This is a genomic window from Actinophytocola sp. (assembly GCF_049647105.1).
Lineage (GTDB): Bacteria > Actinomycetota > Actinomycetes > Mycobacteriales > Pseudonocardiaceae > Actinophytocola.
In genome coordinates, this window is record NZ_JBARWZ010000101.1 from 1 (window position 1) to 56,688 (window position 56,688).

Here is a 56,688-nt window from a genome sequence, read left to right on the forward strand (position 1 = left end):
CCCGCGAGTCCACCGTTCAGAACCCGCGAGTCCACCGTTCAGAACCCGCGAGTCCACCGTTCAGAACCCGCGAGTCCACGGTTCAGGACCGGCGAGTTGGTGATTCAGTGCAACCGGCGGTCAGCGATCCAGCAGTCCGGCGGCCATGGCCTGTAGCGCGGCGGTCAGGCGGGTGGTCTCGCCGCGTTCCAGCAGGCGGAGGATCGGGTCGCTGTGCAGGCCCGCCAGCAGGAGGTCCGCCAGCAGTTCCGCATCCAGGTCCGGGTTCACCGCTGCCAGCAGCTCGGTGACGTGGCCGTGCCAGCTCCGGTAGACCGGATGTTCGCGGGCCGGACCGTCGTGGGGTTTGGGCATCGACGCCACCTCCGCGCCCAGCGCCGCCATCAGGCCCTTGTTGCGGCCGACGACCTCGACCACCGCGGCGAGGAAGGCCATCAGGCGCTCGTGCGGCGGGGCACCGGGCCCCAGCGGCGGCTCCCCCGATCGGACCGACTCCCCCAGCTCGAACGCTCGGTCCTGCATCAGCGCCAGCATCAGCCCCATCCGGTTGCCGAAGCGGTGGAACACCGTCCCCTTGCCGACCCCGGCCGCCGCCGCGACCTGCTCGATCGTCACCTCGTCGGGACGGAACCTGCCGAGCAGCTCCTCCGTGGCGAGCAGGATCGCGCGGCGGTTGCGGGCCGCGTCCTGGCGCATACATCACCTCACATACTGGACCGGCAGTCCAGTTATGGTTAACTTGACCGAGAGTCCAATTAGTTCGTCGAGGCAGGAGAATACCGTGCGCAGAGTCCGATACCACGAGTACGGCGGCCCTGAAGTGCTGAAAGTCGAAGAAGCGGACGTCCCGGTCCCCGGCGAGGGGCAGGTGCTCATCCGCGCGACGGCGATCGGCGCCAACTTCGTCGACACCAAGTTCCGGCGCGGCCCATCGGCCGGGACCCTGTTCGACCTCCCGCTGCCGGGCTCGCCGACCGGCGACGTCGTCGGAACGGTCGAAGCCACCGGCCCCGGGGTGGACCCCGGCCTGGTGGGCACGCGGGTCGCGGCGCTCGCGGAGAAGGACGCCTTCGCCGACTTCGTGCTCGCCGACGCCGCCTGGCTCGCCCCGGTGCCCGAGAACCTCGACGATGGCGCGGCCAGCCTGCTGCCCAGCCCCGCACCCGTCGCGCTGCGTGTCCTGCGTACCGGGCGGCTCGCGGCCGGGGAGACCGTGCTCGTGCATGCCGCCGCAGGCACGATCGGCCACCTCGCCACGCAGCTCGCGAAGCTCGAAGGCGCCGGCACGGTCATCGCCACCGCCGGGTCCGCCGCGAAGCTCGACTTCGCCCGCGCGCACGGCGCGGACGTGGCCGTCGACTACACCCGCGACGACTGGCCAGAGCGGGTCCGGGCCGCGGCACCGAACGGTGTCGACGTGGTCCTCGACTCGGTCGGCGGGGCGGTGCTGCACCAGAGCGTCGACCTGCTCGTACCATTCGGCCGGGTCGTCGCCTACGGCGTGGCGTCGGGCGAGTTCGGCGAGATCCCGGTGGTGAGCCTGGTCGGTCTGCGTACGGTCACCGCGTTCTCGCTGCTGGCGTGGCGCGCGGCCGCACCGGAGCGTGCCACCGCCGAGGTCGCCGAGCTGACCGGGCAGCTCGCGTACGGGCGACTGCGCGGTTCCGTCCACACGCGACTGCCACTCGACGAAGCCGTTGCCGCGCACCGGATCCTCGACAGCCGGGCACAGCTCGGCAGGGTCCTGCTCATCCCATAGTCGCGACCGAGGTCACCGCAGCGCGAGGAACACCACGCCGCCCACGATCGGGCCGAGCACCGCACCGGCCACGACCTGCGCGACGGTGTGGTCCTCGACGACCACCCGGGACCAGCACACCAGCGCGAGCGCGGGCACGAGCAGCAGGTACCACGGCCCGTACAGCAGCACGATCGTCGCGAGCGCGCCACCCGCGACCGTCGCGTGCACGGACACCTTCCACCACCCGGTGATCACGAGACACGCGAGCAGCGTGGCGACCATCGACCAGGCCAGCGCCAGCACGTCCCTCGGTGCGCTGCCGACGAGCATGACCGCGAGCCCGACGAGGGTCGACACGAGGATCAGCAGGAGCGGCACCAGCCTGCGCTCGCGTTCCCGCACCCAGTGCCCGTCCCAGCGGCCACCCCGGGCGCCGCGCACCACGATCGCCATGGGGATCGCGCAGTAGAACACGGTCACGAGCAGACCCCAGCCGATGGTCGCGACGAGGTCGTGCTTGGTGGCGTACCAGGCGACGGCGAACGACAGCAGCGGCACGATCACGGCGGGCGAGAGCACCTCGGTGACCGCTCGCGCGAGGCGGAGCGGCAGACTGGGAGCGGCGGTGACGTCCACGGAACACATGGTGACAGGAAGGGATCGCGCATGAAGGTTGGGGAGCTCGTACCGGACTTCGAACTGCCGGACGAGACCGGCAAGCCCCGCACGCTGCGGGAGTTCCTCGAGACCGGCCCGGTGGTCCTGTTCTTCTACCCGGCCGCCATGACCAAGGGCTGTACCGCGGAGAGCTGCCACTTCCGCGACCTGGCCACCGAGTTCGCGGCGGTCGGCGCGCACCGGGTCGGGATCAGCCCGGACGCTCCCGCCAAGCAGGCCGAGTTCAGCGAGAAGCACGGGTTCGACTACCCGCTCCTGTCCGACACCGACGGCGCGGTGGCAACACTGTTCGGGGTTCGGCGGAGCTTCGGCCCGCTGCTGACCCGCAGGCACACGTTCGTGATCGACACCGACCGCAAGGTCCTGGAGGTCGTCAAGAGCGAGCTGCGGATGGCCGCCCACGCCGACCGCGCACTCGAGGTGCTACGCACCCGCACCACCTGAGACGCCGGAGTCCCCCGGGGGACTCCGGCCCTCTCCAACTAGTTGACGATCACGTCCGGCGGGACCGGTGTGTCCTCACGCAGTGCGTTGAACAGCTGCTCCGACTTCCCGTCGTCCCAGTCGTGGGCGCTCGGGTTGGTCACCGGCACCGTCGTGGTCACCGTGCTGCCGTCGGAGATGCCGCTCATCGCGAACCCGAGGCTCGCGAGGTGCCACAGGTGATCCTCCTCGTCGACGATCAGCGCATCGGTCGCCTCACCGATCATCGGGAACAGCGAGAACGGGTTCAGCAGCGTCCCGGGGCTCGCCATCTCCGCGGCCAGCGCACCGATGAACTTGCGCTGGTTCACCACGCGGTCGAGGTCCGACCGGGGGGTGGAGGCCGAGTACCGCATGCGCACGAATGCCAGCGCCTGCACACCGTCGAGCTCCTGGCGGCCCGCCGGGATGACCGCGCCGGTCTTGGTGTCCCGCATCTCCTCGGGGATGTCCATCTCGACGCCACCGACCGCGTCGACGATGCCCGCGAAGCCGCCGAAGCTGATCTCCGCGTAGTGGTCGATCCGCAGTCCGGTCGCACCCTCGACGGTCTTCACCAGCAGCGGTGCGTCACCGATCGAGAACGCGGCGTTGATCTTGTTGACGCCGTGGCCGGGGACCTCCACGTTCGAGTCCCGTGGCAGCGACAGCAGCGTCGGCGGTGTGTCGTTGTCCGGGATGTGCGCGACCATGATCGTGTCGGTGCGCTTGCCCGCCGCGTCGCCGGTGGTGAGCTTGGCCTTCTCCTCCTCGGTCAGGCCCTCACGACTGTCCGACCCGACGATCAGCCAGTTGGTGCCCGCCGCGGCGGCCGGGCGGCCAGGGTAGTCCTCGATGGCGGCGACGCGGTTCAGCGACGTGTCCATCCAGAAGAACCCGACACCGAGCAGCAGGAGCAGCACCAGGAACGTGATCCCGATCCGGCGTCCCCAGCGGGGCCTGCGGCGTGGTCTGCGTGGCGGTGGCGGCGGGTAGCCCTCACCACCCGATGGCGGCGGCCTGCGGTAGTCGTCCTGCCTCGGCGGCGGACCGTAGTTCGGCGGTTGCTCCTGCCCGGGCAGCGGCAGCATCCGGGTCTGGTGGTACGCGGGCTTGCGGCTGCCGCCCTGCGGCGGGCCGTAGCCGCGACCTTGACCAGGCGGCGGACCGGATCGCCGACGAGGCGGTGGTTGATAACTCATGACGTCCCCTCGCGGTCGCCCTGCGTTCCCTGGTTCGCTCCGCAAGCTCCGCTCATGACGCCCCCTCACAGGCTCCGGGGCGCCGCTCGCGGTCGCCCTGCGTTCCCTGGTTCGCTCCGCAAGCTCCGCTCACAACCCCACCCTTCCGTTTGAACACAAGACGTGGGGACCCACATGCAGGTTGCGCAACACGGGGCATACCGTACGAGACGATGATCAAACCGCCACGCGGAGTCCTGCCGGCATGGGTTTGGCCAGTGCCTCGGCGATGTCGTGGTCGACGTCTGTGATACCCAGCACGCCGAGTGTGAACCGCCTGACCAGCCGCGTCCACTCGCCATAGCGGCGCAGCAGCGCGTGCCCCTCACCGAGGACGTCGAACCTGGCCACCGCGTCGGTCACGTCCTTGGCCCGCCTGGCGTAGCTGAATGACAGCGCGGGGTCGGTCATGCGGTCACGGTCACCGTGCGCGATGAGCACCGTCCGGCCCGCCAGCTGCGCCACCGGCTCACCGTCGGGGGTCCACGGCGCGAGCGCGCACACGCCGACGACGGCGGGGTCGTCGGCGACCCGCAGCGCGACCCGGCCGCCCATGGAGTGCCCGACGAGTGCGACGGGCACGTCCGGGTGCGTCTCGCGGAGCCGGCCGAGGGCCCACCGCGCGTCGGCGACCGGGTCGAGGGCGGGCGCGTTCCAGCCGCGGTAACGGTTGCACAGCTGCCACACCGCGACCCCCGGCGCCCGGCGCAGGTCCCGCGCGAACGGGATCATCCGCAGGTACGCGGGGTGCCACGGCGCCGATGGCGCCGTGCTGTTCTCCTGACCGCCGTGGAGCACGAGCACCGCGCCCTCGGTGTCGCCACCACGCGCGCCGAGCCTGCGCAGCCGGGGTTCCGTCACGGGCCACTCCCCTTGTTCACGAACGCCTCGATCCCGTCCAGTACGCGGTCGAGCCCGAACTCGAACTCGTCCTCCCAGGTCAGCTCGTCGTCGCGCCACACGGCGGCAAGCGCGGGGAACCGCCGCGTGTCCAGGTGCTCGTCGAGCAGCGGCGCGAAGTGGCGCCAGAACTGCTCGTCGGACACGCCGGAGCGCTGCTCGTACCGCGTGGCGTCGGCGAGCTGACGCGCCCTGCCCTGCACGTAGCCGACCACGAGCCCGACGACGGCCATCATCTGCCCTCTGGACAGGCCGATGCCGGAGATCATGCGCAGCAGCCCGTCGAGCGCCGCGGTCTGGTTCGGGCCCATCATCCCGCGGGAGATCGACGCCTCCAGCAGCCACGGGTGGCGCCGGTAGCCCGCGAGGCTGCGGCGGGCGAAGGCGGCGAGGCCGGCCCGCCAGCCTGCCGGGTCCGGTTCCGGCGGCCCGTCCTCGCCCATCACGGTGTCGAGCATCAGCTCGAACAGCTCGGTCTTGCCTGGCAGGTAGCGGTAGAGCGACATGGTGCCCACGTCGAGCGCGTCGGCGACGCGGCGCATCGACAGCGCGCCGAGACCGTCGGTGTCGGCGATCTCGATGGCCGCCGCCACGATCCTCGGCACCGTCATGCCTGGTTTTCGGCCCCGCGACGGCGCCGGCTTGGTCCCCCACAGCAGCGCCATGGTCTCGGCTGACGCGGCGCCCCCGCCGAAGCTCGCGGCCTGGTTCGCCTCGGCGGTCTCGTCGGTGGTCATCGTGCCGCCATCGTAGATGCTACCGTTTATGCGTACAGTGTACCCATTTTTTGAGGAGTGTCATGAGGGTGTTGGTGACCGGGGCGACCGGTCATGTGGGGCGGCACGTGGTCGCGCAGCTCGCCGAGGCGGGGCACGACGTGCTGGCGATGACGAGGAACCCGGCGACGGCGGCGTTCCCGGCGAGCGTCGAGGTGGTGCGCGGCGACCTGCTCGCGCCCGCGTCGGTGCCGGTCGAGGGCGTCGAGCGGATGTACCTGTTCCCGGAGCCGAGGACCGCGACCGAGGTGGTGGCGCGGGCGAAGTCGGCCGGTGTCACGCGGATCGTGACGCTGTCCTCCGGCGCGGTGACCGGCGGCTTCGACACCGACTTCCAGCTGCCGGTCGAGCAGGCCGTCGAGGCGTCCGGCCTCGAGTACACCCACGTCCGGCCAGGAGACTTCGCGTCGAACACGGAACGGTTGTGGGCGCGGATGATCCGCGCCGACCGGGTGGTGCGGTACGCGCAGCCGGACGCGCCGAGCCTCGCGATCCACGACGGCGACATCGCGGCGGTGGCGGTGGCCGCGCTCACCGAGGACGGGCACACCGGGCGCTGGTACGACCTGACCGGCCCCGAGCTGCTGACCAGGCGCGAGCAGGTGGCCGCCATCGGCGACGCGCTCGGCGAACCGGTGCGGTTCGAGGAGGTCAGCCCGGTGCGGGCCAGGGAGATCCTGGAGCGGCAGGGCGGCTGGGGCGCCGAGAACGCGGGGTTCCTGCTGGGGTTCGACGACTACTCGGCGACCGGCCCGTCGTTCGACGACGTGGACTGGTCGGCGACGCTGGTGCCGTCGCCGACCGTCGAGGAGGTGCTCGGGCGGCCCGCGCGGACCTACGCGCAGTGGGCTCTGGACAACGTCGCCGCCTTCCGCTGAGGCATACGCTGCTGGTGTGACGGTTGCCGGGTTACTGCTCGCCGCGGGTGCGGGCACGCGGTACGGGATGCCGAAAGCACTGGTGCGTCACCAGGGACGCCTGTTCGTCGAGCATGCCGCCGACGTCCTGCACGCGGGCGGGTGCGCGCCGGTGGTGGTCGTGCTCGGTGCGCTGGCCGAGGACGTGCGCGGCACAGCGGAGTTGTCCGGATCGTCTCTTGTGGACAACCCGGACTGGGCGTCCGGCATGGGTTCCTCGCTGCGGGCGGGACTTGCCGCGCTCGCGGCGACGGACTGCGAGTCGGTTCTGGTGCTGCCGGTGGACACGCCGGGCATCACGGCCGGTGCGGTGCGCCGGTTCGTGGCGCTGTCCTCACCGGCGGCGCTGGCGCGGGCCACCTATGACGACGTGCCGGGACATCCGGTGCTGATCGGCCGCGACCGGTGGGCCGCGGTGTCGGAACTGGCGACCGGCGACGAGGGCGCGCGGCCATACCTGGCACGGCACAGGGTGGCCGCGGTGCCGTGCCAGGACGTGGCGCACGGCGCGGACGTCGACCGGCCGGAGGACCTGCCGGGCTGAGCGGGTCGCCGCTGTTTCCGGACGGCACGCTCGCACCCCAGACCGCCTTGCAGGTCAGGCCGCCGCGGACTGGTCCGCGAACTGGGTGCGGTAGAGCTCCGCATACCGGCCACCCGCCGCCAGCAGCGTGTCGTGGTCGCCGCGTTCGACGATCCGGCCCGCCTCCACCACCAGGATCTGGTCCGCCGCCCGCACCGTCGACAGCCGGTGCGCGATCACGATCGCCGTGCGGTCGGCAAGCGCGTAGGTCAGCGCCTCCTGAACGGCCACCTCCGACTCGGAGTCCAGGTGCGCGGTCGCCTCGTCGAGGATCACCACCTTCGGCTCGGCCAGCAACAGTCGCGCGATCGTGAGCCGCTGCCGTTCACCGCCCGACAACCGGTAGCCACGCTCCCCCACCAGCGTCTCGAGCCCGTCCGGCAGACCGCGCACCAGATCGGCCAGCCGGGCCCGCCGCAGCGCCGCCCACACCTCGTCCTCGGTGGCGGATGGCCTGGGGTACAACAGGTTCGCGCGGATCGTGTCGTGGAACAGGTGCCCGTCCTGGGTGACAACGCCGACCGTGTCGCGCAACGCGTCGAACGACAGGTCGCGGACGTCCACATCGGACAGCCGGACGACACCGGCGTCCACGTCGTACAGGCGTGGCACCAGCGACGCGATGGTCGACTTGCCCGCACCCGACGACCCGACCAGCGCGACCGTCTCCCCGGCCTCTGCGCGGAAGCCGATGCCGTGCAGGACCTCCTCGCCACCGCGCTTGTCCAGCACCGCCACCTCCTCCAGCGACGCGAGCGACACCTGGTCCGGCGCAGGGTAGGCGAAGCGCACGTCGTCGAACTCGACCGACACGCCGCCCGCAGGCACGGTCCGGGGCGACGGCTTCTCCTCGATCATCGGCTTCAGGTCGAGCACCTCGAAGACCCGCTCGAAGGACACCAGCGCGGTCATCACGTCCACCCGGACGTTCGCGAGCGCCGTCAGCGGCGTGTACAACCTGGTCAGCAGCAACGCGAGCGCCACAACCGTGCCGGGCGAGAGCGCGCCCGTGATCGCCAGGTATCCGCCCAGCCCGTACACCAGCGCCTGCGCGAGCGCCGACACGAGCGTCAGGCTCGTCATGAACCAGCGGGTCAGCATCGCCGACCGCACCCCGATGTCGCGCACCCGCGCCGCGCGCCCGGAGAACTCCTGCAGCTCCGCCCCCGGGTGCCCGAACAGCTTCACGAGCGTCGCGCCCGGCGCGGAGAAACGCTCGGTCATCTGTGTGGTCATGGACGCGTTCAGCCCGGCGGACTCGCGCTGCAGGTCGGCCATCCGCCGCCCCATCCGCCGCGCTGGCAGCACGAAGATGGGCAGCAGCACCAGCGCCAGCGCGGTCACCTGCCACGACAGCGTCATCATCACGGCGACCGACAGCACCAGCTGGATCACGTTCGTCACGAGCCCAGCGAGCGTCGACGTGAACGCCCGCTGCGCGCCCATCACGTCGTTGTTGAGCCGCGACACCAGTGCACCCGTGCGGGTCCTGGTGAAGAACGCGACCGGCATCCGCTGCACGTGCCCGAACACCGCGCGCCGCAGGTCGTAGATCAGCCCCTCACCGATGCGGGAGGACTGCCACCGCTCGGCCAGCCCCAGCCCGGCGTCCAGGATCGCCACCCCCGCGATCGCGACCGCGAGCCACACGACCGTCGACACGGCGCCGCCGCCGACGATCGCGTTCACGACCTGGCCTGCCAGGAGCGGCGTGCTCACCGCGAGTACCGCCGAGATCATCGTCAGTGCCAGGAACACCGCCAGCTTGCCCCGGTGCGGCCCGGCGAAGCTGTAGACCCGCCGGATCGTGCCCTTCCGCAGCCCCTTCGGCGCGTCGTTCGCGTGCATGGCACCACGCATCAGCGTCCAGCTGTTCTCCACGTGCACCCCTCTCTGCCCCTAGTGTCCCGAACCGGAAATCTGGCACATGATTCGGCGGCCCAGCCTCCCTCTGGAGGCGTTGCCGATCCACCCAAGTACAACCCGGTACGAGGGAGGATCGGTGCCTTGCCGGCAGAAACCTGGATCCACCGACTCACGCACCGCATTCCCGGTTCGGGACACTAGATGGCAACGCCGGTGGTGGTCGGCGCCTTCCCGGTTACCCGGAGAGCGAACACGTCGGCATGCCTCGGTAGCCTGCCCGCGTGGAGCGGACCTTTCGTCGAGCGTTGCGCCTTGACCTGCTCTTCTACGGCATCAGCCTGGTCTTCGCCGCCGGCAACGCGGTGTTCTCCGAGTTCTACGGCTACCGCGTCTGGGGCAACTTCGCGACGGCCGGCTATCTGGTGGCCGTCGCGCTCACCGCGGCCCAGCTAGTGTCCCGCACCGACCTGTCGGCGACCTCGAGGTGGCTGTGGTCGCGCTGGACGCCCGTGGTGGTCGTCGCCCTGTTCGCCGGGGTCGTGCCGCTGCTCGTGCTGATCTTCCGCCGCGACCCGGGCTTCGTGTGGGGCCAATGGCCGTGGTCGTTCCCTTCGCAGCCCGAGGTGTGGGTCGTCGAACGGTCCGCGCGGCTGCTTATGGACAACGGCACGCCCTACCCGGACCTCGGCCTGCTCGGCAGGCCGCCGCACCCCGACGACTACACGCCCTACGGCCCGGCCATGACCGTCTTCGGCCTGCCGCGCGCGTTGTTCGGCGACGGTCCGTTCACCGACGCGCGGGTGGCGTTCGCGGTCGTCACCGTGCTGGCGATCGTGCTGACGCTCAAGGTCATGGGGTGGCCGAGGGTGCCGGTCCCGGCCGCGCAGCTCGCCGCGGTCAGCCCGCTGACCCTGCTGACGATGGTGGTCGCAGGCGACGACATCCCGGTGATCGCGCTGATCGTGCTCGCCGCGGCGCTCGCGTTCCGTGCGAGTCCCGCGTGGGCGGGCCTCGTGATCGCCGTGGTCATCAACATGAAGCTCACGGCGCTGCCCGCCCTCGCGGTCATCGCTGTCGCGATCATCGCCGCACGCGGCCGCCGAGCGATGTTGATCTTCTTTGGTACAGTGATCACCACGACGGCGGTACTGGTGATCCCAGTGCTGTCGGTCGACCCCCAGTCGTTCGTCGAGCACGTGGTCCTCTACCCGGCCGGGCTCGGCGAGGCAGCCTCACCGGCCGCCAGTCCACTGCCCGGCCACCTGATCGCGCAGCTCGGGCCGGTCGGGCACGCCGTGTCGCTCGCGCTGCTCGCTCTCGCGGCGATCGCGATCGCGGCGTGGCTGGTGATCCGCCCGCCCCGCGACCCCGCTGACGTGATGCTGCGTACCGCGGTGGGGCTGGGTACGGCGATCATCCTCGCGCCGGCCACGCGCTGGGGGTACCTCGTGTACCCGCTGGCGATGCTGGGCGCGATGCTCGGCTTCTCCGCCGCCGCGCGCAGGGAGGGGAGACGGACGCCCGCGGGACCGACCGATGACGACCGCCTCAGCCCCACAGACAGAGTCAACTGCGCTGACGACGATCCGGTCGCGAACCCCGACACCCGCGGCATCCAAGCGTGATCCCAGTTACTTCTTCTTCGTTCGCGTTGCGCCACCTCTGCCGCGCAACGTCACCCCGGACTCTGACAGGACGCGGTGCACGAACCCGTACGACCGTCCTGTCGACTCGGCCAGGGCACGAATGCTGGCGCCCTTCTCATACTTCTTCTTGAGATCGGCCGCCAGTTTGTCGCGCGTACTGCCGGTAATCCGCGCGCCCTTCTTCAGATCAGCCACGTCGTCCGCCTTCCGTAGCGTGTGACGGAGGTTTACTGGAACATCTGCCGTGGCAATGATCGAACACGAGCGCGTGGAATGCCAGGCGAGATCGAAAATAGCCGTGAAATCGGTCACGCCTCACCGGTATGGCGCAGTGGTCAGGCCAGCTGCACAAGCTCGAGGTAGTCCGCTGACCAGTGATCTTCCGTGCCGTCGGGCAGCAGGATCACCCGTTCCGGTTCCAGCGCCTCGACCGCGCCGGGGTCGTGCGTGACGAGCACGACAGCGCCGGTGTACCCACGCAACGCCTCCAGGACGCGCTCGCGGGAGGCCGGGTCGAGGTTGTTCGTCGGCTCGTCGAGCAGGAGCACGTTGGCGGCGCTGGACACCAGGCCTGCCAGCGCGAGCCTGGTCTTCTCACCGCCGGACAGTGTGCCAGCAGGCTGTTCCAGCTGCTCGCCGGTGAACAGGAACGTGCCGAGCAGCGACCGGAGCTGCTGCGCGGGGGTGTCCGGTGCGGCGTGCCGCACGTTCTCCCACACCGACGCGTCGTGGTCCAGCGTCTCGTGCTCCTGGGCGTAGTACCCGATCCGCAGCCCGTGGCCAGGCACGACCTCACCGGAGTCGCCGGCCTCCCGGCCGCCGAGCAGCCGCAGCAGCGTGGTCTTGCCCGCGCCGTTGAGGCCCAGCACGACCACGCGGGAGCCGCGGTCGATGGCGAGGTCCACGCCGGTGAACACTTCGAGGGACCCGTAGGACTTGGAGAGACCCTCCGCGGTGAGCGGGGTCTTGCCGCACGGGGCTGGCTCCGGGAAGCGGATCTTCGCGACCTTGTCGGCCTGGCGGACCTCCTCGAGGCCGGACAGCAACCGCTCGGCGCGCTTCGCCATGTTCTGCGCGGCGACGGCCTTGGTCGCCTTCGCACGCATCTTGTCGGCCTGCGCCTGCAGCGCGCCTGCCTTCTTCTCGGCGTTGGCCCGCTCGCGGCGGCGGCGCTTCTCGTCGGCCGCGCGGGCGTCGAGGTAGCGCTGCCAGCCCATGTTGTACAGGTCGACCTGGCCGCGCATGGCGTCGAGGAACCAGACCTTGTTGACCACCTCGGCGAGCAGGTCGACGTCGTGGCTGATCACCACGAGCCCGCCGCTGTGGCCCTTGAGGAAGCCGCGCAGCCAGTTGACCGAGTCGGCGTCGAGGTGGTTGGTCGGCTCGTCGAGCAGCAGGGTGGTGCCGGAGCCGCCGCTTCCCGCCCCCGCCTCGGAGGCGGCGAACAGGATGCGGGCCAGCTCGACGCGGCGGCGCTGACCGCCGGAGAGCGTGCCGACCTCCTGTGCGAGCACACGGTCGGCGAGACCGAGGTTCGCGCAGATGCGGGCCGCCTCGCTCTCGGCCGCGTAGCCGCCGAGCGCGGCGAACCGCTCCTCGAGGCGGCCGTAGCGGCGGACCGCCTTGTCCCGACTGTTGTCGTCGGCGTGCTCGGACATGGCCGAGTGCGCCTTCTCCATCTCGCGGAGCAGCTCGTCGAGGCCACGCGCGGACAGCACGCGGTCCTTCGCGGTGACGGAAAGGTTGCCCTCCCTCGGATCCTGCGGCAGGTAGCCGATCTCACCGGAGCGGCGCAGGTCGCCTGCGTAGGGCTCGCCTTCGCCCGCGAGGACACGCAGAGAGGTGGTCTTGCCCGCGCCGTTGCGGCCGACGAGGCCGATGCGGTCGCCCGCCTGGACGCGCAGTGTGGCGTCGGAGAGCAGGATGCGGGTACCGGCACGCAGTTCGAGGTCAGTTGCGGTGATCATGGTCTGGAAACTCCGGGAAGTTGGTCGTGGGCAGGCCTCGTACGCCCGCGGATCGTGACCAGCGGGCTCGCCTGCGACCTAGGCCGTACGGATCACCACATCCCCGACTATACGTGCCGGGGACAACCGGGTTTTGCCCGCACTCTCCACCGGCCTCATCCGAGGCCCGTGACGCTCCGCGATCACCGGCGGGAACGCCAGGGCGCGCACTCGCGACTAAGCGGGCGCTTAGCTAGAGTCATGTCCCATGACACCGGACTTCAAGGGAAAGGTCGCGCTGGTCACGGGTGCCAGCCGCGGCATCGGCCACGCGATCGCCGTAGAGCTCGCTCGTGGCGGCGCCGCCGTCACCATCTCCTCGCGCAAACCCGACCAGATCGCGGCCGCCGCCGACGAGCTGCGCGGGCTCGTGCCGGACGCGCGGGTGCTGGCCGTGCCCGCCAACACCGGCAGCGACGATGACCGGGCCGAGGTCGTGCGCCGCACGGTCGAGGAGTTCGGCTCGCTCGACGTGCTGATCAACAACACCGGCATCAACCCGACCTACGGCCCGCTCGCCGACGCGGATCTCGGCGCGGTCCGCAAGCTGTTCGACGTGAACGTCGTCGGTGCGCTTGGCTACGTGCAGCTCGCGCTGAAGGCGTGGATGGCAGAGCACGGCGGGTCGATCGTGAACATCGCGTCGGTGGCGGGCCTGCGGTCCTCCGGCGTCATCGCCGCGTACGGCGCGAGCAAGGCCGCGCTGATCCGGCTCACCGAGGAGCTGGCGTGGCAGCTCGGGCCCGGTGTGCGGGTCAACGCGGTGGCCCCCGCGGTGGTCAAGACGAAGTTCGCCGAGGCGCTGTACAGCGCGGACGAGGAAGCCGTGGCCGCGCGGTACCCGATGCGACGGCTCGGCGACCCGGCCGACGTTGCGCAGCTGGTCGCGTTCCTCGCGTCCGACCAGGCCTCGTGGATCACCGGCGAGACCGTGCGGGTGGACGGCGGGATGCTCGCGACCGGCTCGCTCTGATTGGGTGGGGCAGCATTGGTGCTCACCGGGACAGCGGCCGCGCCTGCGTGGCGACCAGTGCCCGGACGCCCCGGTTGAGCGCCTGCTGCCGCCGTCGGCCGCCGGCGGGGTGATCGACGCGCCGGCTTCTGGGCAGCGCGTCACCTGACGAGTTTCGCCAGCGCCTCGACCGAGCGCCGCACGTCCGCGCGTACCGCCCTGCCGATCGCCATGCCCACCGGGCCGAAGACCGGGCGCCCGGTCACCTCCGCGTCGATGGTCACGGTCGAGCCCGCACCGTCCGCGCGGATGGCGAGGCTCAGCGCCACCTTCACGCCGCCGACGCCCCGGCCCTTGATCGTCAGCGCCGACGGTGGCGCGTAGGACTCGATCAGCCAGGTGATCCGGTTGCGCAGCCCCATCACCTTCACGACGGACGTGAGTGCGGTGCCCCGCCCGATCTCGGCGGGCAGCTCGCCGCGCCAGCCGTCGTGGAGGGCCATCCACTCGTCGAAGCGGTTCAGGTCCGAGGCCACCGCCCACGTGCGGGACGGGGACGCGGGCACGGCGGCGGTCGCGTTGACTTTCGGCACGTCGCGAAGCCTATGCCCCATCGACCCAGCGGGCTGCCCCTATGGGCGCCCAAGCGCCGTGTCGTCGCGCCGGTATTTCCCAACACTGGGAGGCAACCCAGCAGAGAGGTTGTCCACAATGGCCGCCCCCAAGATCAAACAGTTGTTCTTCCAGACCGAGGGCGAGGGATTCGCCCACGAGCACGGCGAGGCGAACTCCGCGGAGAAGGTCTACGTCTACCTCGAGCTCGAGAACGACGACTACAACGAGACCGGGCCGTTCAGCGTCACGTTCACCGCGGGCGGGCAGTTCGTCAGCGGCGCGACGCACCAGAGCATGACGGCGGGCGCCAACGACGAGGAGTGGTTCACCGCGGGCCCGCTCGGCGTGGGACAGCACGAGCTGAAGGTCACGCTCGAGTCGGAGGACGCGGCGGGCTACGCGTGGGACGAGCCAGCCGTCGAGGCGAGCCTGTGGGTCACCGTCATCGCCGCGCGGGGCAGCGCCATCCCCGACGACTCGGAGCACAGCCGCGACTGGGCGTACGTGAACATCATCATCAACGCCGACAACTTCCTCGAGAAGCCGTTGCGGGGCGGTCGTTTCTACGCCCGCATCACCGACGCGGACGGCAAGACGGCGGCACACGACGGCGACGTCGACGAGGGCATCCTGTCCATCCCGGGGGTGTGGGCGCCGAGGAAGGACGCGACCCTCATCCTGTACGTCGACGCGCTGCACGGCGACGACTACCTGCGGCTCGAAGGCTCCGGTGACTTCGCCGTGACCGGCGACAACGTCAAGTTCCGCGCCGCGCAAGGGTTCCAGGACGTCACCGTGACCGCGTCGGACTCGGAGACGGCCGCGCACAAGGCCGGGGTCAAGGGCTCGGCCGGGATCGAGTTCAAGATCATCAAGATCGGCGGCGAGTACGCGTCGGAGGATGAGAACAGCCGGACCACCGGCAGCAGTCAGGAATGGACGATCCGGATCCCGAAGGACAACCTCAAGCTGAGTCAGGTCCAGTAGCCGGAAAAGCGGCCGCCCGCCGGTCGGAACCGGCGGGCGGCCATCAGGAGATCACCTTACGGCTGCACGTACCCGTTGAGGTGCAACGAGACCGCGCGGACGGAGCCGGTGTCGGCGTTCGCCCGGTCAGCCACGTTGAGCGTCCACGTGCCATCCGCCGGCGCGCCGATCAGCGCGTCGAGGGAGGTCGTCGGCCGCCACGTGCCGGTGAACGGTGCGTTCGCCGAGGTGACCGACGAGAACGCCCGCTCGGCGGCGTCGTCGAACACCACCTGGCACAGGTTCTTGCCGTTGGAACCGTTGCGGCTGAACACCGTCGCGGTCGCACCGCTCGGGGAGGTCAGCGTGCCGACCAGGTCACCGACGTAGGTGTGGTCGACGCCCACGGTCGTCGAACCCGTCGTGGTGTTGCAGGTCGCGCCGTCGATCGACAGCGAGATCCTCGACGCCCGGCCGAAGCCGGCCACCGGGAACTGCACCGTCGCGCCGACCGTGCTGTTGTCGGGGATCGCCACCGGCGCACCGGCGTAGGCGAAGGTCACCGTCTCATCCGACGGCTGCCCGACACCCACCGAGAACGTCGACGTGCGCGGCGACAACGTGCCCGCGAACGTCACCCGGGTGGCGAACTGGACCGGCACACCGACCTGGTGCGTCGATGGCACCGTGATCGTGTAGTCCTTCACCACGGTCTCGCCACGCGGGATCGTGCCGTAGGACTGGGCGCGCGGGGTCACGGTCACGCCAGGGGTGGAGGTGGTGAGCACGACGCTCGTCGACACCGCGGTGCCGTCACCGACGTTGGTCACCGGAAGGGAGACCGTCGCGGTGTCACCCGGCTGCAGGTATTCGCTGCCGCTGTCCGGCGTCACCTTCGGCGTCTCCGCGACCGCGAGCGGCTGCGGGCTGGCACCGGTGAAGGCGAGCACCCGGTCGGCGAGGATCACACCGTGGCCACTGCGGCCGTCCACACCCGGCTCCGCGATGTCGATCGCCGTGCTGACGAGCGCCTCACGCACCTCCGCCGGGTCGATGCCCGGGTTGCCGGAGAGCACGAGACCCGCGATGGCCGCAGCGTGCGGGGCCGCCGCCGAGGTGCCGAAGAACGGGTCGAACCCGTCGACGCTGGTGCGCACGCCGTCCGCGGCGGTGATGTCCGGCTTCTGCCGAACCTCGCCACCCGGGATGGGCGTGCCGTCGGCCTCGAAGAACACCTTGCGCGGGCCGTCCGAGGTGAACCGCTCGAGCTTCGAGGTCGCGTCGTAGGCGTTCGGGAACGGACCGGCCGGGTTGGCCGGGTCACCGGTCTCCAGGTCGAACGGCAGCGGGTCCTTGGCGGGGGCCGCGGCCGTCGAGAACGCGCCACGCGCGGCGGAGTGGCCGAACGTGACACCCGGGGTGACGAACGCCTTCAGCGTGCCCTGGTCCTTGAACCGGCCACGCAGCGCGGAGAGCGAGAAGTACCGGTCGGCGCCGGTGAACTTCACGACCGCGATCCGCAGGTTGGTGCCCGATGGCACGTCCACCCGCTCGTACGCGTCCTGCGTACCGGTCTGGTAGTTCTGGCTCATGGCGCGCACGTTGCCCGCCGAGTCCAGGATGTAGAGGTCGTAGTCGTTCGCGGATCCGCCGAGCGGGTCGGCCCAGTTGAGCAGGACCGGCGCGCCGGCCGACTCGTTGGACAGCGGCTCGAGGATCTGCGTGCCGGGGCCGGGGTCGAAGTCGTGGGCGTAGCCCGCGAACTTGCCGACGACCTGGCCGGAGTTGACGTAGTCACCCTCCCAGTGGCCCGCGGTGCCGTCCACGGTGTTGCCCTCGTTGCCCGCCGAGGAGAAGTACAGGGCGCCGTCGGCGATCACGTCGTTCACGGCCTGGGCGATGATCCAGTCCTGGAACGGCGCTTCCTTGAAGTAGATGATGTCGTCGACGATGATGTCGCAGTTCAGCTCGAGGCGAAGCGCGCGGATGTTGTCCGCGAAGCTCGCGTCACCGTTGAACGCCGTGGCGAAACCGAGCTCGGCGCCGGGGGCCACGTCGTGGATGATCTCGAGCATCGCGGTGCCCTCGTCACCAGAGCCCGCCTCGCCGGTCAGGACGTCGACCGAGGGCAGTTCGCCGCCCGCCTGCGACGTGGCGAGCGAGTCGATGCCGTCGGACAGGGCGCAGATCTTGACGCCGATGCCGGTGACCCCGATGTCCGCACGCGCGGTGTCCGCGTTGTGCGCCCGGTTGCCCTCACTGTCGATGGCCCCGGCGCGGTCGGCGAGTGCCGCACGCGTGTTCTGCTCGATCCGCGCGGCCTTCTCCTGCTTGGACTCGATCTTGGCATCCCGGTCCGGGTTGAGCTCGCGCGCGGTCATGAAGCCGCCCGCCTCCTCGACCCGCGAGACGTCCTTGCGCGCCGCGATCGTGTTGACCGCCGACAGCGGGACCTCGGCACGCACGGTGCCGTACCGCTCCGAGACCGACTTGACGCCCGCGCCGTTCGCGGCCAGGTCCTTGAGCAGGCCGTCGCTGACGGTCGCCCGGATGTCGACCGTCACCTTGCCTGCCGAGGAGGTCTCGACCCCGTTGTCCAGCAACGGAACCGAGCTCGTCGATGCCCGGCTCTTGTTCATCCGCTGCTGCACGACCAGCTGAGTGTCCACTTTGGCCTCAGCGGCGGACTGGCTCTTCTTGATGTTCTGGAGCGCGGCGATCTGGTTGGCCGCGTTCTTCTCCGCGGAGATCTGCTGGTCCTCACGCGGCGGTGCCGCCGCGGCCGGACTGGCGAGCCCCACGACGGCCAGCAGCACCGCTGCGCTGGTCAGTAGGGCTCGGGATCTTCGGGATGCGTGTGCAGGTGTACGCACGGACTTTCCTCCGCGAAATGCTCGGCCGTGCCCCGACACACGACAACCCAATGCCGGGGTGCCCCCGGCCGGACCAACGTATGGTCAGAACCTTTCCGACGCAGCGGCCATTCGGCCCAACCACACTCCATGTGTGTTAACAGTTGCCGCCTGTCAACGACCTACAGTACGAAGGCGTCGGACCAGGGCTGCGCGCTGCGCCCGGAAAGCGCGTCGAGCAGTGTCGCGGCCTGACTGTCCGTGAGGGACGCGACGAAATCGATCACAGCACGTCCCCTTGCCAGTTCCCGGATTCCGGACTCGCCCCGCGGCGGCTCACCGGTCGCTCCGACCAAAGTGGACATATCGGTCGCGGCCAGTGCGCGGTACTCGGTCTCGGCCAGGTCGACGAGGTCGCCGAGCCGTCGCGGCAGCCGGTTCGCCTCGAACCGGTCACCGAGCCACTGCTCGAGCGCCTCCACCAGCGAGGTCAGCAGCGCGGCCTGTCCCCGTTGGTGCAGCGCGAGATCCGGCCGCAGCAGCACGAACCGGCGGTGCACGAACTTGAGCACCTGCACCTCGTGCCACTGTGCTGGGGCCAGCATGACGTGACCGGAACGGGTGGGCGGGTCCATCACGACGTTCATGCCGTCGACGAGCCGTACGGTCCACACCGACGAGAACCGCGCGACCGCCTGCTCCGCCTCGACCGAACCGTCGAACGGGATGTGGAGCATGCCGTCGACCAGCTCGGCGCGGACCCGGGACACGGCGGCGACGAACGCGTCGTCGTCGACCACCCACGCGTCGCGGCGTCGCATGCGGCGGCGGAGCAGTTCGAGTGAGTAGCCGGGGCGGCGGGCCTGCGCGACGAGCGTCGCGTCGTCGAGCGCGGCCAGCTCCAGCGCGCCGGCGAGCCAATGTTCCAGCTCCGCCGCGACCGGGGCGTGCTGCAGGACGCCGATGCGGTGGAAGTCCTCCAGGTCGTGGATGGCGTAGGCGATGTCGTCCGCGGTGTCCATGGCCGACGCCTCGACGGTCTGCTGCCAGCTCGCGAGCCGCCCGGCGAACGCGGCACGCGACTGTGCCATGTCGTCGAGTTCCGTTACGTAGACCGAGAACTTGCTCGACCCGGTGCCGGGCTCCTCGGCCGGTTCCGACGCGCCGCGCGGCGGCGCGGACATGTGCCGGGGATGTGGCTCCGGGTGGGTGAGGCGGGTCCACGGGTACTTGAGCATCGCCGCGCGGACCGCGGCGGTGAGGTCGAGTCCGACGGCACTGGGGCCGCCGGTGTCGGTGGTGGTGACGATCCGCAGGCTCTGCGCGTTGCCCTCGAACCCGTCGGGGAGGCTGAACCGGTGCCGCGCGAGCCGGTCGAGCACCTGCTCGCCGAGGTGGCCGAACGGCGGGTGGCCGAGGTCGTGGGCGAGGCCGGCGGCCTCGGCGACATCCGGGTCGCAGCCGCCGAGCTTGTCGAGCATCGGCGCGAACACGGGATCGGCACGCAGCCGCTCCGCGATGGCGCGGGCGACCTGGGCGACCTTGAGGCTGTGCGTCAGGCGGTTGTGGAGCAGGCCGGAACCGGACGCGCTGACCACCTGGGTGACCCCGCCGAGCCGCGCGAAGAACGGCGACGCGACCACCCGGTCCCGGTCGACCCGGTACGGGCTCGCCGCGAGATCACCGGACTCGGGCCCCGCCAACCGCTCCGAACGACGTGCCTCCCTGGGCTCGACCTGATCAGCCATGTGGATGACCCTAGAGGCCGCGCGAACAGGGCATGGCGGCGCCCGCCGGGCATCCACCGACCCTATTCGCGCGGCCTCTAGCGCCCGTGCACGGCCGGCCCTCGGAGACTGTGGTGGGATCGGCCGGTGGCGGACGTGGTCGTGGTCGGTGGTGGCCCCTCTGGGTGGGCCCTCGCCTCGGCGTGCGCGCGGGGCGGGCACGCCGTCACGCTCGTCGCGCCTGGTCACGGGTGGCGGGCGACCTACGGGATGTGGGCCGACGAGGTGTCGGTGCTGCCGCCAGGGTCGCGGTGGGTGGCCACCCCCGCGCGGGGCGGCGAGCGGCTGCTGCCGCGCGGGTACGCGGTGCTGGACAACGCGTCGGTGCTGGCCGCGTGCGCGCACCCGGGCATCGAGGTGGTGCGGAACCGCGCGGCCGCGATGACCGCGACGTCGGCGACCCTCACGACCGGCGAGGTACGGCACGGCATGGTCTTCGACGCGACCGGCGCCCGGGGCGGGGGCATCGAGCAGACGGCCTACGGGGTGGTGGTCCCGGCGGGCTCCCGCGCGGAGGAAGCGGTCTTCATGGACTGGCGTCCGCCCAACGGCCAGTTCCTCGGGCCCGCCACGTTCCTCTACGCGGTCCCGCTGCCGGACGGCCGGATGCTGTTGGAGGAGACCAGCCTCGCGCGTGCACCGGCCCTGGGTTTCGGCGAGCTGCGGGACCGCCTGTACGCGCGGGTCGGCACGGTGATCGGCCCGGTCGAGCGGGTCCGGTTTCCCGTCGACGTCCCGCCGCCGCCGCGACGGGCACGCGGCGCCATCCCGTTCGGCGCCGCGGCCGGACTCGTCCACCCCGCCACCGGGTTCTCGGTCGCCGACTCCTTCCGCCTCGCCCCCGCGATCGCCGACACGATCGGGCGAGGCGAGCGGGCCGTGCGGCGTGTCATCTGGCCGCGGCGAGCGCGGCTCGTGTACCGCCTGCGCCGCCGGGGGCTCGCGACACTGCTCAGCCTCACCGCCGAGGAGCACGAGGAGTTCTTCGACCTGTTCTTCGACCTGCCCGCCCGGCACCAGCGTGCCTATCTCTCCGGGAGGGCGGATCCGGCCGGGACCGCCGCCGCCATGGCGGCGTTGTTCCGCGCCGCCCCGGCCCGTCTTCGCCGGAAGATGGCCAAGCCATGACACCCCGGCGGGGACCCATGCCGGCGCCGGGAAGGGCCTCTCTCGTAACGCATCGTGTTAGCCTCGGGCTCACCGACGGGACCTCAGGGGGACCAGTGCGCTACTCACCGGGCCAGGTCGCCGAGCAGACCGGTTTCAGCCTCGACACCCTGCGCTACTACGAGCGAATCGGCCTGCTGGACGACATCGCGCGCAACTCGGGCGGTCGGCGCGTGTTCACCGAGGACGACCTGGCGTGGCTGCGGATCCTGCGCTGCCTGCGGGACACGGGCATGCCGATCCAGCGGATGGTGCGCTACGCGGAGCTGGTGCGTGGCGGCGACGAGACCGTCGCGGAACGGCTCGAGGTGCTGCGCGAGCACGACCGCGACATCGACGAGAAGATCGCGCACCTGCGGGTCGAGCAGGAGCACATCCGGTCGAAGATCGACCATTACCAGCAGAACCTGGCCGGGCGCACGGAGTCGGTCAGCCAGGCGTGACGAAACCCGTCTCGTAGGCCAGGATCACGGCCTGCGTGCGGTCCCGCGCGCCCAGCTTCGCGAGCACGTTGCCCACGTGCGTCTTCACGGTCTGCACGCTGACGAACAGCCGCTCCCCGATCTCCACATTGGACAGTCCGGTCGCCATCAGGCGTAGCACCTCGGCCTCGCGCTCGGTGAGCCCGGCCCGCGCCAGTCCGTTCGCGCGGCCACCGCCGTGCGCGGCGGCGAGCGCCCGGATCGCGGACGGGAACAGCAGCGACTCCCCGCTCACCACCATGCGGATGGCACGCACGATGTCCTCGGGCCTTGTGCGCTTGAGCAGGAAGCCGTTGGCGCCTGCGCGGAGCGCGTCGTAAACGTAGTCGTCGTTCTCGAACGTCGTCACCACCAGGATCTTCGGCGGCGCGGCGACGGTCTCCATGATGTGCTTGCTGGCCTGGATGCCGTCGACCGCCGGCATGCGCACGTCCATCAGCACGACGTCCGGGTGCAGCCTGGTGACGAGCGGCAGCACCTCGGCCCCGTCACCAGCCTCGCCGACGACGGTCAGGTCCGGCTCCGCGTTGATGATCGCCCGCAGCCCCGCCCTGATCAGCTCCTCGTCGTCGACGAGCAACACCGTCGTCTTGCCGTCCGTCATCCGCGCACCGTCCTCAGTGGAATTCGCACCTGTACTTGCCAGCGCCCGTTCTCGGGCCCGGCGGTCATCTGTCCACGCAGGACGGTCACGCGCTCGCGCATGCCGGACAGGCCATGCCCGCCGCCCGCCCTCGGCTTCGCCCTGCCATCGTCGTGGATGGGGTTGGAGAGGTCGAGCTCGAACCGGTCGTCGCCGGTGGCGAGCCGCAGCGCGACCGGCACCTTGCCCGCGTGCCGCAGAACGTTCGTGAGCCCTTCCTGGACGATCCGGTACGCCTCACGGGACACCGCGGGCGGCACCTCGTCGAGCACCCCCTCCACGGTGGACTCAACGGCGACACCGGCGATCCTGGTCTGTTCGAGCAGGTCCGGCAGGTTCGCGAGCGTCCACTGTGGGCGGTCGGTGCCCTGATCCTCGCGGAGCAGGCCCAGCACGTGGTCGAGGTCGGCGAGCGCGGCGCGGGCGGACTCCTCGATGGCGGACAGCGCCGTGCGCGCGAACCCGGGGTCGGTGTCGAGGATCCGGCCCGCGGCGCTGGCCTGGATGGTGACGACGCTCAGCGCGTGGCCGACGGAGTCGTGCAGCTCGCGGGCGAGCCGGTTGCGTTCGGCCAGCTGCTCGGTGCGCTGCTCCAGCTCGGCGAGCCGTTCCGCGGCGGTAGGCCCGAGCAGGAAGGGCGCGGCACGGGCGGCCAGTACGGCCGCCCCGTCGACGAGGTGAACGAGGACGAGAAACGCGGCGAGCCCGGCGAGCGGCACCCAGGCGCCAGCCCATCCGTCCGGCACCCGGATGGTCAGCCCGAGCACGTCGACCCGGCCTGCGAACGGCGCGAAGAAGGTGAGGACGACGGTCGGCGGCACGGCCAGGGTGAGGACCGAGAGCACCCCGCCGACGAGGAGGTGCACCACGAACCACCCGGCGAACCGTGCCCGCGACTCCCACGACAGCGCGACCCGGGTGGCCTGCTCGGGCACCCCGTCACCGAGCAGCTCCCGGGCGGCGGTCCCCTCGATCACCCGCACGGCGGGGATCAGCGACATGAGCACCATGACCCCGATGACCACGACCAGCGACAACGCGACGACCAGGAGGGTCTCGTCCCGGAACGCGGCGGGCATCAGGGACGGCAGGACCATGCCCGCGATCAGCATGAACGGGACCAGCACGGCACCGCCCAGGATCAGGAACACCCATCGCCGGTAGGTCGACGGGCGGATCACCGGGCCCAGCACCGAGTCGAGAACTGCCGCCACACCACGATCCTGGCAGACCCGCGGCGTCGTGGCCCTCCCCCACACGACCAGCGGAGATCACTCCCGGGAGGGAGCGAGGCCGCTACGCTGCACAACGGTCGCGCGGAACGAGGACGGGGATGGCTGAAGACGAGATCGAGACGCCACGCGGTCGACCGACCCCGCCGATCGACGGCCCCACGGTGATGGGCCCCTCGACAGGCAACCTCCAGGGCCCCGCACCGGAGGAACCGCCCCTTCCCGCGGCACCCGCGCGTGGCGCAGACCCGGACGAGCCCACCGTCGCCGCCACGACCGACGACACCGCCCCCGCAACACCACCCACCGCATGGCCCGACGACCCGACCGTCGCCACCCCGATCAGCGACATCACCCACCTCGAACCCGGGAACGCCGAACCCACCACGTGGCTCGACGGCCCGACCGTCGTCACCCCGGTCGACGCGGCGGCGTCCGACGAGTCGCCGACCACCACCGGGTCCACGGTCGGCGGCTGGCCGCTCGACGAGTTGCTCCCGCCCCCACCCACCGACCTCGCCTGGCGCCCCGACACGCCGGAACCACCGCCAGCGCCCCGCCGCCCCGCGTACTACGTCGCCCTCGGTGCGTCCGTCGTCCTCGTCGTGGCGCTCGTCGCCGCGGCGGCGCTCGTGACCGTCCTGCGGCCCACGCGGGAGGTCGTGGGCACCGCGAGTCCCGGCCCTGCCATTCCCGAGATCACCGGCAGCGCCCCACCGCCCGCCCCCACGACCACCACCGGCCCGCCTCCCGGGCCCGCCACGCACCCGCTGTCCAGTTCGCCGGCCCGGATGGCGGACGCGACCTGCGCGCTCCCCCGTTTCGACCTCGCCGACGACCGGCAGGCCGCGTTCTACGCCGCCGCCAGGACCTGCGCGGACGACGCCTGGCGCGGCGTGCTCGCCGGGGCCGGTCTCGAGGGCACCGTCGAGGTCGTCACGGTGACCAGCCCGGTGCGGACCGGCTCGTGTGGCGAGATCCTCCCGGCGAGCCCATCGACCCAGTGCGACGGCACGGTCTACATGACGCCCGCCCACCTGCGCGACACCGAGCGGAACGGCCGCTACCCCGGCCGCTACTTCGGCGTGTTCCTCCGCGAGTACGCCCGCGCCCTCCAGTTCACGACCGGCCTCGCCGAGTTGGCCGCCGCCGTCGACGACGCGGAGGCCCGGCTCGCACAGCAGGCCACCTGCCTCGCGGGCGTCGCGAGCGGCGCCATGGCGAACCGGGGTGCGGTCGACGCCAACATCACCGGCGAGATCAGCGACCGACTGTCCTCCGTGGACGCGCCACCGGACGCCAAAGTCATGCTGGACAAGGGTTTTCAGGAGCGCACGCTCAAGGCGTGCAACACCTGGTGAACGTCACGGCCGCCGAGAGGAGCCGGTCGTGACACGAGAAAGCCACGCGGGCAAGCGTGCCCGCGTGGCTTTTCGAGGAACCGTCAGATGGTGAAGCCGAGTGCCCTCAGCTGCTCGCGACCGTCGTCGGTGATCTTCTCCGGGCCCCACGGCGGCATCCAGACCCAGTTGATCCGGAAGTCGCCGACGACACCGCCGCCCGGGCCCGCGGTGAGCGCGGCACGGGTCTGGTCCTCGATCACGTCGGTCAGCGGGCAGGCCGCGGACGTCAGCGTCATGTCGATCGTCGCCGTGTTGTCGGCCTCGACATGGATGTCGTACACGAGACCGAGGTCGACGACGTTGATGCCCAGCTCGGGATCGACGACGTCGCGCATGGCCTCCTCGACGTCCTCGACCGCGGCCACGTCCGCCTTCGGCTCCGGCGGCTCCGGCAACGCCTCGACGCCTCGGTCAACCTCTTCGGTGCTGCTCATGCTGCTCCTCCGTTCGCCTTGACCACCGCGTCCTTGAACGCCATCCACCCCAGCAGCGCGCACTTCACGCGTGCCGGGTACTTCGCCACTCCCGCGAACGCGACGCCGTCTTCGAGCACGTCCTCGTCCGGTTCGACCTTGCCGCGGCTCTGCACCATCTCGACGAACGCGTCCAGGGTGGACAGCGCCTCGCCGACCGGCTTGCCGGTGACCAGGTCGGTCAGCACCGAGGTGGAGGCCTGGCTGATCGAACAACCCTGGCCCTCGTAGGAGACGTCGGTGACCTTGTCGTCCACGACCGCGACCCGCAGCGTCACCTCGTCGCCACAGGTCGGGTTGACCTGGAACGACTCGGCGTCATACGGCTCCCGCAGGCCACGGCCGTGCGGGTTCTTGTAGTGGTCCAGGATGATCTCCTGGTACATGGACTCAAGGTTCACTGACCCGCCTCCCCGGAACTTGTGGCTGGGTTGCGTCCCGTTCCCCTTGGGTAACTGTTCGTCATCCGAAGACCTTCTTGACCTGCGCCAATCCCTTGACCAGGGTGTCCACCTCGGCGGTCGTGTTGTACAGGTAGAACGACGCTCTCGTGGTCGCCGGAATTCCGTACCGCACCACGGCGGGCCGCGCGCAGTGGTGCCCGACGCGCACGGCGATGCCCTGCTCGTCGAGTACCTGGCCAACGTCGTGCGGGTGGATGCCCGCGAGGGTGAACGACACCTCGGCGACCCGGTCGGTCGCCGTCGGCGGGCCGATGATCCGCACACCCTCCACCGTGGCCAGCGCGTCGAGCACGTACGCGGTCAGCTCGTGCTCGTGCGCCGCGATGGCGTCCATGCCGACGGCGGTGAGGTAGTCGACGGCCGCGCCGAGCCCGACCGCCTCGGCGATCGGCGGGGTGCCTGCCTCGAACTTGTGCGGCGGCTGCGCGAAGGTCGACTTCTCCATCGTGACGATCTCGATCATCTCACCGCCGCCGAGGAACGGCGGCAGCTCCTGGAGGAGCGGCAACCGTCCCCACAGGATGCCGATGCCGGTCGGGCCGAGCATCTTGTGACCGGTGAAGGCCACGAAGTCGGCACCGAGCGCGGTGACGTCCAGCGGCAGGTGCGGCGCGGACTGCGAACAGTCCAGCAGCACCAGCGCGCCGACCTCGTGCGCCCGCTTGATCACCACGTCGACCGGGTTGATCGTGCCGAGCAGGTTCGACACGTGCGTCATCGACACGATCTTGGTGCGCTCGGTGATCACCGAGTCCAGTGTGGACAGATCAAGACGGCCATCGTCGGTGATCGTGAACCACTTGACCGTCGCGCCCGTCCGCTCCGCGAGCTGGTGCCACGGCACGATGTTGGAGTGGTGCTCCATCTCGGTGATGACGATCTCGTCACCGGGACCGACCCGGTAGCCGGGGCCTGCCTCGCCGAGCACGCGCGCCACCAGGTTCATCGCCTCGGACGAGTTCTTGGTGAAGATCACCTCGTCGCGGCTGCCCGCGTTGATGAACTCGGCGACCTTGTCGCGCGCACCCTCGTACAGCGCCGTCGCTTCCTCGGCGAGCGTGTGGATGCCGCGGTGCACGTTGGCGTTGTGCTTCTCGTAGTAGCCGACGATCGCGTCGATCACCTGGCGCGGCTTCTGCGACGTCGCCGCGTTGTCCAGGTACACCAGCGGCTTGTCGCCGTGCACCAGCCTCGACAGGATCGGGAAGTCCTTGCGGATCGTCTCCGTGTCGAGCCTGCCCAGGCCTGCTGCTGTGGTGGTCATGGCCGGGAACCTCGTTTCCTGGGGCTCGGTCAGCCGATCGCGGCCGGCTCCTGCTTGCCGGTGAACCGGACGTAGCCGTGCTCCTCGAGCTGGTTGGCCAGCTCGGCGCCGCCGGACTCGACGATCCGGCCACCGCTGAACACGTGCACGAAGTCCGGGGTGATGTGGCGCAGGATGCGGGTGTAGTGGGTGATCAGCATGATGCCGACCTCGCCGCTTGCCTTGACCCGGTTGATGCCCTCGGAGACCACGCGCAGCGCGTCCACGTCGAGGCCGGAGTCGGTCTCGTCGAGGATCGCGATCTTCGGCGCGAGCAGGGCGAGCTGCAGGATCTCGTGGCGCTTCTTCTCACCGCCGGAGAAGCCCTCGTTGACCGAGCGCTCGGCGAACGCCGGGTCGATGTCGAGGTCGGCCATGGCCGCCTTGACCTCCTTGACCCAGTGGCGCAGCTTGGGAGCCTCGCCACGGACCGCGGTGGCCGCGGTGCGCAGGAAGTTCGACATGGACACGCCGGGCACCTCGACCGGGTACTGCATGGCGAGGAACAGGCCCGCGCGGGCGCGCTCGTCCACGGACAGCGCCAGCACGTCCTCGCCGTCGAGCAGCACCTCGCCGGAGGTCACCTCGTACTTGGGGTGGCCTGCGATGGCGTAGGACAGGGTGGACTTGCCGGACCCGTTCGGGCCCATGATCGCGTGGGTCTCGCCCGAGTTGATCGTCAGGTTGACCCCGGACAGGATCTCCTTGGCGGTCTCGTCGGCGTTGACCGAGACGTGCAGATCCTTGATCTCCAGCGTGGCCATCTCTAGTGCTTTCTCCTTGTGTGACAAGTCAGTTCGTGGTGGTGGTGACGTCGACGTACACGTCGTCGTCACGGATCTCGACCGGGAACACGTCCACCGGCTCGGTGGCGGGCAACGAGGACGGCGCCCCGGTGCGCAGGTCGAAGCAGGAGCCGTGCAGCCAGCACTCGATACCCTTGCGGGTCACCTCGCCCTCCGAGAGGGCGAGGGTCGCATGGCTGCACTCGTCCCGCAGCGCGTGCACGTCATCCCCTTGGCGGACAAGGACAACCGGCTCGTCGTCGATCTCGACGCCGAACGGCTTCCCATCATCCAAATCGGACAGTGCACACGCGCGAGTCATACCCCGACCGCTTCCAGCTCCGCCTCGATCGCGGCCTCGAGGCGTTCCCGGATCTCCGGTACGGCGATCTTCATCAGCAGCTCGTGGAAGAAGCCGCGGACGACCAGCCTGCGTGCCGTGCCCTCGGGGATGCCGCGGGCCTGCAGGTAGAACAGCTGCTCGTCGTCGAACCGGCCGGTGGCGCTGGCGTGGCCGGCACCGGCGATCTCGCCGGTCTCGATCTCCAGGTTCGGCACCGAGTCGGCGCGCGCGCCCTCGGTGAGCACCAGGTTCCGGTTCAGCTCGAAGGTCTCGGTGCCCTCGGCAGCCGCGCGGATCAGCACGTCGCCGATCCACACCGTGCGCGCGTCGGCACCCTGCAGCGCGCCCTTGTAGACCACGTTGGACTTGCAGTTGGGCTGCGCGTGGTCGGCGAACGTGCGCAGCTCGATGTGCTGGCCCGCGTCGGCGAAGTAGAGACCGTTCAGCTCGGCGTCGCCGCCGGGGCCCGCGTAGACCACGGTCGGGCTGACCCGCACCAGGTCGCCGCCGAGGGCGATCAGGTGGTGCTTGAACGTCGCGTCCCGGCCGAGCTTCGCGTGGTGGGCCGAGATCTGCACGGCGTCGTCGGCCCAGTCGTGCACGCTGACCACGGTGAGCTTGGCGCCGTCACCGACGATCAGCTCCACGTTGTCGGCGACCGTGCCGCTGCCGCGGTGGTCGATCACCACGACGGCCTCGGCGAACTGCTCGGCGCGGATCTGCAGGTGCCCGTAGGCGACCTGACCCTCGCCGGGACCGGTGACCGTCACCGTGGTGGTGGCGGCCTGGGTCTCCTTGGGCACGGTGATGACGGTGGCCTCGCCGAACGAGCTGTACGCCTGCGCCGCGATCCGGTCGGCCGGCGTGCCGCCCTGGCCGAGCCGCTCGTCGTCACGGCCGACGGTCTCGACCGTCACGTCCGGGCCGTCCACCGCGACCGACAGCTCACCCGAGGCGACCGCGCTGCCGTCGTGCAGGCCGCGCAGCCGCTTCATCGGCGTGAAGCGCCAGATCTCCTCGCGCCCACCGGGAACCTCGAACGCGTCCACATCGAAGGACGCGAACTGCTCCGCCCTGGACGCGGCGGGAACCACCGCCCCGTGGGAATGCGGTGTCTGTGTTGCCTGGCTCATTTAGCCGACGGCCCCTTCCATCTGCAGCTCGATGAGCCGGTTCAGTTCGAGTGCGTACTCCATGGGCAGCTCACGGGCGATCGGCTCGACGAAGCCGCGCACGACCATCGCCATCGCCTCGTCCTCGGTGAGGCCGCGGGACATCAGGTAGAAAAGCTGGTCCTCGCTGACCTTCGAGACGGTCGCCTCGTGACCCATGGACACGTTGTCGTTGCGGATGTCCACGTACGGGTAGGTGTCGGACCGGCTGATCTGGTCGACCAGCAGCGCGTCGCACTTCACCGTGGACTTCGAGTGGTGGGCCCGCTTGGCCACCTTGACCAGGCCTCGGTAGGAGGTCCGGCCGCCACCGCGCGCCACCGACTTCGACACGATCGTCGAGGAGGTGTACGGCGCGAGGTGCTCCATCTTGGCGCCCGCGTCCTGGTGCTGGCCCTCGCCCGCGAACGCGATCGAGAGGACCTCACCCTTGGCGTGCTCGCCCATCAGGAACACCGACGGGTACTTCATGGTGACCTTGGAACCGATGTTGCCGTCGATCCACTCCATGGTCGCGCCCTCTTCGGCCTTGGCGCGCTTGGTGACCAGGTTGTAGACGTTGTTCGACCAGTTCTGGATGGTCGTGTACCGGCAGCGGCCACCCTTCTTCACGATGATCTCGACGACCGCCGAGTGCAGCGAGTCGGACGAGTAGATCGGCGCGGTGCAGCCCTCGACGTAGTGCACGTAGGCACCCTCGTCGACGATGATCAGGGTCCGCTCGAACTGGCCCATGTTCTCGGTGTTGATCCGGAAGTAGGCCTGCAGCGGGATCTCGACGTGCACACCCTTCGGCACGTAGATGAACGAGCCACCCGACCAGACGGCGCCGTTCAGCGCGGAGAACTTGTTGTCACCGTGCGGGATGACCGAGCCGTAGTACTCCTCGAACAGCTCGGGGTGCTCCTTGAGCGCGGTGTCCGTGTCGAGGAAGATCACGCCCTGCTTCTCGAGCTCCTCGTTGATCTTGTGATAGACCACTTCGGACTCGTACTGCGCGGCGACACCGGACACCAGACGGGCCTTCTCGGCCTCCGGGATACCCAGCTTGTCGTAGGTGTTCTTGATGTCCTCCGGCAGGTCCTCCCAGGAAGCGGCCTGCTTCTCGGTCGAGCGCACGAAGTACTTGATGTTCTCGAAGTCGATGCCCGACAGATCCGCGCCCCAGTTCGGCATGGGCTTGCGGCCGAAGAGCTGCAGTCCCTTGAGCCGGGACTCCAGCATCCACGCGGGCTCGCCCTTCTTGGCCGAGATGTCCCGGACGACGGCCTCGGACAGGCCACGCTGGGCACTGGCGCCTGCGACGTCGGAGTCGGCCCAGCCGAACTCGTAGTTGCCCATAGCCGCCAGGGTTTCTCCCTGGGCCTGCAGGCGCTGCTCGGCAGCGGTGGTCATGAAGGCGTCCCTTCGGTTGTGGTGGGAGCGGTATTCGTTGCGGAGCGAACATCGGACACAGCAGCACCCGGCTCCGGCGGTTCGGCGCCACCGAGGGGTACGTGTGTCGTGCACGCGGCGTCACCGCGTGCGATTGTGGAGAGCCGCTGCACGTGGGTGCCGAGAAGTTCGGCGAATGCCGCCGTCTCGACCTCGCACAACTCAGGGAACTCCGCCGCGACGTGCGCGACCGGGCAGTGATGCTGACACAACTGCTCCCCTGCCCCGACGCGTCGTATCGACGCAGCGTAACCCTCCCTGGTGAGGGCCTCCGCGAGGGCCTTGGCACGGTCGGCCGGCCCGTGCTCGCCGAGCACCTCGGCGCGGTGCCTGCCGACCATCGAGGCCACCCTGCGCTCCGCGAACTCACGCACCGCGTCCTCGCCCGCCGCCTCCGCGACGAAGCGGATGGCCGCGATGGCGAGGTCGTCGTACGCGTGCCCGAACCGGGAGCGCCCGGCCTCGGTCAGGAGCCACAGCTTCGCGGGCCGCCCGCGACCGCGCCTGCCGAGGGCAGGGGCGTCACGCATGCCCACCTCACCGTCGGCGACCAGGCAGTCGAGGTGCCTGCGGACCGCGGCCGGGCTCAGCCCGAGCGTCTCCGCGACGGCTGCCGCGGTGATCGGTCCCCGCTCCAGCAGCAACCGCGCCACACCATGCCTGGTGCGGCCCTCGGAGAGCTGCTGGTCGTTTTTCACAACACCAGTGTGTCTTATTTCCGAGAGGTCGGCAAAGGGGCCCCTCCGGGAGGTGATCGGAGTCACGGCGAGGAGCTTGCGGAGCGACCCGAATCTCAGCCGATACAGTTCCGCACGTGGCGGTGGGTGACGTGGCACGCGAGGTGGAGGGGCAGACGCCCGGCTCCGCCACCGCCGTATCGCAACCCGCGACTCCGCTCACCCCATTCTCCACCGCGCCACTGGACACGCGCGAGCGCAGGCAGCTCGACGTCATCCGCCGGTTCGGCACGGTCGGCGCGCTGCTGCTGGCCGTCGGATCGCTGGGTGCGGGCGCCGCGCCGGTGAACAACCCCGTGTGGGGCCTGCCGGTGTTCGGCCTGTTCAGCCGCATGACGACGGTGTCGCTCGCGATCGCGTTCGCGGGCGTGTTCATGATCGTGCTCGCGTGGCTTGGGCTCGGGCGGCTGTCGCTGCCGGGGCGCGCGCGGATGGTGTCGCTGCCGCAGATGGCCCGCACGCTGGTCATGTGGACCGCGCCGCTGGTGCTCACCGTCCCGATGTTCAGCAAGGACGTCTACAGCTACCTCGCGCAGAGCGAGATCGCCGCACGCGGCGAGGACCCGTACACCGTCGGCCCCGGCGAGGCGCTCGGCAACGCCGACATCCTGACCAAGAACGTGCCGACCATGTGGCGGGACACCCCGTCGCCGTACGGGCCGCTGTTCCTGGTCGTCGGGCGCTGGATCACCCTGCTGACCGGTGACCACGTGGTCATGGGCGTGGCGTTCCACCGGCTGCTCGCGCTGTTCGGGTTCGCGATGATCGTGTGGGCGCTGCCCCGCCTCGCGCGGCGGTTCGGCATCAACCCGGTGAGCGCGCTGTGGCTCGGCGCCGCCAACCCGCTGGTCCTGTTCCACCTGGTCGTCGGCGTGCACAACGAGGCACTCGCCATCGGGCTCATGCTGGTCGGCATCGAGCTGGGGCTGCGCAGCATGCCACGCTGCGGGCCGGGCGGGCCGTTCCCGCCGTGGCAGCCGAACGAGCTCCTCTGGTACGGCATCGGCGCCACGGTCATCACGCTCGGCGCGGTCGTGAAGATCCCGGCCGCGCTGGCGCTCGGCTTCCTCGGGGTGATGATCGCGCGGCGCTGGGGTGGCCGGTGGAAACACCTGTTCATCACCGCGGGCGCGCTCCTCGTGATCTTCCTTGGCGTGGTCGCGCTGACGTCGATCGGCAGCGGGCTGGGCTTCGGCTGGGCGTCCACGCTGAACACGGCCAACACGATCAAGAGCTGGATGGCACCGATGACCGCGCTCGGCTTCGGCGCGGGCGGGCTCGGCATCATCCTCGGGCTGGGCAACCACATCGACGCGGCGATCACGGTGAGCCGGATGGTCGGCACCCTGCTCGGCCCGCTCCTGGCGGCGAAGCTGCTGCTGGACAGCTTCCGCTGGCGGCTGCGCCCGATGATCGGCCTCGGCGCGGCGATGGGGGCGGTCCTGGTGCTCGGCGCGACCCTGCAGCCCTGGTACCTGCTGTGGGCCGCGATCCCGCTGGCCTCCGCGGCGGGCAACACCCGGTTCCGCGCGGCGGCCACGGCCATCAGCGCGGCGTTCGCGGTGGCGCTGCCGCCGACGGGCAACACGTTCGACGGGCGCACCTACCAGCTGCCCTATGCCTACCTCGCGGCGGCGATCGTCGTGGCGGTCGCGTTGTTCGCGGTGCGCAAACACATCCCGACCCGCCCCTAGTCCGCCTCCCCGCGTTCAAAAGTGCTGGTCGCGTCCCAGCGACACCCGCGGACCGCAGGCGGTTAGTGGCTGAGTGCCGTCACGTTCCCTGAGGTCACTGCTGATCAGGCCAAGACTTGGCGCAAAGCGCCGAGACCGGCATGTCACGCGTGTGCGGCAGTGGTGGTTGACGTGCTTGGCCACCCGCCACGAAGGGGCGTGAAGGGCAGCTCCAGGGGAACGCAATAGCCTTGGCGGCGTGAGTGAGCATGCGGTCGAGCTGTCGAGCCTGGTCAAGCGCTTCGGCGCGACGACCGCGGTCGACGGGCTGAGCCTGCGGTTGGACCGCGGGCAGGTGCTCGCTCTGCTGGGCCCGAACGGCGCGGGCAAGACCACGACCGTCGAGATCTGTGAGGGCTTCCAGCGCCGCGACCACGGCGAGGTCCGGGTGCTGGGCCTCGACCCGGCGACCGATCACGAGCGGCTGCGACCACGCATCGGCGTGATGCCGCAGGGCGGCGGTGCCTACCCTGGCGTGCGGGCCGAGGAGATGCTCGCGCTCGTCGCGGCGTGCGCGGCCGACCCGATCGACCCCGCGTGGCTGATCGACGTGCTCGGCCTGGCCGGCGCGCGCCGTACCCCGTACAAGCGGCTCTCCGGCGGGCAGCAGCAGCGGCTGTCGCTCGCGTGCGCGCTCGTCGGCAGGCCCGAGCTGGTGTTCCTCGACGAGCCGACGGCCGGGCTGGACCCGCAGGCGCGGCGCCTGGTGTGGGAGCTGGTGCGGGCACTGCGCGCGGACGGCGTCAGCGTGCTGCTGACCACGCACGTCATGGCGGAGGCCGAGGAGCTCGCCGACCACGTCGTGATCATCGACCGCGGCCGGGTGGTCGCCGACGGCAGCCCGAGCCAGCTGACCGCCGAACTGCCCGAGGCGGCACAGCTGCGCTTCCGGGCGCGAGCCGGCCTCGACCTGACCCAGCTGTGCACCGCGCTGCCGGCGGACTGCCGTCTCCAGGAGCCGACACCGGGCGCCTACGTGCTGACCGGCCGCGTCGACCCGCAGGTCGTGTCCGCGGTGACCGCGTGGTGCGCGCAGCAGGGCGTGCTGGCCGAGGAGCTGCATGTCGGCAAGCGCAGCCTCGAGGACGTGTTCCTGGAACTGACCGGCAAGGAACTGCGATGACGACCTTTCCCCCTGGCACGTTCACGCCGGCACCGGGCCGCGGCCGCGTCGGCCGGATGCTGTTCGTGCACGCCAGGACCGAGGCGCTGCTCACGCTGCGCAACAGCGAGCAGATCCTGCTCACACTGCTGATCCCGGTCGCGCTGCTCGTCGGCCTCACGGTCTTCGACATCTTCGACCTGCCGGAGCCGCGGGTGGACTCGGTGGCGCCGAGGGTGTTCGCGCTCGCGGTGATGTCGTCCGCGTTCACCGGGCAGGCGATCGCGCTGGGGTTCGACCGCCGCTACGGCGTGCTGAAGCGGCTCGCCGCGACGGCGCTGCCCCGGTGGCTCCTGGTGTCCGGCCGCGCGATCGCCGGGCTCGTGGTGGTCGCGGTGCAGATCGTCGTGCTGGGCGTCATCGCGGCGATCATGGGCTGGTCCCCCGCCCCGGCGGGACTCGCGTGGACGGTGCTGCTGGTGATCATCGGCACGCTGTCGTTCGGCGCGCTTGGCGTGCTGCTCGGCGGCGCGCTGAAGGCCGAGGTCGTGCTGGCGCTCGCCAACATCGTGTGGTTCGTGCTGCTGCTGGCCGGCGGCATCATCGTCCCGCCGGACTCGATGCCCGGCACACTCGGCGACATCGTCATGCTGCTGCCCTCCGGCGCACTCACCGACGGCATGCACACCGCGCTGGTCGACGGCGCGGCCCCGGCGTGGCCGGTGTTCGCGGTCCTCATCGGCTGGGGCGCGGCCGCGACCCTGATCGCGACCCGCACCACAAAGCTCTCCTAGCCCAGCTTGAACCGGGCAGCGAAGGTCGACAGTTGCGCGCGCTGCCCTGCCGGGTCGTCGGCGGTCGCGCTCACCACCAGCCGGGTGACGCCCTGTGCTGCGTACGCCCGCAGCGACTCGGACGGCAGGTCGATCGAGGCCCATCGCGTGTACTCCAGCGCGGCCGGATCCCGCCCCGCCCCGGCCGCCGCCGACCGGGCCGCCGCCAGCTGGCGGGCCCGCTCGTCCGGCGTCAGCGCACCGCCGGGGAACCACCCGTCCCCGCGCGCCCCGGCCCGCCGCGCGGCCGCCAGGCTCGACCCGCCGACGTGGATCGGCAGCTGGCCGCCGAGGGGCTGCGGGAAGCTGCACAGGTTCTCGAACCGGAAGAACTCGCCGTCGTGGCTCACACCGTCCTTGCCGCCGGTCCACAGCAGCCGCAGCACGTCGATCGCCTCGTCCGCGCGGCGGCCGCGGCTCGCGAAGTCCACGCCCACCGCCCGTGCCTCCCCCGGCAGCGCGCCGACGCCGACGGTCAGCAGCCGCAGCCTGCCCGCCGACAGCACGTCGACGGTCGCGAGCCGCTTCGCCAGCGTCACCGGGTGGTGGTAGGGCAGCAGCAGCACCCCCGTGCCCAGCAGCAGCCGGGAGGTGTTCGCCGCGACGAACGCGAGCGCGTCGACCGGGTCCAGATACGGCGTCGTCGGTGGCAGCTCGAACGCACCGAGCGCCGCACCGGGGTACAGGGCCACGTGCTCTGGCAGGTACAGGCCCTCGAACCCGCACTCCTCCGCGTGCCGCGCGTACGCGACGAGGCGGTCGGGGCGGTCCGCCCCGTGGTGGGCGGGCTGGTAGCTGATCGCGAAACGCACAGCGCCGGACGCTAAACCATCCCGCCGAGGGCAGGGCAAACCCGGCCGCCGACACCGTGCGACCACTCCTTACGATCGGGCGGTGCCGCTGGAAACGCTGAAGGCCCGCATCGACCGACTGCCCAACCCGAGCCGTCGGCTGCAGGTCGGCTTCGCCGTCGCGGTCCTCGCGACGCAGGCGCTGATCGCGATGACCGGCGCGGTCGTCAGGGTCACCGGGTCCGGCCTCGGCTGCCCGACCTGGCCGCAGTGCTTCCCCGGCAGCATGGTCCCGGTCTCCCACCCCGAGTACGACACGCTCAACCAGTGGATCGAGTACGGCAACCGCCTGTTCACCGGCCTCGTCGGCATCATCGCGGGCGTCTGTTTCGTGCTCGCCTGGCTGCACCGCCCGCGCACCGACCGCCGTTACCTGCGACTCGCGCTCGCCATGCCGGTCGGCGTGGTCGTCCAGGCGATCATCGGCGGCCTGACCGTCCGGCTCGACCTGGTGTGGTGGAGCGTCGCGGTGCACCTGCTCGCGTCGACGATCATGGTGTGGCTCGCGACGCTGCTCGTCCACGCCGTCCCCCGGGACGACGGCGCCCCCGCCCCCGCCCCGGTCCCCGGCACGCTGTCGACCTGGCTGTACGTCCAGACCGGGTTCCTGGCCGGTCTTCTCGTCACCGGCACGATGGTCACCGGCGCCGGCCCGCACGGCGGCGACCCGAAGACGCCGCGCCTGGACATCCCCGTCGAGACCATGGCGCACGTGCACTCGGCGTTCCTGTACGCGTTCCTCGGCTCGCTGGTGCTGCTCGGCTTCTGGCTGCGTAGCCAGCACGCGTTCCCGCCGCCGTGGCGGCGCTACCAGGTGCTCGTCGCGGTCGTCGTCGCGCAGGGCACGATCGGCTTCGTCCAGTTCTGGACCGGTGTGCCGGAACTCCTGGTCTGCCTGCATGTTCTCGGCGCGATGTGCGTGATCATCGCCACCGGGTCGTTGTGGTGCGGAGTGCGCGGCAGGGCCGCGAAGGGGACCGCCACAGTGGCGAGCGCGGGCGAGACCGCCTAACGTGGAGCCGGAACCTACGGATACGTAACCGTAGGTAGACGTCGCCAGGCCGCGTCCCGGCCGAGATATGAGGTTCTCACCATCTCCTCGACACTGACGCCAACACGTGAACCCCAGGCCCCCAAACCCGTTCTTTCCGGCCGTCGTTCCGGTGCCGAGCACCTGACCGTCAAGGTCTTCCTCATCCTCCCCCTCCTCGCGCTCGCCGCCGCCATCCCGTTCGCCTGGGGCTGGGGGCTCGGCTGGGTCGACATCGGCATCGCCGCCGGCTTCTATGTGGTCAGCTCGCTCGGCGTGACCGTCGGGTACCACCGCTACTTCACCCACGGCGCGTTCAAGGCGAAGCGGCCGCTGCGCATCGCGCTCGCGCTGGCTGGCAGCCTCGCGTCGCAGGGCTCGGTCGTCGCCTGGGTCGCCGACCACCGCCGCCACCACGCGTTCTCCGACCGCGACGGCGACCCGCACTCACCGTGGCTGTTCGGCACCTCGCCCCTCGCGATCGCCAAGGGCTTCTGGCACTCGCACATGGGCTGGCTGTTCGAGCGGGACAAGACCAACGCCGAGCGGTTCGCCCCGGACCTGCTGGCGGACAAGGACATCCAGCTCGTCGACAAGCTGTTCGTCCCGATGACCGTGGTGACGCTGGGTCTTCCCGGCCTGATCGGCGGGCTGATCACCATGTCGTGGTGGGGTGCCGTGACCGCCATCTTCTGGGCGGGTTTCGTGCGGGTCGCGATCCTGCACCACATCACGTGGTCGGTGAACTCGATCTGCCACATGATCGGCTCGCGGCCGTTCGTGAGCCGCGACAGGGCGGCCAACTTCTGGCCGCTCGCGATCGTGTCCATGGGCGAGTCCTGGCACAACTCCCACCACGCGGACCCGACGGGAGCGCGGCACGGTGTGATGCGCGGCCAGGTCGACATCTCCGCGCGGGTGATCTGGATCTTCGAAAAGCTCGGCTGGGCGTGGGCCGTACGCTGGCCCCGGCCGGAACGACTCGCCGCCAAGCTCGCCGACTAGTCCGCCTCCCCGGTATTTTTGAGTGTTTGGTCTCGACCCAGCGCATCCTCGGACCGTGGGTGGTTGGTGGCTGGGTGCCGCCACGTTCCCCTGAGGTCACTGTCGGTCAGGCTCAGACCCTCGCACAAAGATCCATGGGACACGGGGACGGGTTAGGGTCCGGTCGGAGATGACGTAGCGGACCTGGAGGACACCGTGGCCGACCCCATCGATGCCATTCTCGTGCGCGCCACCGGCGGGCCGGAGGTGCTGGAGTTCGACAAGATCGACGCGCCCACGCCAGGCGCGGGCGAGCTCCTGGTGTCGGTGGGTGCGGCCGGGGTGAACTACATCGACACCTACCACCGCGGCGGCCTCTACCCGAGGGACCTCCCGTTCGTGCCCGGCGTGGAGGGTGCGGGCGCGGTGCTCGCGGTCGGCGCGGACGTCACCGGGTTCGCGGAGGGTGACCGCGTCGCGTGGGCCGACGCGCCGGGGTCCTACGCCCGGCAGGTGGTCGTGTCCGCCGACGCCGCGTTCCCGGTGCCCGGCGGCATCGAGGACGACATGGCCGCCGGCGCGATGCTGCAGGGCCTGACCGCGCACTACCTGGTGACGTCCACCTACGCGGTGAAGCCGGGCGACACGGTGCTCGTGCACGCCGCCGCGGGCGGCATGGGCCTGCTGCTGACGCAGCTCGTGAAGGCCAGGGGCGGCAAGGTGATCGGCACCGTCTCGACGCCGGAGAAGGAGGCGCTCGCGCGCGAAGCGGGCGCCGACGAGGTCATCCGGTACACCGAGACCGACTTCGTCGCGGGTGTCAGGGGCCTCACCGACGGGGCGGGTGTCGCGGTCGTCTACGACGGCGTCGGCAGGACGACCTTCGACGGCAGCCTCGCGAGCCTCGCGCGGCGCGGCGTGCTGGCCCTGTACGGCGCGTCCAGCGGCCCGGTGCCGCCGGTCGACCCGCAGCGGCTCAACGCGGCCGGTTCGGTGTTCCTGACCAGGCCGACGCTGGCCCACCACATCGCGACGCCGGAGGAGTTCCGGTGGCGCTGCGACGAGGTGTTCCAGGCCATCGCGGGTGGCCGGGTCTCGGTCCGGATCGGCGGCCGCTACCCGCTCGCCGACGCGTCGAAGGCCCATGCGGACCTGGAAAGCCGCCGTACCACCGGGAAGCTGCTGCTGATCCCGTGACCCGGGGTCAGCGGGGTGAGACCGACAGCGCGTCGACGACGTAGACGAGCGTGTCGCCGTCCGGCTCATCGCCGTCCTGTGCGGGCGGGACCACGATCAGCCTGCGACCGCCCTCCCGGATGCCGGGCAGCCCTTCGTCCCAGCCCCTGACCAGCTTGCCGCCGCCGAGGTCCGCGACCGGCGCGGGCAGGCTCTCGCCCGCGTACCAGGTGCTGTCGAGCACCGTCCCGGACGACCAGATCACCAGCACGTAGCTGACCTCGAGGCTCGCGCCCGCGACCGCCCTCGGACCGCCGCCGCGCACCACGTCCCGCGCGAGCAGGACCGTGGGCGGGGCGCAGTCCCTGGGCAGGGTCACCGTCGGCGCGTTGTCCAGTCCGCCGGTCACCCTGATGTCTGTTGTGTCACATTCCCCGGTCACCGGGCTGCCCGTCGGTGGCTGCGCGGACCCGGGTGGCGCGTCCGGGCCATGGCGACTGACACACGCCGTGAGCAACGTCAGGACCAGGGCTCCCACCGCGAACCTGATGACGATACGCATGATGGAGGCCAGCCTAGATGGCCGTTTTCCTGGGCATCCAGCGCCTGACCGCAACAACCACCTCACCCGTTCTTCCTATTTCTCCCGTGCGCGGGGTAGAGGTACAGTAACTCCTCGCACTCGGTCGGGCACAGAGAGCATTCCCCTCGATCGGGTGATCGCAAGGGAGGTGAAACCGTTGCCAGCGGAAGCCACCAAGGGCCTCCGCAGGAACCCCATTCAAGAGATCTTCTGGACCAGAACCGGCCTCCTACTCCTGATACTGGTCGTGGTCTCCGGACTGACCATGGTCCTGTCGGCGAATCTCGACCCCGGCGTCGTCAAGAACCTGGTCAACTCGGTTGCCACCGGCACACTGGTCTCGGCCATCGTCGGCTTCGGCCAGACCCTCATCACCGCGACCGCGACTCAGCGGGCCATGCTCACGCCGCTCATCGAAGAGAGCCAGCAGGCGCTGCGTGACCTGTCCGCCGAGTACCGGTCGATGAACCGTGAGTTCTTCCCCACCCACGTCTTCGAACCGACCGCGGAGCCCAACCCCGCGCTCAACCGGTTGATGATGCAGGACCTGCAAGGCGCGAGGCAGTACCTGTTCCGAGGTTTCTCCGGTCGGCACGCGGCGGCGCGGCTGCTGCTGTCCAAGGCCGAGTGGGAGCTTCGTGCGGTGGTCGCCGATCCCGGCAACATCTCCGGCATCGGCGGACGCGCCCGCTACCTGATCCGCCACTCGGCGGCCGACGTGGACATCGACACGATCCAGGCCCGGCTGCTCGAAGAGATCAGGATGGGCCTCGTCGGGCTGTACCTCGCCCGCAGCCGGTGCACGCGGATGGAGGTCACGGTGATCTCCGATCCGCCGCTGGACCGGTTGGAGATCTTCGACAACAGCGTGTGGGTGACGCTCTACAGCGACGCGCACGCGCCCGCCGAATATCCCCGAACACTGCGGTTCGAGGACGGCTCGTTCATTTACAACATGGAACGTGCCGAGTTCGGCCGCATCAGCGCCTCCCAGCACGCACAACATCTCGTGATCACACCGGACATGACACGGCAGGAGTTCATCACGCGGTTCGAGAAGATCACCAATTCCACCCTCACCGAGGAACAGTTCCTCGAACTCAACGCGGAGTTCTACAACTTCGTCCGCGAGTTCGCCATCACAGCCGAGTTGGGGAGCTGATTCCCTTGACCATCAACGGCTCCGCGCTCGGGGCCCTCGCAGAACAGTTACGGAGCGCCGACATCGACCTCCAGGCCAACTGGAGCCAGGTGGAACGGTGGTTCGAGACCTGGGCCGGACAGCCGGACCTGCGTGCCGACCTGCGTGCCCATCTGCTCGATCTACCCACGGAACAAGCGAAGGCGGTCACCAGGAGATCCAGGGAGACGACGACGCATTTCGCGTGGTGCCTGCGGGACCGGCCGGACGAACCGTTCACGTTCTGGTTGCACGAGTACAAGGAGCAGCGCGACTGGCGCGCGGGCTACGCGGACTCCGTGCACAACCACCGGTACCACTTCTGCACCACCATCCTGCAGGGCGCCTACGTCCACGAACGCTACGAAGCGGCGATCAAGCCGGACAACGGCCTGATCTCCTCGACGGAGTTGCTGGTTGCCACCGAATGCCAGGAAGGTGCGGCAGGCAGCCTGCTCGCCTCCGACTTCCACCGCATTCCACGGGCGATGAACGGGACGATGACGTTCCTGGTGAAATCCAGCGAGGTGACGCCATGGAGTCTGTCCTTCGACCCCCTGACCCAGGAAAGTCATCGCCACGTCCCGGTCGAATCCCGGTTGTCCCACCTCGCGGAACGACTGCGAAAACAGGGCTGAAGGGAGCCAGTAGGGACCGAAGAGCCGCAGACATTTCCATCCCCGGCGTTTAGTATCACCCCCACGAGCCCAGCCGTCCGCGCCGACCGCACCGGCGCGGACCACGGCGTGGTTCGGAGGGGTCGATGTCTGTCGAGCAAAGCACGCCTGCGGGCGGAACAGCGCCGGTGATCGCACCGGCAGTGGTTGACGCCGTCGAGGCGGACGTCCACCGGATCTGCGTGCGCCACGCGGCGCGCCTGCAGTTCCACGGCTGGCACCACGTGGATTTCGTCCGCACGAAAGCGGCGCGGTTCGCGGTGCTCAACGACGCCGAGGTGAGCGTGGTCGAGACCGCCGCGCTCGTCCACGACGTCAACTACCTCGTGCGCAGGAACTCCTCCGCCGCGACGGGTGGGCGGCTGCGCCTCGCGATCCTCAGGCGTGCCGGGGTCGCCCCGCACGTGGCGGGCTGGATCGACCGGATCGTGGTCGAGGCCGAGATGGCCACCCGCGGCCGCCACATCTCGCTGGAGGCACAGGCGTTGTCCGACGCCGACACACTGTTCAAGGCACTGCCGGTGACGCCGGTTGTGCTGGCGCACAAGTACCTCGAGGAGAACGGCATCGGCCTGCGCGAGCTGGCGAACAAGATCTGCGGCGAGCAGCAGGGCGTGCACGACGATGGCTTCTACTTCTACAACCCGGAAGCCGCCAACATGTACACCCGCTGGGCGGCGGCGAACCTCCAGCTGTGGCAGTGCATCCGCGAGTCACTCGACGACGCGGACGTCTCCCAGCTACTGGAGGCCGTGAGCAGCAGCAGCCCGGCGGCGGCCTCTTAGCGCTCTGGCGCGGGGCGTTCCTGGAGGACCCAGCGGTTGCCGTCCGGGTCGCTGAGGCTCACGAACGAGTTCCACGTGCCGCCGGGGCCTTCGGCCTGCTTGCCGTCCTCGAAGTGGTACACCGGCGTGGCGTCGACGCCGCGGCCGACGAGTTCGTCGCGGGCGCGCTGGACGTCGTCGACGACCAGTTGCACGCCCTTGAGGTCGCCGGGCTTCATCTCGCTGATGCCGTGGCCGAAGCCGATCGAACAGCCGGAACCGGGTGGGGTCAGCTGGACGAAACGGAACTCGCCCGCCTCGTGGTCGACGTCGACGGTGAAACCGAGCTTGTTCGCGTAGAAGTCCTTGGCCCGGTCCACGTCGGTGACGGGCACGGGGATCATCTCGATCGTCCAGTCCATGGTGTGCTCCAGTTCTGCGGCGAGGCGGTCGAAGCCCTGACCGACGCCACGCGCCATGCCGGACTCCATGACCGCGTCGCGGATCTCTCTCGTGGGGAAGGTGGCGGTGTGGGTGAGGACGGTGTCACCGGCCAACTCGATGGTGATGACCGAGTCGTGCTCGGCACGGGCGTGGCAGTCGGGGTTGGTCTCGGTCATGACGAGCCGGTTCGGTGGCTCGATCTCCAGGTAGGTGCCACCCAACGTCATCTCAGCACCGCCGGGCCCGCGTAGGACGTAGTGCCACGTGCCGCCCTCGCGCAGGTCGACCTCGCAGACCACGAGCCGCCAGTCGTGCGGGCCGAACCAGCGCATCAGCAGTTCCGGCCTGGTGTGCGCGTCGAACACCCGCTGCCGGGGTGCGGCGAACTCGCGGGTGATCACGATGTCCCGGTCACCCATCGGAGAGCATCTCGTCGAGGCGGTCGTAGCTTTCCGTCCAGAACCGCTGGTAGTCGCCGAGCCACCGGGTCGCGGCCCGCATGGGCTCGGCGACGAGGCGGCATGGCCTGCGCTGCGCGTCCCGGCCGCGTTCGACCAGGCCCGCGCGTTCGAGAACCTTGAGGTGCTTGGAGATCGCGGGCTGTGTCATGGCGAACGGCTCGGCCAGCTCCTTGACCGACGCGTCCCCCTTCGCGAGCCGCGCGAGGATGGCCCGCCTGGTCGGGTCGGCCAGCGCGGCGAACGTCGCGTCGAGCGTGGCCGTCACCTTCCATCACCTCTCAGTTCCATAACCAGAAGGTTATCGATCCTGTCAAGGGCGCAGGAACTCCCCGACCGCCGCGGCGAGCGCTCCTGGTGCCTCCTCTGCGACATGGTGGCCGGACTCGATGGGCCCACCCCGCAGGTCGGTGGTCCACGGCCGCCAGACCGCGAGGACGTCGCCGTACAGCTCCTCCAGGTCGTCCCTGGTGCTCCACAGCACCTGCACCGGGCACTGGACGCGGCGCCCCGCTTCGCGGTCGGCGTCGTCGTTCGCGCGGTCGGTCCCCAGCCCCGCGCGGTAGTCCTCGAGCATCGCGCGGACCGTCGCCGGGTCGTGGATCGCACGGTGGAAGTCGGCGAAGTTCTCCTCCCCCATGCGTTCCGGCGTGCTGCGGGAGCCGACGCCGTACCACGCGTCCGGGTCCGCGCCGATCACGCGTTCCGGAATGTCCGGCTGCGCGAAGAAGAACCAGTGGTACCACTTGCGGGCGAACGTGGCGCCGCAGCGGGCCAGTGCTTCGCCGATCGGCACCGAGTCCACCACCGTCAGCTTCGCCACCCGGTCCGGGTGGTCCATCGCGAGCCGGAACGCGACGTAGCTGCCTCGGTCGTGCCCCACCACGGCGAACCGGTCGTGGCCGAGCGCGGTCATGAGGCCGGCGATGTCGGCGGCCATGGCGCGCTTCGAGTAGGGCGGCACTGGCGTCGACTCGCCGTAGCCACGCAGGTCCGGGCACACGACCGTGTGCGATTCCGCCAGCAGCGGAGCGACCTGGTGCCAGGTGGTGTGGGTACGCGGGTGGCCGTGGAGCAGGACGACGGCCGGGCCGTGACCGCCGTGCCGGACGCGGAGGGTGACGTCGCCGACCGTGACCCGGTCGAGGGTGAAGGTGTCGAACACGATCACCGGGATGGCCCGCGGCGCACCGGGGCAAACCCCAGGGTCAGAACGGCAGGCCGACGACCGGGAGGCCAAGGGCCGAGTCCACGGCCAGCGCGACGAACACGAGTGTCAGGTACGTGTTCGACATGTGGAACAGCTTCATCGGCCTGCCTGGCTCACCGCGCTTGGTTGCCGCGTACAGTCGGTGCGCGACGACCAGGAACCAAACGCCGGTGAGCACCGCGAACGCGGTGTACACCCAGCCGGTGGCGGGCACCAGCAGGAGCGTCCAGGCGACCATCACCCACGAGTACGTGACGATCTGCCGCGCCACCCGGTCGGCGGTCGTCACGACGGGGAGCATCGGCACGCCCGCGCGGGCGTAGTCGTCCTTGAACTTCATGGCCAGCGCCCAGAAGTGCGGCGGGGTCCAGAAGAAGATCACGCCGAACATGACGAGCGCGGGCCACTCGATCGAGCCCGTGACCGCCGACCAGCCGATGACGACCGGCATGCAGCCCGCGGCACCGCCCCACACGATGTTCTGCGCGGTCCTGCGCTTGAGAACCATCGTGTAGATCAGTACGTAGAACAGGATGGCGGCGACGGCCAGCAACGCCGCCAGGAGGTTGGTCGTGGGCCACAGCCACGCGAAGGACAGCACACCGAGCGTGACCCCGAACACGAGCGCGTTGCGGGTGGGCACCTGGTGTTTGGGGAGCGGACGCGTGGCGGTGCGCTTCATCACCGCGTCGATGTCCGCGTCGGCCACGCAGTTCAACGCGTTCGCGGAGCCGGCGGCCATGGTGCCGCCGAACAGCGTCGCGAACACCAGCCACGGCGACGGGATGCCCCGTTGCGCCAGCATCATGGCGGGCACCGTCGTGACCAGCAGGAGCTCGATGATCCTCGGCTTGGTCAGCGCGACGTACGCACGTACGAGGTCCCTGCGGGTGCGGCGCGGGGCGTCTGTGGTCGCCCCCAGCGCTGCGCTCACCGGCGGCTCCTGACTGGTGTAAGTGGCGGCTGTTCGGGTAATGGCTCGAATGGTAACCGCGTGACCATGAACGGCCGCCGTCGGGTGGTTTCGTTAGGCTGAGGAATTGAGCGGGGAACCCGAGGATGACCAGCATGGTCATGCCGCGGAGCATGATCGAGATCACGACTAGGTGGGAGCTTGAGTCCGTGTCCATGAGCGCCGACGAACTGGCCCGTTTGACCACACAGAACCTGCCTGCCGACTGGACGGAACTCGACAAACGCGCCGTGGACACCATCAGGGTCCTCGCCGCGGACGCCGTCCAGCACGTGGGGAACGGGCACCCGGGCACCGCGATGAGCCTCGCGCCCGTCGCCTACGCCCTCTACCAGCGGGTGATGCGCCACGATCCGAGCGCCCCGGACTGGATCGGCCGCGACCGGTTCGTGCTGTCCGCTGGCCATTCGAGCCTGACGCTGTACCTGCAGCTGTTCCTCTCCGGCTACGGGCTGGAGATCGAGGACATCGCCGCGCTGCGCACGTGGGGCTCCAAGACCCCTGGGCACCCGGAGCACGGGCACACCGCGGGTGTGGAGATCACCACCGGGCCGCTCGGCCAGGGCCTCGCCTCCGCTGTCGGCATGGCGATGGCCGCCCGCCGCGAGCGTGGCCTGTTCGACCCGGACGCCCCGGCCGGCGAGAGCGTGTTCGACCACCAGATCTACGTGATCGCCTCCGACGGTGACATCGAGGAGGGCGTCACCTCCGAGGCGTCGTCGCTCGCGGGCCGCCAGGAACTTGGCAACCTGACGGTCATCTACGACGACAACAAGATCTCGATCGAGGACGACACGAACATCGCGCTGTCCGAGGACACCGCGAAGCGCTACGAGGCCTACGGCTGGCACGTCCAGGTCGTCGAGGGCGGCGAGGACGTCGTCGCGATCCTGGCGGCACTCGATGCGGCGAAGGCGGAGACCGCCCGGCCGTCGTTCATCCTCCTGAAGACCGTGATCGGCTACCCGGCGCCGAACAAGATGAACACCGGCAAGGCGCACGGCGCCGCGCTCGGCGCCGACGAGGTGGCCGAGGTCAAGAAGATCCTCGGCTTCGACCCCGAGCAGAACTTCGCGGTCGAGCAGGAGGTACTCAAGCACGCCAGGCTGGCCGCCGACCGGGGCAAGCAGGCCCACGAGGAGTGGCAGAAGAGCTTCGACGCGTGGGCGAAGGCCAACCCGGAGCGCAAGGCGCTGCTGGACCGCGCGAGCGCCTACCGCCTGCCGGACGGCTGGGCCGACGCGCTGCCGTCGTGGGACCCGGACCCGAAGGGCGTCGCGACCCGCAAGGCCTCCGGCGCGGTGCTGAACGCGCTCGCCGACGTGCTGCCCGAGCTGTGGGGTGGTTCCGCGGACCTCGCGGAGAGCAACAACACCACCATGAAGGGCGCGGACTCGTTCGGCCCGGCGTCGGCGAAGACGAAGGAGTGGGACGCCAACCCGTACGGCCGCACGCTCCACTTCGGCGTCCGCGAGCACGCGATGGGGTCGATCCTCAACGGCATCGTGCTGCACGGCCCGACCCGCCCGTACGGCGCGACGTTCCTCGTGTTCTCCGACTACATGCGCCCGCCCGTCCGGCTCGCCGCGCTGCAGAAGCTGCCGGTGACCTACGTGTGGACGCACGACTCGATCGGCCTCGGCGAGGACGGCCCCACCCACCAGCCGATCGAGCACCTCGCCGCGCTGCGCGCCATCCCTGGCCTGGTCGTCATGCGGCCGGGTGACGCGAACGAGACCGCCGCCGTCTGGCGCACGGTGCTCGAGCAGCACGACGCACCGGTCGGCATCGCGCTGACCCGCCAGAACCTGCCGGTGCTGGCGGGTACGAAGGAAAAGGCCACCGAGGGCGTCGCCAAGGGCGGCTACGTGCTCGAGGACAGCTCGGCCGGGGTGCCCGCGGTGGTGCTCGTCGCCACCGGCTCCGAGCTGCAGATCGCGGTCGACGCGAGGAAGGTTCTCGAGGCCGACGGCGTTGCCACGAGAGTGGTGTCCATGCCGTCGCAGGAGCTGTTCGAGGCCCAGGACCAGTCCTACCGCGACCAGGTCATCCCACCCAATGTGAAGGCGCGGGTCGCCGTGGAGGCAGGCATCGCGGCGCCGTGGTACCGCTACGTCGGCGACGCCGGGGAGATCGTCTCCATCGAGCACTTCGGTGCTTCCGCCGACTACCAGACCTTGTTCTCCGAGTTCGGGTTCACCACGGAAGCGGTCGTCGCCGCGGCCCGCCGCTCGCTTGAGAAGACTGAGAGGCTCGCATGACCGACAAGCTGGCCCAGCTATCCGAACTGGGTGTGTCCATCTGGCTGGACGACGTGTCCCGCAAGCGGCTGAACTCCGGCAACCTCGCCGGCCTGGTCCGCGACAGGCACGTCGTCGGCGTCACCAGCAACCCGACGATCTTCGCGAAGGCGCTGTCCGACGCGACGGACTACGACGAGCAGGTCCGTGAGCTCGCCGCCCGAGGCGCGTCGCTCGACGCGGCCGTCAAGGAGATCACCACCACCGACATCCGCACCGCCTGCGACCTGTTCCGGGACATCTACCAGCGCACCGGCGGCGTCGACGGCCGCGTGTCGATCGAGGTCGACCCGCGCCTCGCGCACGACACCGACAAGACCGTCGCCGAGGCGCTCGACCTGTGGAAGACGGTCGACCGGCCCAACCTGCTCGTGAAGATCCCCGCCACCGAGGCGGGCATCCCGGCGATCACCAGGACCATCGCCGAGGGCGTCAGCGTGAACGTCACGCTGATCTTCTCGGTCGAGCGGTACCGCGCGGTGATGGGCGCCTACCTCGACGGACTCGAGCAGGCCAAGGCGAACGGGCACGATCTCGCGGGAATCCACTCCGTCGCGTCGTTCTTCGTGTCCCGGGTGGACAGCGAGGTCGACAAGCGGCTCGACGCGATCGGCACCGACGAGGCGAAGGCGTTGCGCGGCAAGGCGGCCGTGGCCAACGCGCGCCTGGCGTACGCGGCCTTCCAGGAGGCCTTCGCTGGCCCGCGCTGGCACAAGCTGGCCGACGCGGGCGCGCACCCGCAGCGTCCACTGTGGGCGTCGACGGGTGTCAAGAACCCGGACTACTCCCCCACGCTGTACGTCGACGACCTCGTCGTGGCCGACACCGTGAACACGATGCCGGAGAACACGCTGGACGCGGTTGCCGAGCACAGCGACCTTCGCGGCGATACGGTGACCGGCACTGCGGCAGCGGCCCAGGAGGTGTTCGACGCCCTTTCGGGAGTCGGCATCGACATCGACGACGTGTTCATCACCTTGGAGAACGAAGGCGTGGAGAAGTTCGAGAAGTCCTGGGAAGAGCTGCTCGACTCGGTCAAGGGCCAGCTGTCCGCGGCGGGGAGCTGAACAACCACATGACCGAGAACGACCTGCCTCCCGAGGCGGTGCGGATCATCAAGCACTTCGAGGATCTGATCAAAGGCAAGTTCGAGGGCCGCAAGCGGCTCATGGAGGACGCCTGGCCGCTCGCGGAACGGCTGGTGGCCGAGCAGGTCGCGTCGAAGCTCGCCGCGCAGGACCCCACGCTGTGGGGCCCTGACGCCGAGTCCGAGGCGTCGGTCCGGCTGTCCTGGACGACTCTGCACGAGACGTCCCGGCCACTCGTCGCCGAGATCGAGGCGCTGCGTGCGGAACTGGCCGCAGAGGGCGTCGACCGGGTGGTGCTCGCCGGCATGGGCGGGTCCTCCCTCGCGCCGGAGGTGATCACCCGCACCGAGGACGTGCCGCTGGTGGTGCTGGACACCACCGACCCCGGTCAGGTCGCCGACGCGCTCGAAGGCGACCTGTCCCGCACGGTTCTCGTCGTGTCCTCGAAGTCCGGGTCCACTGTGGAGACCGACAGCCACCGGCGGATCTTCGAGCAGGCGTTCGCGGCCGAGGGCATCGACGCGGCATCGCGGATCGTGGTGGTGACCGACCCCGGTTCACCGCTGGAGGAGGCCTCGAAGGCGGCGGGCTACCGGCGGGTATTCGCCGCCGACCCGCACGTCGGCGGGCGCTACTCGGCGCTCACCGCGTTCGGGCTGGTGCCATCGGGCCTCGCGGGCGCCGACATCGGGCAGCTGCTCGACGACGCCGCCTCGGCCGCCGTGCACCTGTCCGTCGACAGCATGGAGAACCCGGCACTGATGCTGGCCGCCGCGCTCGGCGGCGCACACGCCCGCGGCGCGGAGAAGGTGGTCATCGCCGACACCGGCTCCGGCATCAAGGGCTTCGGTGACTGGGCCGAGCAGCTCATCGCCGAGTCCACGGGCAAGAACGGCACCGGCCTGCTGCCGGTGGTGGTCGAACGCCCGGACTCGCCGGACTTCTCCGACGCCCACTCCGACGCCACGCCGATCGCCATCGGCGAGGCCAGCAACGGCGCGCTGATGGGCACCGAGGGCGGCCTCGGCGGCCAGTTCCTGTTGTGGGAGTACGCGACCGCGGTGGTCGGCCGGGTGCTCGGCATCAACCCGTTCGACCAGCCGGATGTCGAGGCCGCCAAGAAGGCGGCCCGCTCACTGCTGGACGCACCGAAGTCCGAACCGGCCACGCCGACCTTCGCGGACGGTCCGGTGGAGGTGCACGCACCAGGCGGTCTGACCGACGCGACCTCGCTTCCCGGTGTGCTGGCGGCGTTCTTCGCGTCCGCACCGGAGTTCGGCTACATCGCCGTGCAGGTCTACCTCGACCGGCTCGCCGACGCGTCGGCCGTGGTGCTGCGCCCCGAGATCGCCCGCCGTACCGGGCGCCAGACCACGTTCGGCTGGGGCCCCCGGTTCCTGCACTCCACCGGCCAGTACCACAAGGGCGGGCACCAGAACGGTGTGTTCCTTCAGCTGACCGGTGCGGTCGAGGAGGACCTGGCCGTGCCAGGCCGCCCCTACACCCTCGGCACGCTGCAGCTCGCGCAGGCGCTCGGCGACGGTCAGGTACTGGCCGACAACGGGCGCCCGGTGCTGCGGCTCCACTTCACCGACCGGGCCGCCGGGCTGGCGCACCTGGTGAAAGCCCTTCAGGAGGTTGGCAGGTGACGCGCACCTGGCAGAACCCGCTGCGCGACGAGCGGGACAAGCGGCTCCCCACGATCGCCGGGCCCTGCGGCCTGGTGATCTTCGGGGTGACCGGTGACCTGTCCAGGAAGAAGCTCATGCCGGCGATCTACGACCTGGCGAACCGGGGGCTCCTGCCACCCGGTTTCTCCCTGGTCGGGTTCGCGCGGCGCGACTGGGCGGACGAGGACTTCGGTCAGGTCGTGCACGACGCGGTCAAAGAGCACGCGCGCACGCCGTTCCGGCAGGAGGTCTGGGACCGCCTGGCGGAGGGCTGCCGCTTCGTGCAGGGCTCCTTCGACGACGACGAGGCGTTCGACAACCTCGTGAAGACGGTCCGGGATCTGGACCAGGTCCGCGGCACGGCGGGCAACCACGCGTTCTACCTGTCGATCCCGCCCGCCGCGTTCTCGAAGGTCATCCAGCAGCTGGCTCGCACGGGTCTCGCCGAGCCGACGGACCACGAGTGGCGCCGGGTGGTCATCGAGAAGCCGTTCGGCCACGACCTGACGAGTGCCAAGCAGCTCAACAAGATGGTCAACGAGATCTTCCCCGAGGAGTCGGTGTTCCGCATCGACCACTACCTCGGCAAGGAGACCGTGCAGAACATCCTGGCGCTGCGGTTCGCGAACCAGTTGTTCGAGCCGATCTGGAACGGCAACTACGTCGACCACGTGCAGATCACCATGGCCGAGGACATCGGTCTCGGTGGTCGCGCAGGCTACTACGACGGCATCGGCGCCGCCCGTGACGTGATCCAGAACCACCTGCTGCAGCTGCTCGCGCTCGTTGCGATGGAGGAGCCGGTCTCCTTCGCCCCGCAGGCGGTGCGTGCGGAGAAGGCGAAGATCCTGGCGGCCACCTCGCCGGTGGGCCCGTTCTCCGAGACCACCGCGCGCGGTCAGTACACCGGCGGCTGGCAGGGCGGGCAGAAGGTGCCCGGCCTGTTGCAGGAGGGCGGTTTCGCGAAGGACTCGATCACCGAGACGTTCGCTGCGATCGAGCTGGCGGTGGAGACCCGCCGCTGGGCCGGGGTGCCGTTCTACCTGCGCACCGGCAAGCGGCTCGGCCGCCGCGTCACCGAGATCGCCGTGGTGTTCAAGCGGGCACCGCACCTGCCGTTCGACGCGACGTCAACGGAGGAGCTCGGGCAGAACGCGCTCGTGTTCCGGGTCCAGCCCGACGAGGGCGTGACGATGCGGTTCGGCTCGAAGGTGCCCGGCTCCACCATGGAGGTCCGGGACGTGAACATGGACTTCAGCTACGGCCACTCGTTCACCGAGTCCTCGCCGGAGGCCTACGAGCGGCTGATCCTCGACGTGCTGCTCGGTGAGCCGTCGCTGTTCCCGAAGAACGACGAGGTCGAGCTGTCCTGGCAGATCCTCGACCCGATCCTGAAGGCCTGGCGGTCGAGCGGGAAGCCGGAGCCCTACCAGGCAGGCACCTGGGGGCCGGGCTCCGCCGACAAGATGCTCACCCGCGCTGGCAGGCACTGGAGGCGTCCATGATCATCGACCTGCCTGCGACCACGACGTCGCAGGTGAACAGCAAGCTGGTCCAGCTGCGCGAGCAGGGTGGCGCGAACACCATCGGGCGGGTGCTGACGCTGGTCATCGTCACCGACGACAACGAGCGCACCGAGGACGTGATCGACGCCGCCAACCACGCGAGCCGCGAGCACCCGTGCCGGGTGATCGTGGTCGCGCGCGGCGCGAAGAAGGCCTCTGCCCGGCTCGACGCGCAGATCCGCGTCGGCGGTGACGCCGGTGCGAGCGAGGTCATCGTGCTGCGGCTGTACGGCCCGCTCGCGAACGAGGGCGCGTCGTGCGTGGTGCCGCTGCTGCTGCCGGACGCGCCGGTCGTGGCGTGGTGGCCGTTCGAGTCGCCCGCGTCGCCGGCGAAGGACCCGATCGGCATGCTGGCCACCCGCCGCATCACCGACACGGCGGCGGAACGCCACCCCACCAAGGCACTCGATGCCCGTGCGAAGTCCTATTCGGACGGTGACACCGACCTGGCGTGGACGCGGCTCACGCTGTGGCGCGCGCTGCTCGCCGCCGCGCTCGACCTGCCGCCGCACGAGCGGGTGACGGCGGTGTCGGTGTCCGGTGAGAGCGAATCGCCATCCGCCGACCTGCTCGCCGGGTGGCTCGCCGCGAAGCTGCGGCTGCCGGTGAAGCGCACGAGGGCCAAGTCCGGTGAGGGCATCGTGTCGGTGGTGATGGAGCGCCGCTCCGGCAACATCGAGATCCACCGCCCGGACGGCGCGGTCGGCATGCTGTCGCAGCCCGGTCAGCCGGACCGGCGGGTCGCGCTGCAGCGGCGCGCGGTTCGCGACTGCATCGCCGAGGAGCTGCGGCGCCTTGACCCGGACGAGATCTACGAGTCCGCGCTCAAGGCGCTCGGCAAGGTCGACCGGGGCGGCCGCGGTGCGGCCAGGAAACCGGCTGTGAGCAAGAAGGACAAGGCAGAGGTCGCCGCGTCGTGACCACCGATGCGATGACCGTGGTCCACGAGTCGCAGGACGAGCTGGCCGCGCGGACCGCGGACCGGCTCGCCACCGCACTCGCCGAGGCGCAGGCCGCCCGTGGCACGGCATCTGTCGTGCTGACGGGCGGCCGCACCGGCGGCGCCGTGCTCGCCGCGCTGCGCGGCGCGACGCTCGACTGGTCGACCATCGACATCTACTGGGGCGACGAACGCTTCCTGCCCGGCGGCGACCCGGAACGCAACGAGACCCTTGCCCGCCAGGAGTTGCTCGACCACGTGCCGGTGTCGCCACAGCGGGTGCACCCGATGGCGCCATCGGACGGCGAGTTCGGCGACGACCCGGACGCGGCGGCCGAGGCGTACGCGGTGCTGCTGCGCGATGTCGCGTCATTCGACGTGTGCCTGCTTGGGGTCGGCGAGGAAGGTCACACGGCGTCGATCTTCCCGCACTCCCCCTCGGTCGCCGAGACGGCGCGTGCGGTGGTCGCGGTGCGGGACTGCCCGAAGCCGCCGCCGACCCGGGTTTCGCTGACGCTGCCCACGATCCGCCGTGCGGAGCGGGTGTGGCTGATGACGGCGGGCGCGGCGAAGGCGCAGGCCGTGGCCGCGGCGAGAGGCGGCGCCGACGAGGCCGACCTCCCGGCAGCGGGCGCACGCGGGCGGCAAGAGACGCTGTGGCTGCTCGACAAGGCGGCAGCCGGGGAGTACTGACACCCCGAACCTCCGTCACTTGACGGATGTCTCCGGCAAGTGACAAGAACAAGCTTCCAGGGTGACCCCCGACCCCCGCAACGAAACAGTCGTCCAGCAGGTCTTCTGTGACCTGCCCTTTCCCGCCTATCGCTGGCAACTCATCGCGCACGCCTCGGTGTACGGCGCCGACGCCGTGACCATGTCCAAGCTGCACCGGCTACCGCTGCGCCGCTACACCCATTGCGAGGACATCGCGGCGACAATTGTCGCCACCCAGAATGTGCGTCCCCGCCCGCGCCGCTACCGGCCGATGACGATCCCCATGAACGTGCCACAGCGGTCGCTCATCGTCTCCGTCGTCGTCGACTAGGCGTCGGCATGCGAATCGGCGTCATCGGAGCCGGCCACCTCGGCACCACGCTCAGCAGGCAACTCGCGCTCCTCGGACACGAGGTGGCACTGAGCGGCCTGTTGGTGGCACGCACGATGCGCGGCGTGGCGGCGTTCGCCGACGTCGCGATCATCGCGGTGCCGTTCCACCGCCACCGCGAGCTGCCGGTGGCCGAGCTGGCGGGCAAACCCGTCATCGACGCCACCAACTACGACCCCGTCCTCGACGGTCCCAGCCCCGACCTCGACGACGACTGCCTGACCTCGAGCGACCTGGTCCAAAGCCACCTCATCACCGCCTACGTGGTGAAGGCGCTCAACGCGATCCCGTGGGAGCACCTGCGCGACCACGCCCAACGCGTCCCCCGCCGCGCCATCCCCGTGGCGAGCGATGACCTGCGGGCCAAGAAGACCGCGATGGCACTGGTCTCGGAGATCGGTTTCGCCCCGGTCGACGTCGGCGGCCTCACCGTCGGCGGGCGCAAGTACCAGCCAGGCAGCGACGTGTTCGGTGCGGACCTGACGGTGGCCGATCTTCGCACGCGACTGCACCTCACGGCATGACATCAGACCCCGGCCCGAGGGCCGGTGGGGCGGCGCGGCCTCACCGGCCCTCCTTCTCGGGGGTGGTGTGCCCTTTCCCGGCCGCCACCGCAGGCCAGAACCCGGACCCGCCAAGGGTTCCGGGGCCGGGCACCGCCGCGAACACGCAACCGGTAGGATCAAGAACGCAGCCGACAGCCGAGGGAAGCGACGATGGGGACAGGCCCAGACCGCCTTTCACCGACGCACATCCCGAAACCGGCACCCGACGTGCAGCGGATCATCGACCGCAGTCTGCAGGTGCGTGTGGTCCGGCACAACGAGGATCTGCACGTATGCCGTGTCGCGGGCGAGGTCGACCTGCTGACCGGCTCCACCCTCGCGAGGGTGCTCGATGACCTGAACAACCGGCGCGTGCCCGCCGTCATCGTGGATCTCACCGAGGTCACCTACTGTGCGGCGGCCGGTGTCCGCGTCCTGCTCGACGCGACCGCCCGCGCGCGGTGGGCCGGCCAGCGTCTCGCGGTGGTGATCGCGAACCTCACGGTGGCCAGGGTGCTGAAGGCGACCGAGACCACCGAGGGCATCGAGAACTACGCGAGCCTCTCCGAGGCGATGGTGGCGCTCACGAGTGTCCCGCGCCGGGAATTCGGTGCCTGAGTCGGTGGATCCAGGTTTCTGCCGGCAAGGCGCCGATCCTCCCTCGTACCGGGTTGTACTTGGGTGGATCGGCAACGCCGCCAGCAGGAAGCTGGGCCGCCGAATCAGGTGCCCGATCTTCGGCGCGGGGCACTAGTTGAGGTTCAGACGCGGTAGGCGAGGATCCGCAGCCGCCGGTACGCGGCGGCCATCCTCGGCGCGGAGTTCCTGCCGTCGCGACCCTGCGGGCGGCTCGGCACCTGCCGCCTGCGGACGAACCCGGCGGACACTTCGCGGAACGCGGTCTCCGGCACGGCCACCGGCGCGGGAGCACGGCCACCGCTCAGCACCGCGAGGCCGATCATGCTCGCCACGAGCGACAGGTGGACGGCGATGTTCCCCGTGTGGAACGGCATGAGCGCCGGGTCGATGACGCTGCCGAACTGCCAGAGCAGGACGTAGGCCACGCCGCCCCCGATCAGGAACGCCCGCGCGCCCCGGGGCCTACGACTCATGGTGGCGCCCGCGACGCCGAACCCGAGCTGCACGGCGTTGTCCAGCAGTCCCGGCCCCATGTCCAGCACCGCCGCCACCAAGAACAACGCCGCGACCAGAACCGCCACGGCCTGCCCTGGCTCCGGCCGCCGCCGCCCGCGTCCCGGAACCGCCCCGTACTCCGTCAAGTCCGGCCGCCTTCCCTCGTGCGGTGGCACCCTGCCACCGCCCCTTCGACATCACGGACGCGCGTGGTGACGCGCCGGTTGTTTACCGAAGATCAAAGTGCGGTCGTTAGGGCCCTCGGAGATCCATTTTTGTCGTTTTTGTGCCGCGAACACGCTCGGAACCCGTGTCGTCACTGGCAGGAGAGGCCTACGGCTGGTGCGCCCAACCCGATGGACCGTTCGGCCCAAGCAAAAGGTTGTCCGGCAAATGGTAATTTGCTCCAGCACATTGATGTGAAACATTTCGTCCCGACCGGACGATTGCTATGTCTTCATTGGCGCGGAGCACAACTCCGGAGGGAGGCCGAGCCTATGTCACAACGACGACAGCACCACACGGTCGCGACACGCAACAGCGTGCCGACCGCGGAGCTGCCGCGACAACGCGCGGGCAGGAACGAGCCATCCTTGCGTCCCACCCGCACCGAGACTGGAGGTCCCGTCCTGGTCGCGTCCACGTTCCCACCCAGGGTCGCCATCGACGATGTCCGGATCCTGCCGCGCCCAAGCGCCGCGACGGCCCGCAGGCTGC

57 protein-coding genes (1 of these 57 only partly in view) are annotated in these 56,688 nt (G+C 70.3%); 29 read left to right on the top strand and 28 right to left on the bottom strand.

Annotated features, from left to right (window positions below; all coding sequences use genetic code 11):
- Positions 1-120: 120 nt before the first annotated feature.
- Positions 121-696, bottom strand: a complete 576-nt coding sequence (locus WBA97_RS12765) for a TetR/AcrR family transcriptional regulator (protein ID WP_424230979.1) — start codon at positions 694-696, stop codon at positions 121-123.
- A gap of 85 nt (positions 697-781) precedes the next feature.
- Between WBA97_RS12765 and WBA97_RS12770 the strand changes: the two genes are divergently transcribed.
- Positions 782-1,759, top strand: a complete 978-nt coding sequence (locus WBA97_RS12770) for a quinone oxidoreductase family protein (RefSeq protein WP_424230980.1) — start codon at positions 782-784, stop codon at positions 1,757-1,759.
- Positions 1,760-1,771: 12 nt separating this feature from the next.
- Here WBA97_RS12770 and WBA97_RS12775 read toward each other — a convergent pair whose 3' ends face one another.
- The gene (locus tag WBA97_RS12775; protein ID WP_424230981.1) at positions 1,772-2,377 is read right to left on the bottom strand and encodes a hypothetical protein; all 606 of its coding nucleotides are present in this window, start codon (positions 2,375-2,377) and stop codon (positions 1,772-1,774) included.
- A gap of 30 nt (positions 2,378-2,407) precedes the next feature.
- Here WBA97_RS12775 and WBA97_RS12780 point away from each other — a divergent pair, with 30 nt between their 5' ends.
- Positions 2,408-2,863, top strand: a complete 456-nt coding sequence (locus tag WBA97_RS12780) for a peroxiredoxin (RefSeq protein WP_424230982.1) — start codon at positions 2,408-2,410, stop codon at positions 2,861-2,863.
- A 38-nt stretch (positions 2,864-2,901) separates the two neighbouring features.
- Here the strand turns inward: WBA97_RS12780 and WBA97_RS12785 are convergent, their stop codons facing one another.
- The 3 genes from WBA97_RS12785 to WBA97_RS12795 form a co-directional block, all read right to left on the bottom strand.
- Positions 2,902-4,083, bottom strand: coding sequence for an LCP family protein (locus tag WBA97_RS12785; protein WP_424230983.1), 1,182 nt, complete (start codon positions 4,081-4,083; stop codon positions 2,902-2,904).
- 216 nt (positions 4,084-4,299) lie between these two features.
- The gene (locus WBA97_RS12790) at positions 4,300-4,983 is read right to left on the bottom strand and encodes an alpha/beta hydrolase (RefSeq protein WP_424230984.1); all 684 of its coding nucleotides are present in this window, start codon (positions 4,981-4,983) and stop codon (positions 4,300-4,302) included.
- A complete protein-coding gene (locus WBA97_RS12795; RefSeq protein WP_424230985.1) occupies positions 4,980-5,759 on the bottom strand; it encodes a TetR/AcrR family transcriptional regulator in 780 nt (259 codons plus the stop codon). The genes WBA97_RS12790 and WBA97_RS12795 overlap by 4 nt, the downstream gene beginning before the upstream one ends.
- A gap of 62 nt (positions 5,760-5,821) precedes the next feature.
- On the opposite strand from WBA97_RS12795, the gene WBA97_RS12800 reads away from it, so the two are divergent.
- Together WBA97_RS12800 and WBA97_RS12805 are read left to right on the top strand one after the other, a co-directional pair.
- Positions 5,822-6,676 carry an SDR family oxidoreductase gene (locus WBA97_RS12800; RefSeq protein ID WP_424230986.1) on the top strand — a complete coding sequence of 285 codons (855 nt, stop codon included), beginning with the start codon at positions 5,822-5,824 and terminating at the stop codon, positions 6,674-6,676.
- A 16-nt stretch (positions 6,677-6,692) separates the two neighbouring features.
- Positions 6,693-7,259 (top strand): nucleotidyltransferase family protein, encoded by a 567-nt coding sequence (locus WBA97_RS12805; protein WP_424230987.1) that lies wholly within the window; start codon positions 6,693-6,695, stop codon positions 7,257-7,259.
- A gap of 54 nt (positions 7,260-7,313) precedes the next feature.
- Here WBA97_RS12805 and WBA97_RS12810 read toward each other — a convergent pair whose 3' ends face one another.
- Positions 7,314-9,179 (bottom strand): ABC transporter ATP-binding protein, encoded by a 1,866-nt coding sequence (locus WBA97_RS12810; protein WP_424230988.1) that lies wholly within the window; start codon positions 9,177-9,179, stop codon positions 7,314-7,316.
- A gap of 266 nt (positions 9,180-9,445) precedes the next feature.
- On the opposite strand from WBA97_RS12810, the gene WBA97_RS12815 reads away from it, so the two are divergent.
- Entirely contained in the window at positions 9,446-10,789 is a 1,344-nt protein-coding gene (locus WBA97_RS12815; RefSeq protein ID WP_424230989.1) for a glycosyltransferase 87 family protein, read from the top strand.
- 6 nt (positions 10,790-10,795) lie between these two features.
- Here the strand turns inward: WBA97_RS12815 and WBA97_RS12820 are convergent, their stop codons facing one another.
- Positions 10,796-11,005 carry a helix-turn-helix domain-containing protein gene (locus tag WBA97_RS12820; protein WP_133909271.1) on the bottom strand — a complete coding sequence of 70 codons (210 nt, stop codon included), beginning with the start codon at positions 11,003-11,005 and terminating at the stop codon, positions 10,796-10,798.
- Positions 11,006-11,145: 140 nt separating this feature from the next.
- The gene (locus tag WBA97_RS12825; protein ID WP_424230990.1) at positions 11,146-12,777 is read right to left on the bottom strand and encodes an ABC-F family ATP-binding cassette domain-containing protein; all 1,632 of its coding nucleotides are present in this window, start codon (positions 12,775-12,777) and stop codon (positions 11,146-11,148) included.
- Between the two features lie 247 nt (positions 12,778-13,024).
- Here WBA97_RS12825 and WBA97_RS12830 point away from each other — a divergent pair, with 247 nt between their 5' ends.
- Entirely contained in the window at positions 13,025-13,789 is a 765-nt protein-coding gene (locus WBA97_RS12830) for an SDR family oxidoreductase (protein WP_424230991.1), read from the top strand.
- 140 nt (positions 13,790-13,929) lie between these two features.
- On the opposite strand, the gene WBA97_RS12835 is transcribed toward WBA97_RS12830, so the two are convergent.
- Positions 13,930-14,361, bottom strand: a complete 432-nt coding sequence (locus WBA97_RS12835; RefSeq protein ID WP_424230992.1) for a type II toxin-antitoxin system Rv0910 family toxin — start codon at positions 14,359-14,361, stop codon at positions 13,930-13,932.
- Between the two features lie 118 nt (positions 14,362-14,479).
- On the opposite strand from WBA97_RS12835, the gene WBA97_RS12840 reads away from it, so the two are divergent.
- Entirely contained in the window at positions 14,480-15,370 is an 891-nt protein-coding gene (locus WBA97_RS12840; RefSeq protein ID WP_424230993.1) for a hypothetical protein, read from the top strand.
- 56 nt (positions 15,371-15,426) lie between these two features.
- Here WBA97_RS12840 and WBA97_RS12845 read toward each other — a convergent pair whose 3' ends face one another.
- Together WBA97_RS12845 and WBA97_RS12850 are read right to left on the bottom strand one after the other, a co-directional pair.
- Positions 15,427-18,222: a S8 family serine peptidase gene (locus WBA97_RS12845; RefSeq protein ID WP_424230994.1), complete on the bottom strand. Its 2,796-nt coding sequence runs from the start codon at positions 18,220-18,222 to the stop codon at positions 15,427-15,429.
- Between the two features lie 161 nt (positions 18,223-18,383).
- Positions 18,384-19,949 carry a deoxyguanosinetriphosphate triphosphohydrolase family protein gene (locus tag WBA97_RS12850; protein WP_424230995.1) on the bottom strand — a complete coding sequence of 522 codons (1,566 nt, stop codon included), beginning with the start codon at positions 19,947-19,949 and terminating at the stop codon, positions 18,384-18,386.
- Positions 19,950-20,075: 126 nt separating this feature from the next.
- On the opposite strand from WBA97_RS12850, the gene WBA97_RS12855 reads away from it, so the two are divergent.
- Entirely contained in the window at positions 20,076-21,116 is a 1,041-nt protein-coding gene (locus WBA97_RS12855) for a lycopene cyclase family protein (RefSeq protein WP_424230996.1), read from the top strand.
- A 95-nt stretch (positions 21,117-21,211) separates the two neighbouring features.
- Positions 21,212-21,598 (top strand): MerR family transcriptional regulator, encoded by a 387-nt coding sequence (locus WBA97_RS12860; RefSeq protein ID WP_424230997.1) that lies wholly within the window; start codon positions 21,212-21,214, stop codon positions 21,596-21,598.
- Here WBA97_RS12860 and WBA97_RS12865 read toward each other — a convergent pair.
- Together WBA97_RS12865 and WBA97_RS12870 are read right to left on the bottom strand one after the other, a co-directional pair.
- On the bottom strand, positions 21,585-22,241 hold the full coding sequence (locus WBA97_RS12865) for a response regulator (RefSeq protein ID WP_424230998.1): 657 nt from the start codon (positions 22,239-22,241) through the stop codon (positions 21,585-21,587). The genes WBA97_RS12860 and WBA97_RS12865 overlap by 14 nt on opposite strands.
- Positions 22,238-23,494 carry a sensor histidine kinase gene (locus WBA97_RS12870; protein ID WP_424230999.1) on the bottom strand — a complete coding sequence of 419 codons (1,257 nt, stop codon included), beginning with the start codon at positions 23,492-23,494 and terminating at the stop codon, positions 22,238-22,240. Before WBA97_RS12870 ends, WBA97_RS12865 begins: the two co-directional genes overlap by 4 nt.
- 119 nt (positions 23,495-23,613) lie before the next feature.
- Between WBA97_RS12870 and WBA97_RS12875 the strand changes: the two genes are divergently transcribed.
- Entirely contained in the window at positions 23,614-24,873 is a 1,260-nt protein-coding gene (locus WBA97_RS12875) for a hypothetical protein (RefSeq protein ID WP_424231000.1), read from the top strand.
- Between the two features lie 83 nt (positions 24,874-24,956).
- Here the strand turns inward: WBA97_RS12875 and WBA97_RS12880 are convergent, their stop codons facing one another.
- From WBA97_RS12880 to WBA97_RS12915, 8 genes are all read right to left on the bottom strand, one after another.
- Entirely contained in the window at positions 24,957-25,349 is a 393-nt protein-coding gene (locus tag WBA97_RS12880) for a metal-sulfur cluster assembly factor (protein ID WP_424231001.1), read from the bottom strand.
- A complete protein-coding gene (sufU, locus tag WBA97_RS12885; protein WP_424231002.1) occupies positions 25,346-25,789 on the bottom strand; it encodes a Fe-S cluster assembly sulfur transfer protein SufU in 444 nt (147 codons plus the stop codon). Before sufU ends, WBA97_RS12880 begins: the two co-directional genes overlap by 4 nt.
- 61 nt (positions 25,790-25,850) lie before the next feature.
- A complete protein-coding gene (locus WBA97_RS12890) occupies positions 25,851-27,116 on the bottom strand; it encodes a cysteine desulfurase (RefSeq protein ID WP_424231003.1) in 1,266 nt (421 codons plus the stop codon).
- A 29-nt stretch (positions 27,117-27,145) separates the two neighbouring features.
- Positions 27,146-27,919 (bottom strand): Fe-S cluster assembly ATPase SufC, encoded by a 774-nt coding sequence (gene sufC, locus WBA97_RS12895; protein WP_424231004.1) that lies wholly within the window; start codon positions 27,917-27,919, stop codon positions 27,146-27,148.
- A gap of 28 nt (positions 27,920-27,947) precedes the next feature.
- Entirely contained in the window at positions 27,948-28,262 is a 315-nt protein-coding gene (locus tag WBA97_RS12900; protein ID WP_424231005.1) for a non-heme iron oxygenase ferredoxin subunit, read from the bottom strand.
- On the bottom strand, positions 28,259-29,416 hold the full coding sequence (sufD, locus tag WBA97_RS12905) for a Fe-S cluster assembly protein SufD (protein ID WP_424231006.1): 1,158 nt from the start codon (positions 29,414-29,416) through the stop codon (positions 28,259-28,261). Before sufD ends, WBA97_RS12900 begins: the two co-directional genes overlap by 4 nt.
- Positions 29,417-30,850 carry a Fe-S cluster assembly protein SufB gene (sufB, locus tag WBA97_RS12910; RefSeq protein WP_424231007.1) on the bottom strand — a complete coding sequence of 478 codons (1,434 nt, stop codon included), beginning with the start codon at positions 30,848-30,850 and terminating at the stop codon, positions 29,417-29,419.
- A complete protein-coding gene (locus tag WBA97_RS12915) occupies positions 30,847-31,587 on the bottom strand; it encodes a helix-turn-helix transcriptional regulator (RefSeq protein WP_424231008.1) in 741 nt (246 codons plus the stop codon). Before WBA97_RS12915 ends, sufB begins: the two co-directional genes overlap by 4 nt.
- 122 nt (positions 31,588-31,709) lie before the next feature.
- Here WBA97_RS12915 and mptB point away from each other — a divergent pair, with 122 nt between their 5' ends.
- The 3 genes from mptB (at position 31,710) to WBA97_RS12930 (ending at position 35,255) form a co-directional block, all read left to right on the top strand.
- A complete protein-coding gene (gene mptB, locus WBA97_RS12920; RefSeq protein ID WP_424231033.1) occupies positions 31,710-33,320 on the top strand; it encodes a polyprenol phosphomannose-dependent alpha 1,6 mannosyltransferase MptB in 1,611 nt (536 codons plus the stop codon).
- Positions 33,321-33,558: 238 nt separating this feature from the next.
- Positions 33,559-34,482, top strand: coding sequence for an ABC transporter ATP-binding protein (locus WBA97_RS12925; RefSeq protein WP_424231009.1), 924 nt, complete (start codon positions 33,559-33,561; stop codon positions 34,480-34,482).
- Positions 34,479-35,255, top strand: a complete 777-nt coding sequence (locus WBA97_RS12930; protein ID WP_424231010.1) for an ABC transporter permease — start codon at positions 34,479-34,481, stop codon at positions 35,253-35,255. The genes WBA97_RS12925 and WBA97_RS12930 overlap by 4 nt, the downstream gene beginning before the upstream one ends.
- On the opposite strand, the gene WBA97_RS12935 is transcribed toward WBA97_RS12930, so the two are convergent.
- Entirely contained in the window at positions 35,252-36,106 is an 855-nt protein-coding gene (locus WBA97_RS12935; RefSeq protein WP_424231011.1) for a TIGR03619 family F420-dependent LLM class oxidoreductase, read from the bottom strand. The genes WBA97_RS12930 and WBA97_RS12935 overlap by 4 nt on opposite strands.
- Positions 36,107-36,188: 82 nt before the next feature.
- On the opposite strand from WBA97_RS12935, the gene WBA97_RS12940 reads away from it, so the two are divergent.
- The 3 genes from WBA97_RS12940 (at position 36,189) to WBA97_RS12950 (ending at position 39,356) form a co-directional block, all read left to right on the top strand.
- Complete coding sequence (locus WBA97_RS12940) at positions 36,189-37,157, top strand: COX15/CtaA family protein (protein WP_424231012.1); 969 nt, start codon at positions 36,189-36,191, stop codon at positions 37,155-37,157.
- A gap of 81 nt (positions 37,158-37,238) precedes the next feature.
- Positions 37,239-38,180, top strand: a complete 942-nt coding sequence (locus WBA97_RS12945; RefSeq protein ID WP_424231034.1) for an acyl-CoA desaturase — start codon at positions 37,239-37,241, stop codon at positions 38,178-38,180.
- A gap of 195 nt (positions 38,181-38,375) precedes the next feature.
- Entirely contained in the window at positions 38,376-39,356 is a 981-nt protein-coding gene (locus tag WBA97_RS12950) for a quinone oxidoreductase family protein (protein ID WP_424231013.1), read from the top strand.
- Between the two features lie 7 nt (positions 39,357-39,363).
- On the opposite strand, the gene WBA97_RS12955 is transcribed toward WBA97_RS12950, so the two are convergent.
- Positions 39,364-39,744 (bottom strand): FKBP-type peptidyl-prolyl cis-trans isomerase, encoded by a 381-nt coding sequence (locus tag WBA97_RS12955; RefSeq protein WP_424231014.1) that lies wholly within the window; start codon positions 39,742-39,744, stop codon positions 39,364-39,366.
- A gap of 331 nt (positions 39,745-40,075) precedes the next feature.
- Here WBA97_RS12955 and WBA97_RS12960 point away from each other — a divergent pair, with 331 nt between their 5' ends.
- The 3 genes from WBA97_RS12960 (at position 40,076) to WBA97_RS12970 (ending at position 42,560) form a co-directional block, all read left to right on the top strand.
- Positions 40,076-41,080: a hypothetical protein gene (locus WBA97_RS12960; protein WP_424231015.1), complete on the top strand. Its 1,005-nt coding sequence runs from the start codon at positions 40,076-40,078 to the stop codon at positions 41,078-41,080.
- A gap of 5 nt (positions 41,081-41,085) precedes the next feature.
- Positions 41,086-41,736 (top strand): hypothetical protein, encoded by a 651-nt coding sequence (locus tag WBA97_RS12965; RefSeq protein WP_424231016.1) that lies wholly within the window; start codon positions 41,086-41,088, stop codon positions 41,734-41,736.
- Between the two features lie 125 nt (positions 41,737-41,861).
- Positions 41,862-42,560 (top strand): HD family phosphohydrolase, encoded by a 699-nt coding sequence (locus WBA97_RS12970; protein ID WP_424231017.1) that lies wholly within the window; start codon positions 41,862-41,864, stop codon positions 42,558-42,560.
- Here the strand turns inward: WBA97_RS12970 and WBA97_RS12975 are convergent.
- The 4 genes from WBA97_RS12975 to WBA97_RS12990 are packed head-to-tail and all read right to left on the bottom strand — an operon-like array spanning position 42,557 to position 45,585.
- A complete protein-coding gene (locus tag WBA97_RS12975) occupies positions 42,557-43,402 on the bottom strand; it encodes an SRPBCC domain-containing protein (protein WP_424231018.1) in 846 nt (281 codons plus the stop codon). The two genes, WBA97_RS12970 and WBA97_RS12975, sit on opposite strands and share 4 nt — an antisense overlap.
- Complete coding sequence (locus WBA97_RS12980) at positions 43,395-43,709, bottom strand: ArsR/SmtB family transcription factor (protein ID WP_424231019.1); 315 nt, start codon at positions 43,707-43,709, stop codon at positions 43,395-43,397. Before WBA97_RS12980 ends, WBA97_RS12975 begins: the two co-directional genes overlap by 8 nt.
- A gap of 45 nt (positions 43,710-43,754) precedes the next feature.
- Complete coding sequence (locus WBA97_RS12985; RefSeq protein ID WP_424231020.1) at positions 43,755-44,606, bottom strand: alpha/beta fold hydrolase; 852 nt, start codon at positions 44,604-44,606, stop codon at positions 43,755-43,757.
- A 43-nt stretch (positions 44,607-44,649) separates the two neighbouring features.
- On the bottom strand, positions 44,650-45,585 hold the full coding sequence (locus tag WBA97_RS12990; protein WP_424231021.1) for a heme o synthase: 936 nt from the start codon (positions 45,583-45,585) through the stop codon (positions 44,650-44,652).
- A 194-nt stretch (positions 45,586-45,779) separates the two neighbouring features.
- On the opposite strand from WBA97_RS12990, the gene tkt reads away from it, so the two are divergent.
- The 9 genes from tkt to WBA97_RS13035 all read left to right on the top strand — a co-directional run bounded on the left by tkt (position 45,780) and on the right by WBA97_RS13035 (position 55,455).
- Positions 45,780-47,885 carry a transketolase gene (gene tkt, locus WBA97_RS12995; RefSeq protein ID WP_424231035.1) on the top strand — a complete coding sequence of 702 codons (2,106 nt, stop codon included), beginning with the start codon at positions 45,780-45,782 and terminating at the stop codon, positions 47,883-47,885.
- Positions 47,882-48,991 carry a transaldolase gene (tal, locus tag WBA97_RS13000; protein WP_424231022.1) on the top strand — a complete coding sequence of 370 codons (1,110 nt, stop codon included), beginning with the start codon at positions 47,882-47,884 and terminating at the stop codon, positions 48,989-48,991. Before tkt ends, tal begins: the two co-directional genes overlap by 4 nt.
- 101 nt (positions 48,992-49,092) lie before the next feature.
- Complete coding sequence (locus WBA97_RS13005; RefSeq protein ID WP_424231036.1) at positions 49,093-50,661, top strand: glucose-6-phosphate isomerase; 1,569 nt, start codon at positions 49,093-49,095, stop codon at positions 50,659-50,661.
- The gene (gene zwf, locus WBA97_RS13010; protein WP_424231023.1) at positions 50,658-52,187 is read left to right on the top strand and encodes a glucose-6-phosphate dehydrogenase; all 1,530 of its coding nucleotides are present in this window, start codon (positions 50,658-50,660) and stop codon (positions 52,185-52,187) included. Before WBA97_RS13005 ends, zwf begins: the two co-directional genes overlap by 4 nt.
- A complete protein-coding gene (opcA, locus tag WBA97_RS13015; protein WP_424231024.1) occupies positions 52,184-53,167 on the top strand; it encodes a glucose-6-phosphate dehydrogenase assembly protein OpcA in 984 nt (327 codons plus the stop codon). Before zwf ends, opcA begins: the two co-directional genes overlap by 4 nt.
- Positions 53,168-53,178: 11 nt before the next feature.
- Positions 53,179-53,880, top strand: coding sequence for a 6-phosphogluconolactonase (gene pgl, locus WBA97_RS13020; protein WP_424231037.1), 702 nt, complete (start codon positions 53,179-53,181; stop codon positions 53,878-53,880).
- Positions 53,881-53,941: 61 nt separating this feature from the next.
- The gene (locus WBA97_RS13025; protein ID WP_424231025.1) at positions 53,942-54,232 is read left to right on the top strand and encodes a DUF2795 domain-containing protein; all 291 of its coding nucleotides are present in this window, start codon (positions 53,942-53,944) and stop codon (positions 54,230-54,232) included.
- Between the two features lie 8 nt (positions 54,233-54,240).
- Positions 54,241-54,816, top strand: a complete 576-nt coding sequence (locus WBA97_RS13030; RefSeq protein ID WP_424231026.1) for an NADPH-dependent F420 reductase — start codon at positions 54,241-54,243, stop codon at positions 54,814-54,816.
- Between the two features lie 192 nt (positions 54,817-55,008).
- The gene (locus tag WBA97_RS13035) at positions 55,009-55,455 is read left to right on the top strand and encodes an STAS domain-containing protein (RefSeq protein ID WP_424231027.1); all 447 of its coding nucleotides are present in this window, start codon (positions 55,009-55,011) and stop codon (positions 55,453-55,455) included.
- Positions 55,456-55,598: 143 nt separating this feature from the next.
- On the opposite strand, the gene WBA97_RS13040 is transcribed toward WBA97_RS13035, so the two are convergent.
- Positions 55,599-56,117 (bottom strand): DUF4383 domain-containing protein, encoded by a 519-nt coding sequence (locus tag WBA97_RS13040; protein WP_424231028.1) that lies wholly within the window; start codon positions 56,115-56,117, stop codon positions 55,599-55,601.
- Between the two features lie 351 nt (positions 56,118-56,468).
- On the opposite strand from WBA97_RS13040, the gene WBA97_RS13045 reads away from it, so the two are divergent.
- Positions 56,469-56,688: the start of a sensor histidine kinase gene (locus WBA97_RS13045; protein WP_424231029.1), read on the top strand. 1,127 nt of this gene lie beyond the right edge of the window; only the first 220 of its 1,347 coding nucleotides appear in the window; the start codon lies at positions 56,469-56,471; its stop codon lies off the right edge, out of view.

What these genes read in the sequence shown, in the direction of transcription:
- WBA97_RS12865 (WP_424230998.1), bottom strand. Translation starts at nt 22,241, where the DNA reads ATGACGGACGGCAAGACGACGGTGTTGCTCGTCGACGACGAGGAGCTG.
- pgl (WP_424231037.1), top strand. Translation starts at nt 53,179, where the DNA reads ATGACCGTGGTCCACGAGTCGCAGGACGAGCTGGCCGCGCGGACCGCG.
- WBA97_RS12825 (WP_424230990.1), bottom strand. Translation starts at nt 12,777, where the DNA reads ATGATCACCGCAACTGACCTCGAACTGCGTGCCGGTACCCGCATCCTG.
- tal (WP_424231022.1), top strand. Translation starts at nt 47,882, where the DNA reads ATGACCGACAAGCTGGCCCAGCTATCCGAACTGGGTGTGTCCATCTGG.
- sufD (WP_424231006.1), bottom strand. Translation starts at nt 29,416, where the DNA reads ATGAGCCAGGCAACACAGACACCGCATTCCCACGGGGCGGTGGTTCCC.
- WBA97_RS12880 (WP_424231001.1), bottom strand. Translation starts at nt 25,349, where the DNA reads ATGAGCAGCACCGAAGAGGTTGACCGAGGCGTCGAGGCGTTGCCGGAG.
- WBA97_RS12970 (WP_424231017.1), top strand. Translation starts at nt 41,862, where the DNA reads ATGTCTGTCGAGCAAAGCACGCCTGCGGGCGGAACAGCGCCGGTGATC.
- WBA97_RS12850 (WP_424230995.1), bottom strand. Translation starts at nt 19,949, where the DNA reads ATGGCTGATCAGGTCGAGCCCAGGGAGGCACGTCGTTCGGAGCGGTTG.
- sufB (WP_424231007.1), bottom strand. Translation starts at nt 30,850, where the DNA reads ATGACCACCGCTGCCGAGCAGCGCCTGCAGGCCCAGGGAGAAACCCTG.
- WBA97_RS12930 (WP_424231010.1), top strand. Translation starts at nt 34,479, where the DNA reads ATGACGACCTTTCCCCCTGGCACGTTCACGCCGGCACCGGGCCGCGGC.
- sufC (WP_424231004.1), bottom strand. Translation starts at nt 27,919, where the DNA reads ATGGCCACGCTGGAGATCAAGGATCTGCACGTCTCGGTCAACGCCGAC.
- WBA97_RS12900 (WP_424231005.1), bottom strand. Translation starts at nt 28,262, where the DNA reads ATGACTCGCGCGTGTGCACTGTCCGATTTGGATGATGGGAAGCCGTTC.
- WBA97_RS12975 (WP_424231018.1), bottom strand. Translation starts at nt 43,402, where the DNA reads ATGGGTGACCGGGACATCGTGATCACCCGCGAGTTCGCCGCACCCCGG.
- WBA97_RS13030 (WP_424231026.1), top strand. Translation starts at nt 54,241, where the DNA reads ATGCGAATCGGCGTCATCGGAGCCGGCCACCTCGGCACCACGCTCAGC.
- WBA97_RS12795 (WP_424230985.1), bottom strand. Translation starts at nt 5,759, where the DNA reads ATGACCACCGACGAGACCGCCGAGGCGAACCAGGCCGCGAGCTTCGGC.
- WBA97_RS12890 (WP_424231003.1), bottom strand. Translation starts at nt 27,116, where the DNA reads ATGACCACCACAGCAGCAGGCCTGGGCAGGCTCGACACGGAGACGATC.
- WBA97_RS12830 (WP_424230991.1), top strand. Translation starts at nt 13,025, where the DNA reads ATGACACCGGACTTCAAGGGAAAGGTCGCGCTGGTCACGGGTGCCAGC.
- WBA97_RS12780 (WP_424230982.1), top strand. Translation starts at nt 2,408, where the DNA reads ATGAAGGTTGGGGAGCTCGTACCGGACTTCGAACTGCCGGACGAGACC.
- WBA97_RS12785 (WP_424230983.1), bottom strand. Translation starts at nt 4,083, where the DNA reads ATGAGTTATCAACCACCGCCTCGTCGGCGATCCGGTCCGCCGCCTGGT.
- opcA (WP_424231024.1), top strand. Translation starts at nt 52,184, where the DNA reads ATGATCATCGACCTGCCTGCGACCACGACGTCGCAGGTGAACAGCAAG.
- WBA97_RS12765 (WP_424230979.1), bottom strand. Translation starts at nt 696, where the DNA reads ATGCGCCAGGACGCGGCCCGCAACCGCCGCGCGATCCTGCTCGCCACG.
- WBA97_RS12875 (WP_424231000.1), top strand. Translation starts at nt 23,614, where the DNA reads ATGGCTGAAGACGAGATCGAGACGCCACGCGGTCGACCGACCCCGCCG.
- WBA97_RS12840 (WP_424230993.1), top strand. Translation starts at nt 14,480, where the DNA reads ATGGCCGCCCCCAAGATCAAACAGTTGTTCTTCCAGACCGAGGGCGAG.
- WBA97_RS13005 (WP_424231036.1), top strand. Translation starts at nt 49,093, where the DNA reads ATGGAGGACGCCTGGCCGCTCGCGGAACGGCTGGTGGCCGAGCAGGTC.
- WBA97_RS12800 (WP_424230986.1), top strand. Translation starts at nt 5,822, where the DNA reads ATGAGGGTGTTGGTGACCGGGGCGACCGGTCATGTGGGGCGGCACGTG.
- tkt (WP_424231035.1), top strand. Translation starts at nt 45,780, where the DNA reads ATGAGCGCCGACGAACTGGCCCGTTTGACCACACAGAACCTGCCTGCC.
- WBA97_RS13035 (WP_424231027.1), top strand. Translation starts at nt 55,009, where the DNA reads ATGGGGACAGGCCCAGACCGCCTTTCACCGACGCACATCCCGAAACCG.